The organism is Flavonifractor sp. An112 (assembly GCF_002161085.1).
Lineage (GTDB): Bacteria > Bacillota > Clostridia > Oscillospirales > Oscillospiraceae > Flavonifractor > Flavonifractor avicola.
This window is the reverse complement of sequence record NZ_NFLU01000015.1, coordinates 1-51,733: the sequence shown is the minus strand read 5'-3', so window position 1 is coordinate 51,733 and position 51,733 is coordinate 1. Positions and strand designations below refer to the sequence as shown.

Annotated in this window: 45 protein-coding genes, 1 tRNA gene and 1 other annotated feature; of the genes, 16 read left to right on the top strand and 30 right to left on the bottom strand. The window is 63.0% G+C overall.

What is annotated here, in order from left to right:
• Positions 1-240: 240 nt before the first annotated feature.
• Complete coding sequence (locus B5E56_RS12115; protein WP_087390490.1) at positions 241-1,173, bottom strand: AEC family transporter; 933 nt, start codon at positions 1,171-1,173, stop codon at positions 241-243.
• Positions 1,174-1,304: 131 nt separating this feature from the next.
• Positions 1,305-2,060, bottom strand: coding sequence for a helix-turn-helix domain-containing protein (locus B5E56_RS12110; protein ID WP_158098718.1), 756 nt, complete (start codon positions 2,058-2,060; stop codon positions 1,305-1,307).
• A 157-nt stretch (positions 2,061-2,217) separates the two neighbouring features.
• Between B5E56_RS12110 and B5E56_RS12105 the strand changes: the two genes are divergently transcribed.
• The gene (locus B5E56_RS12105) at positions 2,218-3,975 is read left to right on the top strand and encodes an ABC transporter ATP-binding protein (protein WP_087270940.1); all 1,758 of its coding nucleotides are present in this window, start codon (positions 2,218-2,220) and stop codon (positions 3,973-3,975) included.
• A 15-nt stretch (positions 3,976-3,990) separates the two neighbouring features.
• A complete protein-coding gene (locus B5E56_RS12100; protein ID WP_087390482.1) occupies positions 3,991-5,103 on the top strand; it encodes a metallophosphoesterase in 1,113 nt (370 codons plus the stop codon).
• 41 nt (positions 5,104-5,144) lie between these two features.
• Here the strand turns inward: B5E56_RS12100 and B5E56_RS12095 are convergent, their stop codons facing one another.
• Positions 5,145-5,330: a hypothetical protein gene (locus B5E56_RS12095; protein WP_087390479.1), complete on the bottom strand. Its 186-nt coding sequence runs from the start codon at positions 5,328-5,330 to the stop codon at positions 5,145-5,147.
• A 220-nt stretch (positions 5,331-5,550) separates the two neighbouring features.
• Here B5E56_RS12095 and B5E56_RS12090 point away from each other — a divergent pair, with 220 nt between their 5' ends.
• Together B5E56_RS12090 and B5E56_RS12085 are read left to right on the top strand one after the other, a co-directional pair.
• Positions 5,551-5,901, top strand: coding sequence for an Asp23/Gls24 family envelope stress response protein (locus B5E56_RS12090; protein ID WP_087189201.1), 351 nt, complete (start codon positions 5,551-5,553; stop codon positions 5,899-5,901).
• A gap of 35 nt (positions 5,902-5,936) precedes the next feature.
• Positions 5,937-7,613 (top strand): DAK2 domain-containing protein, encoded by a 1,677-nt coding sequence (locus B5E56_RS12085; RefSeq protein WP_087390476.1) that lies wholly within the window; start codon positions 5,937-5,939, stop codon positions 7,611-7,613.
• 103 nt (positions 7,614-7,716) lie between these two features.
• Here the strand turns inward: B5E56_RS12085 and B5E56_RS12080 are convergent, their stop codons facing one another.
• The 11 genes from B5E56_RS12080 to B5E56_RS12030 all read right to left on the bottom strand — a co-directional run bounded on the left by B5E56_RS12080 (position 7,717) and on the right by B5E56_RS12030 (position 19,523).
• Entirely contained in the window at positions 7,717-8,421 is a 705-nt protein-coding gene (locus B5E56_RS12080; protein ID WP_087390474.1) for a V-type ATP synthase subunit D, read from the bottom strand.
• Between the two features lie 190 nt (positions 8,422-8,611).
• The gene (locus B5E56_RS12075; RefSeq protein ID WP_087390471.1) at positions 8,612-9,994 is read right to left on the bottom strand and encodes a V-type ATP synthase subunit B; all 1,383 of its coding nucleotides are present in this window, start codon (positions 9,992-9,994) and stop codon (positions 8,612-8,614) included.
• Positions 9,991-11,769 (bottom strand): V-type ATP synthase subunit A, encoded by a 1,779-nt coding sequence (locus B5E56_RS12070; protein WP_087390469.1) that lies wholly within the window; start codon positions 11,767-11,769, stop codon positions 9,991-9,993. The genes B5E56_RS12075 and B5E56_RS12070 overlap by 4 nt, the downstream gene beginning before the upstream one ends.
• A gap of 209 nt (positions 11,770-11,978) precedes the next feature.
• Positions 11,979-12,293 (bottom strand): V-type ATP synthase subunit F, encoded by a 315-nt coding sequence (locus B5E56_RS12065; protein ID WP_087189196.1) that lies wholly within the window; start codon positions 12,291-12,293, stop codon positions 11,979-11,981.
• A complete protein-coding gene (locus B5E56_RS12060) occupies positions 12,286-13,284 on the bottom strand; it encodes a V-type ATPase subunit (RefSeq protein ID WP_087390467.1) in 999 nt (332 codons plus the stop codon). The genes B5E56_RS12065 and B5E56_RS12060 overlap by 8 nt, the downstream gene beginning before the upstream one ends.
• 30 nt (positions 13,285-13,314) lie before the next feature.
• Complete coding sequence (locus B5E56_RS12055) at positions 13,315-13,902, bottom strand: V-type ATP synthase subunit E (RefSeq protein WP_087189194.1); 588 nt, start codon at positions 13,900-13,902, stop codon at positions 13,315-13,317.
• A gap of 14 nt (positions 13,903-13,916) precedes the next feature.
• Entirely contained in the window at positions 13,917-14,411 is a 495-nt protein-coding gene (locus B5E56_RS12050; RefSeq protein WP_087189193.1) for a V-type ATP synthase subunit K, read from the bottom strand.
• Between the two features lies 1 nt (position 14,412).
• Positions 14,413-16,422 carry a V-type ATP synthase subunit I gene (locus B5E56_RS12045; protein ID WP_087390463.1) on the bottom strand — a complete coding sequence of 670 codons (2,010 nt, stop codon included), beginning with the start codon at positions 16,420-16,422 and terminating at the stop codon, positions 14,413-14,415.
• On the bottom strand, positions 16,422-16,736 hold the full coding sequence (locus B5E56_RS12040; protein WP_087390505.1) for a V-type ATPase subunit subunit G family protein: 315 nt from the start codon (positions 16,734-16,736) through the stop codon (positions 16,422-16,424). Before B5E56_RS12040 ends, B5E56_RS12045 begins: the two co-directional genes overlap by 1 nt.
• A 349-nt stretch (positions 16,737-17,085) precedes the next feature.
• Positions 17,086-18,873, bottom strand: coding sequence for a DEAD/DEAH box helicase (locus B5E56_RS12035; RefSeq protein ID WP_087390461.1), 1,788 nt, complete (start codon positions 18,871-18,873; stop codon positions 17,086-17,088).
• 176 nt (positions 18,874-19,049) lie between these two features.
• Positions 19,050-19,523: a shikimate kinase gene (locus B5E56_RS12030; RefSeq protein ID WP_242958965.1), complete on the bottom strand. Its 474-nt coding sequence runs from the start codon at positions 19,521-19,523 to the stop codon at positions 19,050-19,052.
• Positions 19,524-19,856: 333 nt separating this feature from the next.
• On the opposite strand from B5E56_RS12030, the gene B5E56_RS14635 reads away from it, so the two are divergent.
• Positions 19,857-20,195 carry a hypothetical protein gene (locus B5E56_RS14635; protein ID WP_087390458.1) on the top strand — a complete coding sequence of 113 codons (339 nt, stop codon included), beginning with the start codon at positions 19,857-19,859 and terminating at the stop codon, positions 20,193-20,195.
• Between the two features lie 229 nt (positions 20,196-20,424).
• On the opposite strand, the gene B5E56_RS12020 is transcribed toward B5E56_RS14635, so the two are convergent.
• The 16 genes from B5E56_RS12020 to B5E56_RS11955 all read right to left on the bottom strand — a co-directional run bounded on the left by B5E56_RS12020 (position 20,425) and on the right by B5E56_RS11955 (position 37,097).
• Positions 20,425-20,500, bottom strand: a tRNA-Gly gene (locus B5E56_RS12020).
• Between the two features lie 74 nt (positions 20,501-20,574).
• Positions 20,575-21,633: a hypothetical protein gene (locus B5E56_RS12015; protein WP_242958961.1), complete on the bottom strand. Its 1,059-nt coding sequence runs from the start codon at positions 21,631-21,633 to the stop codon at positions 20,575-20,577.
• A 22-nt stretch (positions 21,634-21,655) separates the two neighbouring features.
• Positions 21,656-22,246, bottom strand: coding sequence for a lactate utilization protein (locus B5E56_RS12010; RefSeq protein ID WP_087390454.1), 591 nt, complete (start codon positions 22,244-22,246; stop codon positions 21,656-21,658).
• Positions 22,247-22,276: 30 nt separating this feature from the next.
• Complete coding sequence (locus B5E56_RS12005) at positions 22,277-23,143, bottom strand: YitT family protein (RefSeq protein ID WP_242958959.1); 867 nt, start codon at positions 23,141-23,143, stop codon at positions 22,277-22,279.
• A gap of 27 nt (positions 23,144-23,170) precedes the next feature.
• Positions 23,171-25,414 carry a DNA gyrase/topoisomerase IV subunit A gene (locus B5E56_RS12000; RefSeq protein WP_087390452.1) on the bottom strand — a complete coding sequence of 748 codons (2,244 nt, stop codon included), beginning with the start codon at positions 25,412-25,414 and terminating at the stop codon, positions 23,171-23,173.
• A 144-nt stretch (positions 25,415-25,558) separates the two neighbouring features.
• The gene (locus B5E56_RS11995) at positions 25,559-27,988 is read right to left on the bottom strand and encodes a Xaa-Pro dipeptidyl-peptidase (protein ID WP_158098717.1); all 2,430 of its coding nucleotides are present in this window, start codon (positions 27,986-27,988) and stop codon (positions 25,559-25,561) included.
• A gap of 124 nt (positions 27,989-28,112) precedes the next feature.
• Complete coding sequence (locus B5E56_RS11990) at positions 28,113-30,104, bottom strand: DNA gyrase/topoisomerase IV subunit B (protein ID WP_087390495.1); 1,992 nt, start codon at positions 30,102-30,104, stop codon at positions 28,113-28,115.
• A 138-nt stretch (positions 30,105-30,242) separates the two neighbouring features.
• Positions 30,243-30,365, bottom strand: coding sequence for a hypothetical protein (locus tag B5E56_RS15010; protein ID WP_275532448.1), 123 nt, complete (start codon positions 30,363-30,365; stop codon positions 30,243-30,245).
• Positions 30,366-30,430: 65 nt separating this feature from the next.
• On the bottom strand, positions 30,431-31,042 hold the full coding sequence (locus B5E56_RS11985) for a peptidoglycan recognition protein family protein (RefSeq protein ID WP_087270860.1): 612 nt from the start codon (positions 31,040-31,042) through the stop codon (positions 30,431-30,433).
• A 191-nt stretch (positions 31,043-31,233) separates the two neighbouring features.
• Entirely contained in the window at positions 31,234-32,055 is an 822-nt protein-coding gene (locus B5E56_RS11980; protein ID WP_087390447.1) for an Mrp/NBP35 family ATP-binding protein, read from the bottom strand.
• Between the two features lie 212 nt (positions 32,056-32,267).
• Complete coding sequence (locus B5E56_RS11975) at positions 32,268-33,212, bottom strand: uridine kinase family protein (protein WP_087390444.1); 945 nt, start codon at positions 33,210-33,212, stop codon at positions 32,268-32,270.
• 11 nt (positions 33,213-33,223) lie between these two features.
• The gene (gene hemZ / locus B5E56_RS11970; protein WP_087390441.1) at positions 33,224-34,702 is read right to left on the bottom strand and encodes a coproporphyrinogen dehydrogenase HemZ; all 1,479 of its coding nucleotides are present in this window, start codon (positions 34,700-34,702) and stop codon (positions 33,224-33,226) included.
• A gap of 30 nt (positions 34,703-34,732) precedes the next feature.
• Complete coding sequence (locus B5E56_RS11965) at positions 34,733-35,338, bottom strand: MBL fold metallo-hydrolase (protein WP_087390438.1); 606 nt, start codon at positions 35,336-35,338, stop codon at positions 34,733-34,735.
• A 19-nt stretch (positions 35,339-35,357) separates the two neighbouring features.
• The gene (locus B5E56_RS15005) at positions 35,358-35,507 is read right to left on the bottom strand and encodes a D-aminoacyl-tRNA deacylase (RefSeq protein WP_275532727.1); all 150 of its coding nucleotides are present in this window, start codon (positions 35,505-35,507) and stop codon (positions 35,358-35,360) included.
• 58 nt (positions 35,508-35,565) lie between these two features.
• Positions 35,566-36,009, bottom strand: a complete 444-nt coding sequence (gene dtd, locus B5E56_RS11960; RefSeq protein WP_087390434.1) for a D-aminoacyl-tRNA deacylase — start codon at positions 36,007-36,009, stop codon at positions 35,566-35,568.
• Between the two features lie 20 nt (positions 36,010-36,029).
• Positions 36,030-37,097 (bottom strand): alanine racemase, encoded by a 1,068-nt coding sequence (locus B5E56_RS11955; RefSeq protein ID WP_087390431.1) that lies wholly within the window; start codon positions 37,095-37,097, stop codon positions 36,030-36,032.
• 143 nt (positions 37,098-37,240) lie between these two features.
• Here B5E56_RS11955 and miaB point away from each other — a divergent pair, with 143 nt between their 5' ends.
• From miaB to ileS, 11 genes are all read left to right on the top strand, one after another.
• Positions 37,241-38,647, top strand: a complete 1,407-nt coding sequence (gene miaB / locus B5E56_RS11950) for a tRNA (N6-isopentenyl adenosine(37)-C2)-methylthiotransferase MiaB (RefSeq protein WP_087390428.1) — start codon at positions 37,241-37,243, stop codon at positions 38,645-38,647.
• Positions 38,648-38,708: 61 nt separating this feature from the next.
• Positions 38,709-38,990, top strand: coding sequence for a GIY-YIG nuclease family protein (locus B5E56_RS11945; protein ID WP_087188912.1), 282 nt, complete (start codon positions 38,709-38,711; stop codon positions 38,988-38,990).
• A gap of 86 nt (positions 38,991-39,076) precedes the next feature.
• Entirely contained in the window at positions 39,077-41,674 is a 2,598-nt protein-coding gene (mutS, locus tag B5E56_RS11940; protein WP_087390424.1) for a DNA mismatch repair protein MutS, read from the top strand.
• 29 nt (positions 41,675-41,703) lie between these two features.
• The gene (locus tag B5E56_RS11935; RefSeq protein ID WP_087390421.1) at positions 41,704-42,405 is read left to right on the top strand and encodes a CPBP family intramembrane glutamic endopeptidase; all 702 of its coding nucleotides are present in this window, start codon (positions 41,704-41,706) and stop codon (positions 42,403-42,405) included.
• 68 nt (positions 42,406-42,473) lie between these two features.
• Positions 42,474-44,492, top strand: a complete 2,019-nt coding sequence (mutL, locus tag B5E56_RS11930) for a DNA mismatch repair endonuclease MutL (protein WP_087390418.1) — start codon at positions 42,474-42,476, stop codon at positions 44,490-44,492.
• Between the two features lie 98 nt (positions 44,493-44,590).
• Positions 44,591-44,827: an RNA chaperone Hfq gene (hfq, locus tag B5E56_RS11925; protein WP_087188916.1), complete on the top strand. Its 237-nt coding sequence runs from the start codon at positions 44,591-44,593 to the stop codon at positions 44,825-44,827.
• 14 nt (positions 44,828-44,841) lie between these two features.
• Positions 44,842-46,128, top strand: coding sequence for an HlyD family efflux transporter periplasmic adaptor subunit (locus B5E56_RS11920; RefSeq protein ID WP_087390415.1), 1,287 nt, complete (start codon positions 44,842-44,844; stop codon positions 46,126-46,128).
• 78 nt (positions 46,129-46,206) lie between these two features.
• Positions 46,207-46,914, top strand: coding sequence for a YggS family pyridoxal phosphate-dependent enzyme (locus B5E56_RS11915; protein WP_087330552.1), 708 nt, complete (start codon positions 46,207-46,209; stop codon positions 46,912-46,914).
• Between the two features lie 23 nt (positions 46,915-46,937).
• The gene (locus tag B5E56_RS11910) at positions 46,938-47,447 is read left to right on the top strand and encodes a cell division protein SepF (protein ID WP_087188919.1); all 510 of its coding nucleotides are present in this window, start codon (positions 46,938-46,940) and stop codon (positions 47,445-47,447) included.
• A gap of 178 nt (positions 47,448-47,625) precedes the next feature.
• Positions 47,626-48,363 (top strand): DivIVA domain-containing protein, encoded by a 738-nt coding sequence (locus tag B5E56_RS11905; protein WP_087390412.1) that lies wholly within the window; start codon positions 47,626-47,628, stop codon positions 48,361-48,363.
• A gap of 79 nt (positions 48,364-48,442) precedes the next feature.
• Positions 48,443-48,661, top strand: a binding site (T-box leader).
• A 146-nt stretch (positions 48,662-48,807) separates the two neighbouring features.
• Positions 48,808-51,603, top strand: coding sequence for an isoleucine--tRNA ligase (gene ileS, locus B5E56_RS11900; protein WP_087390409.1), 2,796 nt, complete (start codon positions 48,808-48,810; stop codon positions 51,601-51,603).
• Positions 51,604-51,733: the final 130 nt, after the last annotated feature.

Below are 51,733 nucleotides of genomic sequence, written 5' to 3'. Positions count from 1 at the left end.
GGGCTCAACCGTGGGGGAGGGGGTGACCTCCGGAGCCTGTCCGCCGCAGGCGGTCAAAAAAAGGGCCAGAGCCAGGGCGGCAGCCCCGGTCAGAATGGTCTGTTTTTTCATGGTAACCTCCATTGTACTGTGGGCGGCAAGCCGCCCGGCGCATGAGATGATTTAGACATTTTAACACCCGCACCCCTGTGCCGTAAATGGAAAAACGCATTCTGTAAACATTTGTGACCATTCCGGCCCTCAGGCCGCGCCGCTGAGGAGGGCGGCCAGCACCCCGCAGCAGGGCAGGGTGAGAATGGACAAAAGGGTGCTGACGGTGACCAGCTGGGCGCTGGTGGACACGTCCTGGCCGTACCGCTGGGCAAACATGGCGGTAATGCTGGCGGTGGGCACTCCGGCCAGCAGCACCAGAGTGCAGTACAGATCGGGCTCCGGGTGGAGGGGGTAGAGGATCAGGGCGGTGAGCAGGGGCATGGCCACCAGCTTGAGGCCGCAGGTCAGAAGGATGGCCGGACTGCGGAACACCGAGCGCCAGTCGGCGCTGGCCATCTGGGCCCCGATGATGACCATGGCCAGCGGGGTGTTCATACTGCCCAGAAAGCTGACGGCGCTGCCCACCATGGAGGGCAGGGTGATCCCACACAGGAATAGCACCAGGGCCACCACAGTACCCAGAATCCCCGGATTGAGGACGGCCTGTTTCAGGGAGACCTGCCTGCGCCCTCCCATGAGCACCACGCCCTGGCTCCAGTTAAAGGCGTTGAACACCATGAGATTGATGACGCCGTAGACCATGGCCTGCTCGCCCAGCACCAGCTGGATCAGGGGCAGGCCCATAAAGCCCACGTTGCCGTAGAGGGTGCCGAAGCGCAGGGCCTTGCCGGTAGCGGGGTTCTGCCGCCGGAACAGGGGGATGGACAGCAGGCAGTAGAGCACATACAGCCCCGCCGCCAGCAGGGAGGTGTATCCCATGGATCCCAGCAGGGCAGGGGTCCGCTCGATCTGCATGGAGTCTACCAGCATACAGGGGAGCACCACGGTGAGCAGCAGATTGGTCATCTGCGGAATGGCCGCCTGGGTCAGCAGCCCCCGCTTGGCCAGGGCAAAACCCGCCGCCATCATCAGAAACATGGTCCCCACCTGGGAGGACACCATCAGCAGATAGTCCACCATTGCCGTTTCCCTCTTTTTTTGCACAAAAATTCAATTTATTGTATCATCAAACCGGGATAGAGGCAAGGGAACGGGCTCCTTCCGGCGCAAAAAGAAGCAGCCGGCGCGATCACACGCGCCGGCTGCTGAGGTCATTCGTATTTTTTCCCCACCAGGTAGAGGGGAAGAAACAGTCCGCCCAGCGTGAGGACGAGGATGACCCAAAGCTGGGTATCCTGCCACAAAGCGGGACAGGCCAGCCCCAGCGCCAGGGACAGCAGGGGCATACCCGCCATAACGGCACAGGACCACGCCCGGCCCACCGTGACGATGTGGGGCCAGTTGTGGTTATTGAAGTTCAGACCGGGCATATTCATGCGCAGCGGCCCGTCCCGCACCATACCCAGAGGGTACCGGTCATAGACCTCCGGCAGAGTGAGCCGGGTAAAAAAGCAGAACCAGACCCCAAAGATGGCCCCCAACAGCACTGGGGTCCACAGGGCCTCGGGCACACCGGTCCATACCCAGTTGGCCCACAAGCCCAGGCCTCCCGCCAGCAGTGAGAGCACATACCACAGGGGCCACAGTCTCTTTTCCTGCCAGGCCCGCTTGGGCCTGCCTCCGGCGCAGCGGATGGCGGTTTTTACCACGTCCTCTACTGCCTCCGGCTCCAGGGGTTTCTCCTGCCGCTTGCAGAGCAGCAGCTCGGTCACCGTCACCCCCAGCAGCTCGGACAGAGGGATGAGCAGGGCGGTGTCCGGGATGCTGGCCCCGGTCTCCCACTTGCTCACCGCCTTGTCGGTAATGTGAAGCTGTTTCGCCAGCTCCCGCTGGGTCCATCCCTTCTCCTTCCGCAGCCCGGCCACAAAGGCCCCGAAGGCCGCCTTGTCCATGTCGTACACGTCCATCACCTCGCTCCACCAGCATACCCCACAGGGGGCAATTTGGCAACCGAACAGCGGTAGAGTACCCGGCAGGACCGGGTTTCGCCCCCCTCCATCGGTTGACAAATCCAGTGGCAGCGGGCTATACTGTAAGGCAACGGATTTTTGAGAGGAGACCGTCATGACCAACCAAAAAGACTTTAAAAACCGGGGCTATCTGCGGATTTTTGCCTCCTATTATAAGCCCCACTGGAAGCTGTTCCTGCTGGATATGGTATGCGCCCTGCTGATCTGCATCGTGGACCTGCTCTTCCCCATGGTGTCCCGCTGGTCCATGCAGACCCTGCTGCCCAACCAGCTCTTTGCCACCTTCTTCGCCGTCATGGCCGCCCTGGCCCTGGCCTATGTGCTCAAGGGTGTATTCTACTTCATCGTCACCTACTGGGGCCACCTGCTGGGCGTGCGGATGGAGGCCGACATCCGCCGGGACCTGTTCTCCCATATGCAGGATCTGTCCTTCTCCTTCTACGACAAGAACCGCACCGGCCAGCTGATGAGCCGGGTCACCGGCGACCTCTTTGAGATCACCGAGCTGGCCCACCACGGCCCGGAGGACCTGTTTATCTCCTCGGTGACCATTCTGGGTGCCTTTTTCATCATGCTCACCATCCAGTGGCAGCTGGCCCTGATGGTATTCGCCGTCATTCCCATCTTCATTCTCTTTACCGCTCTTACCCGGAAAAAGATGATGAAGGCCTCCATCGAGGTCAAGGCCAAGCTGGCCGGCATCAACGGCGAGGTGGAGTCCTCCATCTCCGGGATGCGCACCGCCAAGGCCTTCGCCAACGAGGACGCCGAGAGCGCCAAGTTCAACGCCGCCAACGACCAGTTCCGCGGCGCCAAGCGGGGCTACTACAAGACCATGGCCTTCTACCAGTCGGGCATGGAGTTTTTCATGGGCATCCTGTCCGTGGTGGTCATCGCCTTCGGCGGCTTCCTTATTATGAAGGGTGAGATGGACTTCATCGATCTCACCACCTTCGCCCTCTATGTCACCACCTTCATTACCCCCATCCGCAAACTGTCCGCCTTTGTGGAGCAGTTCATGCAGGGCATGGCTGGCTTCAAGCGGTTTACCGAGCTGATGCGGGTGGAGCCCGACATCCAGGACGCCCCCGACGCCCGCACCCTCACCGACGTGAAGGGCGACATTCTGGTGGACGACGTGACCTTCCGCTACGAGTCCTCCCCTGAGCCGGTGCTGGAGCACATTACCCTCCACGTCCGCCCCGGCGAGACGGTGGCGGTGGTGGGTCCCTCTGGCGGCGGCAAGTCCACCCTGTGCCAGCTCATCCCCCGGTTCTACGACGTCACCGGCGGTCGGGTGCTGGTGGACGGCCAGGACGTGCGGGAGCTGAAGCAGCACGACCTGCGGGAACACATCGGTATTGTCCAGCAGGACGTGTTCCTCTTCGCCGGCACCATCTACGACAACATCCGCTACGGCCGGCCCGACGCCACCGAGGCGGAGATCATTGAGGCCGCCAAGAAGGCCGAGATCTACGACGACATTCTGGAGATGCCCGACGGCTTCCAGACCCAGGTGGGTGAGCGGGGCGTCATGCTCTCCGGCGGCCAGAAGCAGCGGGTGTCCATCGCCCGCATCTTCCTGAAAAACCCGCCCATCCTCATTCTGGACGAGGCCACCTCCGCCCTGGACACCGTCACCGAGGCCCGCATCCAGTCCGCCTTTGACGCCCTGGCCCAGGGCCGTACCACCCTCATCATCGCCCACCGGCTGTCCACCATCCGCTCCGCCGGACGCATTGTGGTCATCGACGGCTGCGGCATCGCCGAGGAGGGCACCCATGAGGAGCTGATGGCCAAGGGCGGCGAATACGCCCGGTTGTATCAGGCTCAGAAATCAGTTTCCGTATAAAGCGAGGTGGCCGGTATGGCGCGCAAAGCACGGATACAGCGGCTGGAATTCCCCGCCGGGCGGCGGGTACTGGTGGTCAGCGACATCCACGGCAGCCTGCCCCTGTTCCAGGGGCTGCTGGACCGGGCGGGCTACGGCCCCGACGACATTCTGGTGCTGCTGGGGGACCTGGTAGAAAAGGGCCAGGACAGCCTGGCGGTGCTGCGCTACGTCATGGACCTGTCCACCCGCCGGACGGTGTACTGCGTCCGGGGCAACTGCGACGACCTGGTCACCGAGTTTGTGGAGTCCCCCCAGGTGCGGCCGGAATTTTTCCACCACTACCTCAACGTGTGGCGCAACCGCTGCACCCTGCTCCAGATGGGCCAGGAGGCGGGCTTTGAGACCCGTTCCCCCGAGGACCTGCCCGCCCTGCGGCAGGTGATTCTGGACCACTTCGGCCCGGAGCTGGCCTTTCTGAAGTCCATGCCCGAGATCCTGCTCACCCCCGACTATCTCTTTGTCCACGGCGGGGTAGAGAACGAGGACCGGCTGGAGGACATGACCGCCTGGGACTGCATGAAAAACGACAACTTCCTGGACCAGGGCCGGGTGTTCCGGCGGTGGTGCATCGTGGGGCACACCCCGGTGACCCTCTACCACCCCCACATTCCCACCTCCAATCCCCTGATCTCCCAGGCCCAGCACATTGTCTCCATTGACGGAGGGTGCGCCCTCCATCTGGACGCCCAGCTCAACGCCCTGGTCCTCCCCCGGACCCCCGGGGAGGACTTCACCTTCTTTGCCTACGACGGCCTGCCCACCGCCATGGCTCTGGACCGGCAGGAGGAGACGGCGGAGTCGGCAAACGTCCGCTGGGGCCACAACCAGGTGGAGGTGCTGCTGCGGGGCGGCGCCCTGTGCCGCTGCCGCCATCTGGAGAGCGGCCGGGAGGTGGACGTACTCACCGACTACCTCTACCGCTCGGGAGACCAGACCCTGTGCAAGGAGTCCACCGACTACCGCCCGGCGGTGGAGCCGGGGGACATCCTGTCCATCGTCCGGCGGCTGGCCGACCGGGCTCTGGTGAAGAAAAACGGCGTCACCGGCTGGTACGTTGGACGGTTGTGCCGCCCGCCTCAAGCATAAAAAAGGGCCGCTGCCCATGGCAGCGGCCCTTTTTCAAGTTCTTACTCTTCCCAGTCGGCGAACTCCACGTCCTCCATGCAGTCGTCGCACTTGCCGGAGATCAGGCCCTTCACCTTGCAGACCAGTTCCATGATCTTGTCCCAGTAGGCCACCACGGCATAAACCACCGCGCCCAGCACCGCCAGCACGGCCAAAAACTTCACAATACCGCAGAAAAACTTCTTCATGATGCAAACAGCCTCCTTCGTGTTGAACGCAATGTGCCGATAGGAACAGTGTACACGTTTTTGTGGGAAATTACAAGTGTACATTCCCACTTTGAAGAAACTTTTTTCCCTTGTATTTTGTGGTGAAATAGAATACAATAAAAAGACAAACAATGTAACCTTTTCCCCCGCTTTGACGGGGATGCCATGCAGACACCCCAGGAAAGGAAGGGATCAGATCATGAAGCTGCAGACCGAACAGGGCGAGATCACCATCAGCAGCGAAGTATTTACCAACATCACCGGCGCCGCCGCCACCAACTGCTACGGCGTGAAGGGTATGGCGGTGCGCTCCAAGGCGGACGGCCTGGTCCACCTGCTGCGCCGGGAGTCTATGGGTAAGGGCGTTAAAGTCACTTACAATGAGGATTCCACCGTCTCCATCGAACTGCATATCATCGTGGACAACGGCGTGAATCTGATGGCGGTGAGCCGCTCCATTATGAGCGAGGTCCGCTATATCGTGCAGCGTACCACCGGCGCCGAGGTGCGCAACGTGGACGTGTGCATCGATTCCATGGTCATCGGCTGAGGCCGGTCCGCCCATTGAAAGGAAGGAACACAGACATGAGAGAGCGCATTGACGGAGCGTCCTTTGCCCAGGCTATCATCCACGCGGCAGCCTCCATCAATCTTCAAAAACAGCAGATCAACGAGCTGAACGTATTCCCCGTGCCTGACGGCGACACCGGTACCAATATGGGTCTGACCATCTCCACCGCCGCCGCTGAGCTGAAGAAAAAACAACCCCGTACCGTGGGCGAGGCCGCCGCTACCAACGCCTCCGCCCTGCTGCGGGGCGCCCGCGGCAACTCGGGCGTCATCCTGTCCCTGCTGTTCCGGGGCTTCTCCAAGGCCGTGAAGGACAAGGAGACCATCGACGGTCGGGATCTGGCCATTGCCCTGGACTTCGGCGTGGCCGCCGCCTACAAGGCCGTTATGAAGCCCGCCGAGGGCACCATCCTCACCGTGTCCCGTCTGGCCGCCGCCCGGGCTGCCGACGCCGCCCGCAAGACCCCGGACGACCCCGAGGCCGTGCTGGAGGCCGCCATTGCCGAGGGCCAGGTGGCCCTGGAGCACACCACCGAGATGAACCCCGTCCTCAAGAAGGCGGGTGTGGTGGACGCCGGCGGCAAGGGTTTCCTGGTGATCCTCCAGGGTATGCTGGACTCCCTGCGGGGCCTGCCCCTGCCTGAGGGAGGCGAGGAGAGCAAGACGGAGACCAAGACCGACTATGCCGCCATCGCCGCCGAGGAGATCACCTTTACCTTCGATACGGTGTTCATTGTCCGCAAGACCACCAACAAGGAGCTGACCTCCTTCGAGGCCTACCTGAACAGCATCGGCGACAGCCTGGTCATCGGCGAGGACGACGACTGCTTCAAGGTCCACGTCCACACCGACATCCCCGGTGCCGCCCTCACCGAGGCCCAGAAGTACGGCACCCTGGAGCTGGCCAAGATCGAGAATATGCGCACCCAGGCGGAGGATCTGGCCGCCGGTCGCCACATCCAGAGCACCGACGACCTGGAAGAGGACGACCACGACCACCACGAGGGCGGCCGGAAGATCGCGGCCCCCGAGAAGAAGTACGGCGTGGTGGCGGTGGCCGCCGGCGACGGCCTGGCCGCCGTATTCAAGGATCTGGGCGCTGATGGCGTGATCAGCGGCGGTCAGACCATGAACCCCTCCACCGACGACATTATGAAGGTGATTGACGCCACCCCGGCGGAGATCGTCTTTGTGCTGCCCAACAACGGCAACATCATCATGGCCGCCCAGCAGTGCATCCCTCTGGCGGAGGGCAAGCAGGTGGTGGTTCTCCCCACCAAGACCGTACCCCAGGGCATCTCCGCTCTGATGGTCATGGATCTGGACGCCTCCCAGGAGGACAACGTGGCCGCTATGACCGAGGCCATCGGCAACGTCCACACCTCCGAGATCACCTACGCCGCCCGGGACTCCGACTTTGACGGCTTCGCCATCAAGCAGGGGGACTACCTGGCCCTCACCGAGCATCAGCTCTTTGGCACCGATCAGAATCTGGACACCCTGCTGCGCCGTCTGGCCGAGGCTGACGCCCAGCAGTCCGCTGAGTTTATCAACATCTTCTACGGTGTGGATGTGTCCGAGGAGGAGGCCCAGAAGGCTCTGGCGCTCTTCACCGAGTGCTGCCCCAACGCCGAGATCACCCTGCTCTCCGGCGGTCAGCCTGTCTACTACTATATGATTTCCGCCGAATAAGCCGGTATACAGACCGGGGCGGCCCAGTGTGGGCCGCCCCGGTTTTTTGCGCTTATGCCACGAAAAAAGACGGTCCCGGTGGGGACCGTCTTTTTTATGATCGTTATACCTCTTCCTGTTTTCCGCCAAAGGCTTCCACCGCGCGGGCGTCGGCCTCCTGGCGTTCCTCGATGGCTTCCTTGAGGAGCATATCCTTCACCTTCATCAGACGGATGGTGTTGGAGCGCTCGTTCTCGTCCAGCTTCATGGAGATATACTTGATGGCCTCTTCCATCTGGGGGATCTTCACATACTCCAGGGCGTTGACCCGGCGGCGGGTCTTTTCGATCTCCTCCGCCAGCAGCTGGGAGGTCTTTTCGATCTCGGCCAGCTTGAGCATATCCTGAAAGACCCCGGACAGGGCGTCCACCGCACCGTCCAGCTCACCGGAGGTGGCGGCGAAGCCGTAGGGGTAGATCTCCCCGGCGTCGTCGCTCTTGGTGCGGAACTGGTAGACGGGCACGTTGACGCTCATGATGTTCTGGAAGGTCATGTCCAGCTCCACAGACTGCTTGGGATACAGGAGGGACTGCTCCAGCATTTCGGAGGACATGAGGGCGGAGGCCACGGTGAAGGAGCCGTGGGCTTTCATCAGCCCGTCCTCCACCTTCTTCCGCAGGGCCCGGTTCTCCCGCACCACGTCCATGAACTGCTTCATCAGCTCATCCCGCTTATCCTTCAGCAGCTTGTGGCCCCGGATGGAGGTCTTAAGCCGGGTTTTCAGCCGGGTCAGCTCCTGCCGGGTAGGGTTCACGTTAATCGCAGGCACGGATCACCCCTCCTCTCCTTCGACCATTGTCAGCTTCCAGAGGGGCCCCGCAACGCGGGGACGGCGCTTTTGCGCCGTAAAATTGCCGCAGGCAATTTCCGCAGGGCGGATTCACTCCGCCCGAGGATGTGAAATCTAGGGGTCCCCATGCGGCTGGCCGCATGGGGCTCACGTTAATGGCCGGCATGATTTATCCCTCCTTTTTCGGGAGGTATTTCTCGATATACTCCGGCTTGATACGCTTCAGCTCCGCCTTGGGCAGCAGGCTCAGCAGATCCCAGCCCAGGTCCAGGGTCTCCATGATGGAGCGGTTCTCATCGGTGCCCTGGGAGACATAGCGCTTCTCAAACTCGTCGGCAAACTTGGCGTACTGCAGATCGGTGGGGGAGAGGGCGGCCTCGCCCAGGATGCTCATGAGCTCCTTGTTCTCCTTACCGGTGGAGTAGGCGGCGAACAGCTGGTTCATGGTGCCCGCGTGGTCCTCACGGGTCTTGCCGGGGCCCACGCCCTTATCCTTCAGACGGGACAGAGAGGGCAGCACGTCCACCGGGGGATTGATGCCCTTGCGGTACAGCTCCCGGGACAGGATGATCTGGCCCTCGGTGATATAGCCGGTCAGGTCGGGAATGGGGTGGGTCTTGTCGTCCTCGGGCATGGTCAGAATGGGGATCATGGTGATGGAGCCCTTCTTGCCCAGCTGGCGGCCGGCCCGCTCGTACATGGTGGCCAGGTCGGTGTACAGGTAGCCGGGGTAGCCCCGGCGGCCGGGGACCTCCTTCTTGGCCGCGGACACCTCACGGAGGGCCTCGGCGTAGTTGGTGATGTCGGTGAGGATGACCAGCACGTGCATATCCTTCTCAAAGGCCAGGTACTCGGCGGCGGTGAGGGCCATACGGGGGGTGGCGATACGCTCGACGGCGGGGTCGTTGGCCAGGTTGGTAAAGAGCACGGTACGGTCAATGGCACCGGTGCGGCGGAACTCCTGCACGAAGAAGTCGGACTCCTCGAAGGTGATGCCGATGGCGGCGAAGACTACGGCGAAGTTGCCGGCGTCGTCCCCCAGCACCTTGGCCTGACGGGCGATCTGGGCGGCCAGGGCGGCGTGGGGCAGGCCGGAGCCGGAGAAGATAGGCAGCTTCTGGCCGCGGACCAGGGTATTCAGACCGTCGATGGTGGAGATGCCGGTCTGGATGAACTCGTTGGGGTAGTCGCGGGCGGCGGGATTCATGGGCAGGCCGTTGATGTCACGGTACTCCTCGGCCATGATCTCGGGGCCGCCGTCAATGGGACGGCCCATGCCGTTGAACACCCGGCCCAGCATATCGCCGGACACGGGGAGCTGAAGGGGGTGACCCAGGAAGCGGACCTTGGACTGGGCCAGGTTGATGCCGGCGGAGGACTCGAAGAGCTGCACAACCGCGTTGTCGCCGTTGACCTCCAGCACCTTACAGCGGCGGATGGAGCCGTCGGACAGCTCGATCTCGGCCAGCTCGTCGTAGGTGACGCGGTCGACCTTGCGGACCACCATCAGGGGGCCGTTGATCTCCTGAATGGTACGGTATTCACGGATCATGCCTCTTCACCTCCCTTGGCCGCAATGGCCTCGATCTCCTCTTCCATTTCCCGGGCCATATCGGCGTAGACGGCCTTGAACTGGTCGTCGGGCACGCTCTTGGCACGGCCCATCTTCTCACGGAAGGGGATATTGAACAGCTCTGCCACAGGGGCGCCCTTCTCGATGGCGGCCCGGCACAGCTTGTCGTAGTCCAGAATCATCTGGATCATCTTGTCCTGGCGCTCGTAGCTGGAGTACCAGTCCACCTCCATAAAGCCGTTCTGCTGGAGGAAGTCCTCGCGGAGCATCTTGGCGGTCTCCAGGGTCAGCTGGTCGCCGGCGGACAGGGAGTCCTTACCAACCAGCTGCACGATCTCGTTCAGGCTGGCCTCCTCCTGGAGGATGGACATGGACTTGTCGCGGTTGACCATGAACTGGGGACCCAGGTGCTCGTCGTACCAGGGCTTCAGGGAGTCCAGGTACAGGGAGTAGGAGTTCAGCCAGTTGATGGCGGGGAAGTGACGGCGGTAGGCCAGGGAGGCGTCCAGGGCCCAGAACACCTTGACGATACGCATGGTGGCCTGGGACACGGGCTCGGACAGGTCGCCGCCGGGGGGCGAAACAGCGCCCACGGCGGTCAGGGAGCCCCGGCGGTCGGCGTCGGAGCCGATGCACTCCACCATGCCGGCCCGCTCGTAGAACTGGGCCAGACGGGAGGACAGGTAGGCGGGGTAGCCTTCTTCGCCGGGCATCTCTTCCAGACGGCCGGACATCTCACGCAGGGCCTCGGCCCAGCGGGAGGTGGAGTCGGCAATAACGGCCACATGGTAGCCCATGTCGCGGAAGTACTCGGCGATGGTGATGCCGGTGTAGATGGAGGCCTCACGGGCAGCCACGGGCATATCGGAGGTGTTGGCAATCAGCACGGTCCGCTTCATCAGGGACTCGCCGGTACGGGGGTCCACCAGCTCGGGGAACTCCCGGAGCACGTCGGTCATCTCGTTGCCCCGCTCGCCGCAGCCGATGTAGACCACGATGTCCACGTCGGACCACTTGGCCAGCTGGTGCTGCATGACGGTCTTGCCGGAGCCGAAGGGGCCGGGGATGGCGGCGGTGCCGCCCTTGGCCACGGGGAACATGGCGTCCACGATACGCTGACCGGACAGCAGGGGGGTCTTGGGGGGATACTTATGCTTGTAGGGGCGGCCCACACGGACAGGCCACTTCTGAACCATGGTGAGATTATGCTTCTCGCCCTTGTCGTCCACCAGCACGGCCACGGTGTCCAGCACGGTGAACTCGCCGGACTGGATGGACTCAATGGTGCCGCTCATCTTGGGGGGGATCATAATCTTGTGGAGTACCACGCTGGTCTCCTGGACGGTGCCGATGACGTCGCCGCCGATGACCTTGGCGCCGGGCTGGACGGTGGCGTTGAACTGCCACTTCTTCTCCCGGTCCAGGGCGGGGACTTCCACGCCGCGGGGCAGGTTGTTGGAGCCCGCCTTCTTCATGATGCCCTCCAGGGGGCGCTGGATGCCGTCGTAGATGTTCTCAATAATGCCGGGGCCCAGCTCCACGGACATGGGGGCGCCGGTGGTCTCCACCACGGCGCCGGGGCCCAGGCCGGAGGTCTCCTCGTAGACCTGGATGGAGGCGGAGTCGCCGTTCATGGTGAGGATCTCACCGATGAGGCGCTGCTCGCCCACACGGACCACGTCGGCCATGTTGGCGTCGGTCAGTCCGGTGGCCACCACCAGCGGGCCGGAGACTTTGACGATTTTTCCGCTCAAATAGCTCAACCTTCTTTCTCGTCGGGACGCGGGCGGGTGTGGGCACCCGCCCCTACGAAGCGCCCCTTCTCCTCCCCGCCGGACCCACTTCGTTGGGCTCCGGCGGGGGTGCGGGCGGGTGTGGGCACCCGCCCCTACAGAGCAATGAAAGATCTGCGCGCGTAGGGGACGATGCCCACATCGTCCCATTTGACCCGTGCAGTCAGCAGTTAAAGAATATCCGCGCCCACGGCCCGTTCCACGGCGCTCTTGACGTTGGCCATGCCGATGCCCAGAGAGCCGTCCTTGCCGGGGATGAGGATGATGGCCGGGGTGAGCTCATCCTTGTACCGGGCCACCTCCGCCGTCATACCGGCGGCGTACTGCTCGGTGAGGTAGATCACCGCGTAATTTTCCTTGGCCAGCTGGTGGAGGGTCTGCTTGGCCTCCTCCACGGTCTCGGCGGGAAACACATCCAGCCCCAGGGCCTTGAAGCCCAGCACGCTGTCCTTGTCTCCCAGCACTGCGATTTTGTACTTAGACATAGGCTTCACGCAGCCTTTCCCGGATGGTGTCCCCGTCCAGCCCCGCCATGCGGCCGGACAGAATGGTGCGGATGGCGGTGAACTCGTTCTCCCTGGCGTACAGGTAGCCGATCACCGCCTGCTCCCCGAAGGGGATGCGGCGGGCCTGGGCCAGATAGCCCATCACCGCGTTGTCGCACAGGCGCTCAAAGGCGGTGAGCTCCCCGCTGCCGGGGGCGGTGAGGGCGGCGCCTGCGGCGGCCGCCTCGCTGAGGGGGCCCGCCCGGAACAGGGCGGCCAGGTCGCTGCCCTTGCCGGAGGTGAGGGTGTGTACCTCCACGTTGCCGCCGGGGAGGAGCACCTGATTGAGGAAATCGTTGCCCTTGCCCATGCGGGCGGCCCGAACGGCGGAGCGCAGGTTGGTGGAATCAATGAGCAGGCGGACATACCCCTCCAGGAAGGGACTGCCCACGGCCTTGGCGGCCTCGCTCATCTCGGCGAAGTAGGCCCGGTCCAGCACGAAGTCGGCCAGCTGGGGGTCGTTGCCGCCGCCCAGCAGCTCCCTGGCCTGGACGATGGCCTGCCGGAAGGGATCGGTGAAGTCCCGCAGGTTGTCCCGCTGGTAGGCCTCCTTGATCTGGGCGGCGGTCCAGCGACCGCCCTCCATCAGCAGCCGGTCGGGCTCAGCCCCTACGGCAGCGGCCTTGATGAGGGTCTTGGCGTTGTGGTAGTCGTATTTCATCTGGAACACGTCCACCAGCCGCTTGTCGGGCACCGCGCCCTTCAGCTCCTTGTACAGAGCGGCCCGGGCGGCGGAGAGCAGTTCGTCCAGCCCGGCATGGGTGAGGGCGGTCAGTTCCCCGTAGCCGCACTCGGTGAGGACCTTGGCGGCCTCATCGTCGGTGCGGGCGTCCAGCATCCGCTCCATCCGCTCCCGGGTAAGGAGACGGTTCTCCATGGCCCGGATACGGGCGGATATGGTCAGATAGTCGGTATCTTTGATCTTAGCCAAAATGTTGCCTCCTTACTTGCAAGGAGCGCATCAGTCAAAGAGCACCTTGGCCACCTCGCGGTCCATTTCGCCCCGCTGGAGGCGCACCAGCGTCTCAAAGGTGCAGTTGACCTCCACGTCCCCGTCGCTGAGGATGAGGCCCCCCTGAATGGGGCGGGACTGCTCGGACATGGTCAGGTGTCCGTCGCCCAGCTTCTCGTTGGCCTGGGTGACCACGGCCTTGCCGTAGCGGGCGCGGTCCTTCTGGGAGAAGATGACCGCCTCCCGGCCGGTGGAGGAGGCCTTCACGGCCAGGTCGGCCAGCAGGTTCACATACTCCTTGTCGGGCAGGTTGACCAGCTTCTCCAGCGCCAGGTCGTAGGCCTTGGAGAGCATCTCCTGCTTGGCGGCCAGCTCCAGCTTGCGGGCGTCCAGCTGGGCCACGCTGGCCAGCCGCTCCACCCGCTCGTCGGCGTTGCGGCGGCCCCGGGAGATAATCTCCTCACTCTCCCGCTGGGCCTGAGCCTCATACCGGGCCGTGATCTCGTCGGCCTGACGGCGGGCCTCGGCGTTGATGTCGCCGATCTCCCGTCCGGCGTCGGCCGCGATGCGTCCGGTGATTTTTTCAATTCCGTCCATAGTCTACCTCTTGCTTAGAAGCCGAACATGATCATCAGGAAGGAGATGAGCAGAGACAGGATGGCGTAGAACTCCACGATGATACAGAGCACCATGCCCTTGGACCAGTCGTTGGGGTTCTTGGCCACGATGTTGATGGAGGCGGCGGCCACGCGGCCCTGAGCGATACCGGAGAGCAGACCGCCGAGGGCCATGGGGATGCAGGCGGCCAGGACGATGAGGCCCTGGGCGATGGTGAGCTCACCCACGGTGCCGCTGAACAGGCCCATCTTCATCAGGGCCAGGAAGCCGATAACCAGGCCGTACAGGCCCTGGGTGCCGGGGATAACCTGCAGGATCATACACTTGGAGAACTGAGAGGGGTCCTCGGCCAGCAGGCCGGCGCCCGCCTCACCGGCCAGGCCGGTGCCCTTGGCGGAACCAACGCAGGCCAGGCCTGCAGCGAGAGCGGCGCCCAGGAAACCAAAGAACGCGCCAGCATACTGGGTCAAAAATTCACCGAATGTCATGTTACTGTTCCTCCTTAATGTCGACATACTTTGTCGCAATGTTCAGGGGCCGCCAGGGGCGTCCGCCCTCTTCATAGAACTGCTTGAAAAATTCCAGGTATTGCAGACGGGACGTGTGGACGTAGGTGCCGATGACGTTCAGGCCGATGTTGAAGGCGTGGCCGATGATGAAGATGATGAAGAAGATGGGGATGCCGATGGCCGGGGGCATTCCGCCGCCGGGCATGGCGCCCAGGATGTTGAACACCTGGCCGATGACGGAACCGGCCAGCATCATAACCATCAGACGGGAGTAGGAGAGGATGTCTCCGAAGTAGCCCGTCACGCCGTTGTACACCGCGCCGATGATGGCGGTCACCTTGCCGAAGCCCTTGGCCGTGCGGCCCTGGCCCAGCAGCATCAGGCAGCCGATGATGAGCACCACCGGGTAGCCCGCCACGTTGCCGATGCCGGCGGCGAAGAGGCCGATGCCCACAAAGATGACCCACCAGGTACCGATGTCCAGGATGGCGTCCACCACCTGGCCCCGGCGGCACAGCATCCAGAACTTCACCGCCATACCCACCACAATCTGCACGAAGCCCACGGCCAGCGCAAAGACCAGCACGGTCATGGGGTCGCCCATGACGTTAAGCAGGGGACCGGGCACGCCCGTCACCCCGTCGGGCACCGACAGGAAGGGGATCACCGGCTGAGACAGCCCCAGCATACTGGTGAACTGAGCCAGGAAGTCGGAGAAGAAGCCGCCGGTGAAGAAGCCGATGACGGCAGAGGAAATGCCGCACATGATCATCAGCCGGATCAGCTGTCCGAAGCCCCCCTTGGGGTGGGCCTTGTGGTTGATGAAGGCGCAGGCCCCCGCCAGGATCAGGCCGTAGCCCAGATCGGCGAACATGAACCCGAAGAAGAACACATAGAAGGGCATCATCAGCCCGTTGGGGTCCACACCGTCATAGGCGGGCAGGGAGTACATTTCCGTAATGGTGGTCAGCGGCTCGGTGAGCTTGTTGTTCTTCAACTTCACCGGCACCACCGGGTAGTCCTCCGGCGCCGGGTCCTGGGTCTCCCAGCAGCAGGTATACTGTCCCAGCTGCTCCAGCAGCTTTTTCTCGTCGGGGACAGGCACCCAGCCCTCCAGGAAGAAGGCGGAGCTGCTGTCCAGCAGGCGGCAGCGGGCCTCCTCCCGGGCGATCTCCTGATCGGCCCGGTCCAGGCACTGCTCCAGCGCGCCCTTTTTGGAGGCGTATTCCCCCACCTGGGCGATGGTGGACTCCAGCTCACGGGCGGCGTCGGCCAGCTGCTCGTCCAGCCGCTTATCGTTTTCCGCCGCCGTCCCCGTCCAGCCCCGCAGGGCCGCCCGGGAGAAACCGTACTCCTTGAGCACCGCCTGGCAGTCCTCCTCCACACTGCGGTGGCAGAGGAACACCAGATATTTCAGTTCGTTGTCCGCCCCCGCCCGCATGAGCTCATACAGGTCGGTGACCGCCCCCAGGGCCCCGTCCATGGCGTCCAGATCGGCGGACGCGGCCACGGTGCCGAAGGACACCGCCACCTCCGGGGTAGAGGCCGTCTCCAGGGGGATATCCAGCGCCAGCCAGGGAGCCAGCGCCAGCTTTTGAGTCCGCAGTTTGTTCTGCTCGGCGTACAGAGCCGAGATCTTCCGCTCCAGGGCCACCAGCTGCCCGGCGTCTGCCAGGCCGGTTCGGTAGGCCCCGTCGTCGAAGAGCTCTCCCTCTGTAATCACCGGTCTGGGGGTGAGGAGCCCGCCCTTCTGTTTGGGGCCGTACTTCTTCAGGGCCTTCAGGGCATTCTCCACGCTGGAACGGGCATCCCTGGCCTCGTTCAGCGCCCCGGTGTCCGGCCGTGTGAGGCTGGCCCAGTCGGGGTCGTCCTTGCGGTCCCCCGGCTCGTCAATCTCCACACAGCCCAAATGCTGAAGCAGCCGCAGCATGGACTCCCGCTCGGATTGCATTCCGATGAGCCGCAGCCGCTTCATTTTCACAATGGACATCAGTTCTTCACTACCCTTCTCACGATGCTCTCAGCGGCGTCGGCCAGACGGCCCTCCGCCTTGGCCCGCAGGGCGTCGCAGGCCTTCTGCGTCTGGGCGTTGACCTCGGCCGCGTGCTTGGCCGCCGTTTCCTCCGCCGCCCGCATAAATTCACGGACCTGAGCCTCGGCCTGAGCCCGGGCTTCCGCCAGCCGGGCCTTGCCAGCCCGCTCGGCCTCCGCCACGGTGCGCTTGGCCTCCGCCTGTGCTTCCGCCTTGCGCTGCTTGTTGGCCTGTTCAGCCTCAGTCACCTGCTTGATCGCTTCCAGAGACATACATTCACCGCCTTTCCCCATCTCTTGTCCCTCCGGACAATTTATCCGATGTTACTAGTCATGATACTTCAATTTGACCAAGATTGCAAGTTTAAAATAGCGAGTTTATTTTTTGGTCTTTCTTTTTTTCAGCTGGTTTTGCCTAGTTTTTCTTTCCATATTTTTAGCTTCTTTATCCATTATGCCGCATTTTCCTCCTTTTTTTACCTAATTCATTTTTGTTAATTATTTAACATAAAAATTTTTTGTATATATTTTTTCTTTCAGGCCTTTTTCATACCTTGAGAACTGGGCAAAAAAACGGCGCTGCCGCGATAGTCGCGGCAGCGCCGTTGAGGGATGGATCCTATCAGTCGTCGCTGAGATAATAGGGTTTCATCAGGCTGGGCTGCTCGGTGGAGTCCTTCTGGCCGTTGGACCGCAGCACGATCTCCGGCGGACGGCCGGCACGGCCTCTGCCGCCCCGCTTCTTCCGCTCACTCTTGGGCGCGGGGGCGGGGGACTGGGCTGCCGCCTGCTTCTTGCCCTGGGCCTTTGGCTGCTTCTGAGAAGCCTTCTCCTGAGGGGCCTGCTTCTCTTTGGCCTGCTTCTCCTTGGGCCGCTTTTCCTTCCGGTTGTCCTTCTTCTCAGGCCGGGGAGCGGGCTTCCGGGGGGCCAGCAGCCGGGCGGTGGCATCCATAATGATGTCGCTGGCCAGGGGATCGGGCCGGCGGAAATCCTCAAACGCCGGCTCGGGCGCAGCAGGGCGGGTGGGAGCGGTGGCTACCAGGGCCTCCTCCAGAGTGGCGCTGTTGCGCACCCCCCGCCTGGACTTCTTCTTTTTCTCCGGCTGGGCCGGGGCGGGCTGTTCCACCGCCTCAGCCGCTTTCTGAGCAGCCTTGGCCTTGCGCTCGGCAGCGGCGGCCTTGTTGGCGGCGTCCCGCTGGCGGCGCTTCTCCTTGGCGGCGGCCCGGGCCTCGGCGTCCTCCGGGTTGATAATCCGGCCCTTCTTATCCTTGGGCAGGGGCTCAAAGACCTCCATGGGCCAGGGGTGGTCCTCCACCACCGGGATGGCCTTGCCCAGCAACTTCTGGATGCCCTTGAGCTCCTCCTTCTCATTGATGTCGCAGAAGGAGATGGCGGTGCCGCCGTGGCCCGCCCGACCGGTACGGCCGATGCGGTGGACGTAGGTCTCGGGTACATCGGGCAGGTTGTAGTTAAAGACGTGGCTCAGCTCCTCGATGTCCAGCCCCCGGGCGGCAATGTCGGTGGCCACCAGGGCGGTGACCTTGCCGCTCTTGAAGTCGGCCAGGGCCTGCTGCCGGGCGGTCTGGCTCTTGTTGCCGTGGATGGCGGCGGCGGCGATACCCGCCTTCACCAGGTCCCCGGCCACCTTGTTGGCCCCGTGCTTGGTGCGGGTAAACACCAGGGCGTTCTTCACGTCGGGCTCCAGGATCAGAGAGGCCAGCAGCTTGGTCTTGTTGCCCCGGTCCACATAGTAGAGCTTCTGGTCGATGACCTCCACCGGGGAGGACACCGGGTCCACCGCCACCTTTACCGGATTCACCAGCAGGGAGTCCACCAGCCCCTGGACCTCCGGGGGCATGGTGGCGGAGAAGAAGAGGGTCTGCTTCTTCTTGGGCAGCCAGCCCAGAATGCGGCGCACATCGTGGATGAAGCCCATGTCCAGCATCCGGTCGGCCTCGTCCAGCACAAAGACCTCCAGCCTGGACAGATCCACAAACTTCTGGTTGTACAAATCGCCCAGGCGGCCGGGGGTGGCCACCAGGATGTCCACGCCCTTTTTCAGCTGCTCCACCTGGGGGTTCTGGCCCACGCCGCCGAAGATGACGGCGGAGCGGATGGGCAGGTGGCGGCTGTAGGCCACAATGTTCTCCTGGATCTGGAGGGCCAGCTCCCGGGTGGGGGTGAGGATGAGGGCCCGGATGCCCTTGCCCTTGCGGTCGCTGAGCCGCTGGAGGATGGGGGCGGCAAAGGCGCAGGTCTTGCCGGTGCCGGTCTGGGCGCAGCCCAGCACGTCCCGGCCTGCCAGAGCGGGGGGAATGGCTTTTTCCTGAATGGGGGAGGGGCGTTCATACCCCTGTTCGGCCAGCGCCCTCAGGATGGGCGCTTTCAGGCCGAGGTCCTGGAATGTCATGCGGTTCGTTCCTTTCGTTAGAAATGCCCCTTCCGCGCCGGGGGCACAAAAAATAAGACTGCCGCGCGGAGGCAGAAAAAACACGACGAAGCCCGCCGGCCAGCCGGCGGGCATTTCGTACATGATAGTTTACTGGAATATAGTATATCATTATTTCAAAAAAATACAAGGGGCGGTCAGCCCAGCCGGGCCACCACTGCCGCCACCGTCTGCTCCAGGGTGTTTCCCCCCGTCACATCCACCGTCAGGTCGGCGTATTTGCGGTACAGAGGCTCCCGGGCGGCGTACACGTCGGCCAGGGTCTGGCCGGGGGACATGGCAATGCCCCGGGTGGTGATGTTGCGGATGCGCCGCTCCAGCTCCTCCAGAGGCACATGGAGATACACCACCAGCCCCAGCTCCTTGAGGTGGCGGGCGGCCTCCTCCCGGCAGATGGCGCTGCCGCCGGGTGCAATGACAGTGCGGGTGCAGTCCAGATCCCGGATCACGGCCTCCTCCACATCCAGGAAGGCCTCCACGCCCCGCTGGTCCAGGATGTCCTGGAGCAGGGCGCCCTCCCGCTGCTGGATGAGCAGATCGGCATCCACAAAGCGATAGCCCAGGGTCTTGGCCAGCAGCACCCCCACGGTGCTCTTGCCCGAGCCGGGCATTCCGATCAAGGTAACGTTTTGATACTCCACAGCGGGGTCATCCTTTCCCAATGTCATGATCTTTGCCAGTATATCAAATCTTTTGCCCGGTTGCAAGGAAAATAACCTCTTTTTCTGAACCTGGCGGTTTCCTATTTCCCCTCAAAAAAAGTGCTTGCAAAAATCGAACGTATGTTGTATACTGGGCACGAACAAAAGTTCTAATCCTGCGTCGGGAACTTTTTGCCGCTCTGCGCCGTCAGAAAAGTACAAGGGTCCTTACAAAGTACGTTTTATAGGACACCTTATCCCGTATACTGGGATCAAACGCCGGAACAACAGGAGGGAAACGGTATGGAGACCATTTATCTGAATCTGGACGCCAGACGGATTACAGGATACGCAAACGAGTCGGACCAAAAGGCCTGCGTGGGTCAGGAGACGGTGTGCTATACCGTGCTGCCCCGGCGGAAGCCCGCCCGGCCGGAGGGAAAGGTGCTGGACTTTGAGGCCTGCCGCCGGGCCCTGGAAGGGGATTCTGCGGCAGAAGAGATCCCGGAGGAGATTCCCGCGCCGGAGGAGGAGGCCCGGCCCCGCCGCCGGCTGGACCTGGCCCTGGCCGCCGATCTCATCGCGTCGGCGGGGATGCTCACCGCCGTGGCGGCGGTGGCGGTCCGGTTCTTCCTGGGGTAATCAAAAACAGAACGCAGGACACCCAAAGGATGTCCTGCGTTTTTGTTGTGGTTATGGAATCCACAAAACCGGCCCTTCGGGTCGGCGGCGCTTTTGCGCCGTTCGAGCGTTTTGGCCTTTGGGCCAAAACCTCGGCGCAGGCGGAATTTATTTCCGCCGAGCATTTCAAATTCTCACGGAATCCAGAAAAAGAAAGAGACAGGACATATGTCCTGTCTCTTTCTTTTTCTGGAGCAGGTGACGAGGCTCGAACTCGCTACCTCCACCTTGGCAAGGTGGCGCTCTACCAGATGAGCTACACCTGCAAGCGACGGATGTTATTATAGCAATCCGTGCCGCCAATGTCAAGGGAATTTTTCGATTTTTTTATTTTTTCTTTTCAGGCCTCCTGGTCTGTCCACTGATAGCCCATTTCAGCCATTTGGGCCGCCGTCCAGGTCTTGCCGGTGCTGCGGCTTAGATCCACCCACACAGTCTGTCCGTTGCGGTCCACCTGGTTGAAGAAGTGGGGCTGACCCTGCAGGGTACCCTCTATGATCTGACCCTTCAGCCCCAGGCCGTCGCACAGCAGCTGGAAGGCCAGGGCCAATCCCTCTTCGTTGGCTCCCTGCCCCACCAGAGCGTCCCAGGCGGTAGCGCCGCCGGTCTTCAGGTCTACCTGAACCACATTGGGCAGCGTCCCCATCAGCAGATCCAGCCGCCGGCTGGCGATCTGGTGCTGGATGGGGGTGAGGATGGCCGCCGACTGCTCCTGGAGCTGCTGGCGCTTCCGCTGGAGGGCCGTGGGCTCCTCCGGGTAGTCCAGCAGGATCTCCACGATGCGCTGAGTGCCGGCGTCGGTTTTGGGGTAGAGCTCCACCAAGCACTCCGGCATCCCCAAAGCGGTCTCAGGGGTGTCATAGTAGGCCTGGCGCACCTGTTCCTCCACCGCGGCGGCGTCCCCGGTGAAGTAGCCCACCCGCAGGGCCAGCTCGGTCTTGAAGGCCGACAGGGCCTGGACCGCCTCCTCCCGGATGGCGCTGGTACCGGTGATGTTCACCAGATTGCTCACCTGCTCGGGGGAACGGCGGTAAGAGATGGTGATGGTGGCCTCATAGGTGGTGATGATGGTGGTATAGTCGTTCTTGATGAAGTCCACCGCATAGGCCCCCAGAGGGTCGTCCTTGGCTACCTCCAGGCAGGCCCGGTTCAGGTCGGCCTCCACGTCGCCGTTATAGTCGGTGATCTGGATAACGCCCTCTTCTACCCCCTGGGAGACAAAAAACAGTATGCCGTTGACCAGCTCGGAATAGGTGCTGGCCTTGATGGTAGACTCATTTTCCCCCAGAACAGGATGCTCGGCGTGGGGCTCCACCACCGTATAGGCCTGCCCCGACAGGGAGCACCCGCCCAGCAGCAGGGCCAGGCTCAGGGCCAGGGCCGGTATGCACTTTTTCACAGGCCCCGCCCCCTTTCTTTCCTCAAAAGCCCAGGTCCTCGTCAATCAGTACCACCTCGGTACGTCCGATGCCGTTGGATGCCTGCCACAGCACCGTCATGCCCCGGCACAGCCGCTCGGGGCTGTTGCAGTCGTAGCACTTGTCCCCCTTGACGGCGCAGGGGGTCTTACGCTGGAGACGGATGGCGTTTTTGGGGGAGGCCACGTTGCGGGCCCGCCATACCGCGCCGTCGTAATCGGGGGCCAGTTTGTTGCGGCCCACCACCAGATAGAGTTCCTCATGGCCGAACACGGTGGAGGCAATGCGGTTGCCCACCCCGTCGATGTTCACCATCTCGCCGGTCTCCGCCAGGCCGTTCACCGAGCACAGGTAGACCTGGGTGAAGGCGGCATCCTCCTTGCGGCTGCCCTCCCAGTGGGAGACCACGGTGTTGTGGGTCTTGAGCCGGTCCAGAAGGCCCATCTCCCGGACGGTCACCGAACCGCCGATGCCGATGGTCCTGCCGTCCAGCTTGCCGTCCAGATAGCCGGCGGCCTCCGCCGCCGTGGCAAAGCAGGACACGGCGTAGCCCCGCTTCTCCAGGTTGGCCTTTACCTTGGTGAAATCCGTCATGGAAACCCTTCCTTTCTCTGTGGACTGGGATCAAATGTCGTCCTTGCTGTAGGTGCGGAAGCCCTCGCCCAGTACGTCGTGGGCGTCGCACACAATGAGGAAGGCGTGGGGATCGATCTCGTTGACCTTCTCCTTCAGGGGCACGATCTCCTTCTGCTTAAAGGCCACCATCAGCACCTTCTTCTCATCGCCGGAGTAGGCCCCCTCGCCGTGGAGGATGGTGGCTCCCCGGTCCATGGCCATCACCGCGTCGGTGATCTCCTTGCAGGCATCGCTGATGATATAGGCCACCTTGGAGCTGTCCAGGCCGTAGAGCACCATGTCCATCACCTTGGTGGTAATGAACAGGGACACCAGGCCGTACAGCGCGCTCTCCACCTTGCCGAAGGCGATGGCCGCCAGCACGATAACCACAAAGTCGGGGATGAGCACCAGGGTACCCATGGGCAGCCAGGCAAATTTCAGCTTGAGCAGCCGGGCAATCAGGTCGGTGCCGCCGGTGGTGGCTCCCTTGGAGAACACCAGGCCGATGCCCAGCCCCAGCAGAGCGCCGCCGAAGATGGCGGCCAGCATGGTGTCCATGGGCGGAAACTGATAGATCATGTCCATCAGGTCGATGGCAAAGGAGCTGAAGGTCATGGCGTACAGGGAGGACACCAGCAGGTGCCCGCCGATATACTTCCACCCCAGGAAGAACAGGGGCACATTCATGATAAACACCATGGTGCCCACCGGCAGCACCGGCACCAGGGCGTTGATGACCTGGCCCAGGCCGGTGAGGCCGCCCATGGCCACCAGGTTGGGGGCGTAGAAGATGTTATAGGCCAGAGCGTACAGGATGGAGCCCAGGGTAATGACCACATAGCTTTTTACATAATAGCTCACAGTGTGTTTCAACGAATATTCCTCATTTCTCTGGCTGGATCACAGCAGGCTGATCTGTTCCTCGCCCCGGTCCTCCTCCTTGAGCAGGGCCCCCGCCACCGGCAGGGACCGTGCCCGGTACCGGGCGGCGTTGACAATGGTGGTATCCGCCAGCGGCACGGCCTTTTCCACCTTCCACTTGGGCTTGAGGGTCATGACGTTGACCCCCTGGGTGGAGCGGGTGGTCTTGGGGGTGAGGGCGGCGGTGTGGAACACCAGGCAGCGGCCCTCGGTGGAGGTGACTGCCACCTCCAAATCCTCCTTGATGTGGAGGGCGGCGGCCAGGGGGGACTTGTCGGAGTAGGCGCCGGTGAGCTTTCTCCGCTTGGTCTGAGTCTGGTAGGCAGCCACCTCTACCCGGGCTACCTTGCCGTTCTCAAAGAAGAAGAGGATATGGCCGGAGTAGTCGCTGGTCAGGCAGGCCCACACGAAGCTCTCGCCGGGGTCCATGCCCAGCTTGGTGGGCAAAAAGTCGCCCAGCACGCTGGCCTTGGCATCGTCGAACTCGCTGAGGGGGGCCTTGTAGCACTGCTGCTTGTCGGTAAACACCAGCAGCATATCCCGGTTGTTCCCCTCCCAGTACAGGTAGGGGCCGTCCCCCTCCTTGTACTTCTGCTCGCTGCTCATGCGGAGAGACTGGGGGGTGATCTTCTTGAAGTAGCCCTCCCTGGAGCAGAACACATGGACGGGATAGTCGGGGGTCTCGTCCTCCTCTTCCACGGCGCCGGCGGCCTGATAGTCGTAGACGATCTCGGTGTGCCGGGGAGAGGCGTACTTCTTCTTCACCGCCGAGAGTTCCTGGGAAATAATCTTCTTGATGCGGCCCGGGTTGTTGACGATGTCCTGGAGGTCGGCGATCTCCTCCTCCAGCCCGGCCACCTCTTCAATACGCTTGAGGATATACTCCTTGTTGATGTTGCGCAGCTTGATGTCGGCCACATATTCCGCCTGGATGTTGTCGATGCCGAAGCCGATCATCAGGTTGGGCACCACCTCGGCGTCCTCCTCGGTCTCCCGGATGATCTTGATGGCCCGGTCAATGTCCAGCAGGATCTTTTTCAGGCCTTTGAGCAGGTGGAGCTTCTCCTGCTTCTTCTTCATCACATAGTAGGTGCGGCGGCGCACTCCGTCCATCCGCCAGCCGGTCCACTCCTCCAAAATCTCTCCCACGCCCATGACCCGGGGCATCCCGGCAATGAGGATATTGAAGTTGCAGGAGCAGGCGTCCTGGAGGGTGGTGGACTTGAACAGCTTGGCCATCAGCTTGTCCGGGTCGGTGCCCCGTTTCAGGTCAATGGTGATCTTCAGGCCGTTCAGGTCGGTCTCATCCCGCATATCGGCGATCTCTTTGATCTTGCCCGCCTTGATGAGCTCGGCCACCTTGTCCATGATGGCCTCCACCGTGGTGGTGTAGGGGATCTCGTACACCTCGATGAGGTTCTCGCTCTTGAGGTAGCGCCACCTGGCCCGCACCTGGAAGGAGCCCCGGCCGGTGTCGTAGATCTGCCTCAGCGCGGCCTCGTCGTACAGCAGCTCCCCGCCGGTGGGGAAGTCGGGGGCCTTCAGGTACTCCATCAGGTTGACCTGGGGGTTTTTCAGATAGGCCGCCGTGGCGTCGCACACCTCGCCCAGATTGAAGCCGCACAGGTTGGAGGCCATGCCCACGGCGATGCCCTGGTTGGCGCTTACCAGCACGTTGGGGAAGGTGGTAGGCAGCAGGGTGGGCTCTTTCATGGAGCCGTCGTAGTTGTCCACAAAGTCCACCGTGTCCTGGTCGATGTCCCGGAAGAGCTCGGCGCAGATGGGGTCCAGCCGCACCTCGGTGTAACGGCTGGCCGCCCAGGCCATGTCCCGGGAGTACACCTTACCAAAGTTACCCTTGGAGTCCACCAGGGGGTGGAGCAGGGCCCCGTAGCCCCGGGAGAGGCGCACCATGGTGTCGTAGATGGCGGCGTCGCCGTGGGGGTTGAGTTTCATGGTCTGGCCCACCACGTTGGCGCTCTTGGTGCGGTTGCCGCCCAGCAGGTGCATCTGGTACATGGTGTACAGCAGCTTCCGGTGGGAGGGCTTGAACCCGTCGATCTCCGGGATGGCCCGGGAGACGATAACGCTCATGGCGTAGGGCATATAGTTGAGCTCCAGCGTCTCGGTGATGGGCTGCTCCAGCACCTCGGGCCGCAGGCCCATGACGTTGGGGTTGTTGACCTTCTTCGCCCCCTCCTGGGGGTCCTTTTTCTTTGCCAAATCGAATCATTCCTTTGTCAGTACAGACTGGCCGCTTTCAGTGGTTAGAATTATATCATTCCTTTGAAAAAAACGCAATTCATCGCCGTAAAGCGCCAAAACAAAGACCGGCGGCCCGCGCAACGCGCAGGCCGCCGGAAGGGTTTACTCCATGACAGGAATGGTGACGTAGGTGCCGGTGCAGTCCACCGTAAAGTTGGTGACGGTCTCGGGCCAGTAGGTAACCTCCGGGTCCACGGAGTAGAGCACCAGGGCCAGCTGGTGGCCGGCCTCCACGGTGTAGTCCATGGGCTGGAGCTCCAGCTGGAAGGTGTAGAACTCGCCGGGAGTGACGGTGTCCACATTGTAGATGGAAGTGCGGTTCTGGATGTCCATCCAGCCACGGGTGATGATCTTGTGGTCGGTCTGGGTCAGGGCAAACTGCTGCAGGTCCTTGGCCGTCAGGCCGCCGCCCTGCCACACCGCGCCGCTCTCCAGGGTCTCGGTGGCCACAGCCTCACTGTACTGCTCCAGCATGACGGCCTTCATGCCGCCCTCGGGGGCCAGATCCACCAGCATGGCGCTGAGGATACCGGTGGGCTGGTCGGCGCTGGCCTTGATGGTGACGGTGGGAGTACCGTTGATGTGCAGGTCCTCCTCCACATCGAAGGTGAGCACCTTGCTGGCGCTGGTGCTGCCGGAGATCACATCGTTCTCCCAGGCGTAGGCCATGTCGGTGCAGTACTCGATCCAGCCCTCGTCCACGTCAGCCAGAGAGGTGTCGAAGCTGGTGGCGGACAGGTCGCTGGAGAAGGCCGCCTGGCCCTCCCCGGCGTCAAAGCGCACGGTGGTGTCGCTGCCCCAGCTGTCATAGCTGGCCCAGCTCAGGTCGGTGTTGCTCTGGATGCGGACGTTGGCCTCGTCCTCGGCGCCGTTGTCCACCCCGTACAGGTAGTGGGCGTACCAGCGGCCCAGGATGCCGTTCAGGTCCAGACCGTCGATCTGGTCGGGAGTCATGTGGGCGCCCTGGTGGAGGACCAGCTTGGCCTCCTGACCGGCGGACTGGAAGGCGTCATACATCAGGTTAAACTGCTTGGGCCGCACGTTGAAGTCGTTGAGGCCGTGGATGATGAGGGCGGAACAGTTCAGGTTCTCCGCGCCGTTGGTGTAGTTGCGCTCGTCCCAGAAGAAGTTGTAGTCGCCGGAGAGGGCGTCCTGCTCCTCCACCATACCGCTGAGGTAGCGCTCATAGTCCAGCTGGATGGTGGAGTAGTCCGCCGGTTCCAGCTGGCGGGACATACAGTAGTCGGCCAGGATGTTGCAGTCGTCGCCGGGGTAGTACAGGCCGCCCGCCGCGGTGCCCTGGGAGCGGTAGTAGTCGTACCAGCTGGCGATGCCCGCCCGGGGCACGATGGTCTTGAGGCCCTCCACACCGGTGGAGGCCACGGCGAAGGCGGTGGAACCGGCATAGGACTGGCCGGTCATAGCCACATTGCCGTTGGACCAGTCGGCCTTTACCTCAATGCCGGAGGTCTTGTCGGTGTAGGCCTTCACGCTCTCGTCCCCGGCCAGCCACTGCACCACCGCGGCAAAGGCGGCGGTCTCATCAGCGCTGGCGCAGGTCTCAAAGCCGTCGGAGCCCAGGGTGCCCGGTCCGGCGCAGGACACATAGGCGTAGCCCCGCACCAGCCAGTAGTCATAGGAATCCACGTTTTCGGTGGTGGTCCACACATCGCCGCCGTCTCCGGCCTTGCCGGTGCCGGTCACGGTCTGCCGGGTCAGTTTGGCGTCCTCGGTCTCAGCGGCAGTCCAGTCCCAGTCCTCCTTGGTCGTGGTGGTGGACTGCTGGGCCTGGGTGAGCTGGGCGTCCACGATGTGGGCGTTCCAGGTGTCCAGGTCATAGGCGTCGGTGCAGCCGGCGGAGTAGGGCCGGGCCTCAAAAATGGTGGCGGCCTTCATGCCCTCGTCGGTGGCGGCGGGGCGCTGGATCAGCACCTTGACCAGGTCCGCCTTGCCGTCGCTGTCGGTGTCCACGGGGGTCTCCACATACACCACTTCCCGGATGATGGTGTCATAGGGGAAGATGGGCTGGGCCTCGCCGTTGACGAACAGGGGCGCGGGGGTCTCGGCCTGGATGGTCTCCCGGTACTGAGCGGCAAGCTCCGCCATCTCCTTCAGGGAGCTTTCGGTCAGTACGTCCCCTCCGGCCAGAGTCAGGCTGTCGGCCAGGGCGCTGTAATCGTTGGGCCAGGCGCCGATCTGTTTGTCGCTCAGGCCCGCCCAGCGCATCAGGGCGGTGGCCGCCTCCAGCGGGGTGGCGGTACGCTGGGGCTGGAAGGCTCCGCCGCCGCTGCCCTGCATCAGGCCCTTGTCCTGGAGCAGATTGGCGGCGCCCTGACAGGCCGCGTCATCCGCCACGTCGGTGTAGACGCTGGGCTGGGCCTCGTAGGTCTCCAGCTCCTGGGTGTAGCCGCACAGCTCCACCAGCTGCTGGGCCAACTCCCCCCGGGTCAACCCCTGGTCAGCGGCAAAAGCGGGGGTGAGCAGGCTCCCGCAGAGCGCCAGGGTAAGACCACAAGAAAGCAATTTCCTCAAGATGATCCCTCCTGATCCAGATTTGTATTCTCCTGAATACGATGCGGATAAATTATAGCAAACAGCGGTTATTTTTGCAAGAATATACAGGCCAGGATCTGAAAAAGATCCCGGCCTGTATCCGTTACGAAATATCCGCCAGTTCCAGATATTTATATCCATTTTCTGCAATGTGGTCTTTCCGCCCCTGGAGGTTGTCCCCCAGCAGCAGGTCAAAGACCCGGGCGGTGTTTTCCACATCCTCGGGCATGACCTTGATAAGCCGCCGTGTCTCGGGATTCATGGTGGTGAGCCACATCATGTCGGGTTCGTTCTCGCCCAGACCTTTGGAGCGGTTGATGGAGCACTTCTTGCCCGCCAGCTCGCCGTTTACGATGTCGTTCTTCTCGGTGTCGGAGTAGGCGAACCAGGTCTTTTCCTTATAATTGATCTCATACAGGGGGGACTCGGCGATATACACATAGCCCCGCTGGATGAGGGTGGGGGTAAGGCGGTAGAGCATGGTCAAGATCAGGGTGCGGATCTGGAAGCCGTCCACGTCGGCATCGGTACAGATGACGATCTTGTTCCACCGCAGGTTCATGAGGTCGAAGGCGGCCAGATCCTTGGCGTGCTTGTCGTGAACCTCCACGCCGCAGCCCAGCACCTTCAGCAGGTCGGTGATGATCTCGCTCTTGAAGATCTTGGCGTAGTCGGCCTTGAGGCAGTTCAAAATCTTGCCCCGGACGGGCATGATGCCCTGGAACTCGGCGTCCCGGCTCAGCTTGACGCTGCCCAGAGCGGAATCGCCCTCCACGATATACAGCTCCCGGCGGGTGGTATCCTTGGTGCGGCAGTCCACAAACTTCTGCACCCGGTTGGAGATATCCACATTGCCGGACAGCTTCTTCTTGATGTTCAGCCGGGTGCGCTCGGCGTTCTCACGGGAGCGCTTGTTGATGAGCACCTGCTCGCCGATCTTGGCGGCGTCAAAGGGGTTCTCGATGAAGTAGACCTCCAGCTGGGAGCGGAGGAACTCGGTCATGGCCTCCTGGACAAACTTGTTGGTGATGGCCTTCTTGGTCTGGTTCTCGTAGGAGGTCTGGGTGGAGAAGTTGTTGCTCACCAGCACCAGGCAGTCCTCCACGTCGGCCCAGGTCAGCTTGCTCTCGTTCTTCTGGTACTTGCCCTGGGATTTCAGCCAGGCGTCGATGCCGTTGACAAAAGCGGACTTCACCGCCTTCTCCGGGGAGCCGCCGTGCTCCAGCCAGGAGGAGTTGTGGTAGTGCTCGATGACCTGCACCGTGTTGGAGAAGCAGAAGGACACGGAGAGCTTCACCTTGTACTCGTCCTTGTCCGCCCGGTCACGGCCCCGGCGCTCGGTCTGCCAGAACACCGGCTGGGTCAGGGGGTTGTCCCCCGCCAGCTCCTTCACATAGTCCTCGATGCCGTTTTCATACTTGAAGTCGGTGGTCTCGAACTTGCCCCCCACCTGATTGCGGAACCGGAAGGTAATACCGGCGTTGACCACCGCCTGCCGCTTCAGCACGTCCAGGTAGTACTCCACCGGAATGTCGATGTCGGTGAACACGTCCAGGTCGGGCAGCCAGCGGAATTTGGAGCCGGTCTTTTTGCCGGAGTAGGGCTCCTTCTTCAGGCCGCCGATGTTTTCACCCTTCTCAAAATGGAGGGTATACTCGAAGCCATCCCGGTGGATCACCGCGTCAAAGTAGCGGCTGGCATACTGGGTGGCGCAGGAGCCCAGGCCGTTGAGGCCCAGGGAGTACTCGTAGTTGTCGCCGGAGTTGTTGTTGTACTTGCCGCCGGCGTACAGCTCGCAGAATACCAGCTCCCAGTTAAACTTCTGCTCCTTCTCGTTCCAGTCCACCGGGCAGCCCCGACCGAAGTCCTCCACCTCGATGGACTTGTCCTCATACCGGGTGACGGTGATGAGATTACCGTGGCCCTCCCGGGCCTCGTCGATGGCGTTGGACAGGATCTCGAACACCGCGTGCTCGCAGCCCTCCAGCCCGTCGGAGCCGAAGATAACCGCCGGGCGCTTCCGTACCCGGTCCGCCCCCTTCAGGGAGGAAATGGAGTCATTGCCGTAACTTTTTGGGGAAGAACTTCTTGCCATGGGCCTCTCCTCATATCGTAAAACTGCCGGCCCTCAGAGCCGGCGCAAAAGATGCGTATATATTATTATATTACCCTATTCCCGCCTAAAGTGTCAAGAAAGGCCGGACCACGGCAATCCGTGGTCCGGCCCTGTTGCTCACGCAGCCAGGTCCTCCAGTTCGGCCAGCGCCTCCCCCTGGGAGTCGGCGGAAAACCGGAAGCGTCCGGCGGCGTCGTATACCTCAATGTGTCCGTTTACATAGCGAAGTTCAAATTCCATGGTTCAGCGCTCCTTTCCTGTATCGTTGGGTACAGGATACCAGAGCAGCTGTCCAATAAAACGGACTATTCTTGCAAGTCAGCCTTAAATTGTTCCCACGCCTCCGGGTTTCGAACATAATAAAGGGGACATTCCTTGCCGGTGACATCGTAGTGCCGGATGACCTGGTCGGTGTCCAGGCGGTACTCGTCCATAAGCCAGCGGACCAGCTTGATAAGGGAGTCGTAGGTGGCCTGAGTGAAGGCCCCGGTGTCGTCGGGGTGGCAGCACTCAATGGAGATGGTGTCCACATTCCGGGGGCCGGTACAGTAGGCGATCTCGTCCAGGGGGACGTTGCAGATGATCTCCCCGTCCAGGCCGATGAGGAAATGGCTGGAGGCGTAGGTCTCTCCGGTGGTGGCCAGGTTTCGGAAGTAGCTGTTGTTCTGCTGGGCGGTGGTGCCCGGGTTGCCCACATAGTGGACCACCACGCCGTTGACCTCCTCCAGGGGCTCGCCGGGCCGGGAATAGGGATTGATGGGGAGCAGCTCCTCGGTGATCCAGTCGGGCAGATCGCCGGAGGGCTGGGGGGCGGAGAAGGCCAGCCGCCAGATCAGAAAGGCCGCTCCAATCAGCACAAGAATGATAAGGGCGGGCAGCAGAGGGGAACGGCGGCGTTTTTTCACACGGGTGGGCATGGGCTTGTCCCTCCTTTTGGGGCTAAAACGCAGAAACACAGGCCCGCCGCCTGTTGCGGGCCTGTGTTTCCAAGATCTGAAAAAGAGAGGAAAGAGAGGAGTGGTATGTCTCAACCACGGTTCTTATCCTAACCTCTCACTGTGAACCCGTTTTGAACCGGATATGAACGTTTTGTAAAGCCTGATATTGGTTATTCCGCCAGGGTGCGGGCCACGTCGGCCAGGTAGTTCTGCTCCAGATCCTCGATCTTGCCGGCGTCGCAGGCGGCGGCCACGGCGGGATCGATGGGCAGACGGGCCAGCACCTTCAGGCCCAGGCCGGCGGCCACCTGGTCGATGTGGCTCTCGCCGAAGATGGCGTGGCGCTTGCCGCAGTCGGGGCACTGGAAGTAGGAGTAGTTTTCCACCAGGCCCAGCACGGGGATGTGCATCATCTCGGCCATCTTGACGGCCTTGGTGACGATCATGCTCACCAGATCCTGGGGAGAGGTGACCACCACGATGCCGTCGATGGGCAGGGACTGGAACACGGTGAGGGGCACGTCGCCGGTTCCGGGAGGCATATCCACGAACATATAGTCCACGTCGCCCCAGATCACGTCGGTCCAGAACTGCTTGACGGTGCCGGCGATGACGGGGCCCCGCCACACCACGGGGTCAGTCTCATGCTCGGTGAGCAGGTTGAGGCTCATGATACCGATGCCGGTCTTGGTCTCGGCGGGGTAGATGCCCAGCTCGCTGCCCTCGGCCCGGGTGTGGATGCCGAAGGCGGCGGGGATGGACGGGCCGGTGATGTCGGCGTCCAGCACGGCCACCTTCTTGCCCATGCGGCGCATAGCCACCGCCAGGGAGGAGGTCACCAGGCTCTTGCCCACGCCGCCCTTGCCGCTGACCACGGCAATGACCTTGCCGATGTGGGACAGGCCGTTGGCAGGGACGTGGAGATCCTGAGGGGCAGTGCGCTCGCCGCAGCTCTCGCCGCAGGAGGAACAGTTGTGGGTACATTCAGACATGGTATTTTTCCTTCTTTCCTATGTTGTTACCAGAGATTTCAGTAAAAATAAGTCCGCAGGCGAATTCATTTCGCCGCAGGACACCGCTGCTTGCTCCGCCACCGGCGGGCAACCACCCGCGTGGGCGCGGGTGAGGGGGGTATCAGCCCCGCTGTGCCGCCTGCGGCGCGGCGGGGCTGTATCCAGGGGGGACTGGTCCCCCCTGGACATGATCAGTAACTGTATGTTCCGCCGCCGATAAACTCCCGGATCAGGGACTCGGGAGGCACCAGGGCCGGGTCCACCGGCTCAAAATACCCGAAGGCGTCCACCAGATCGTGGAACTCATGACAGCGGGGGTTGTCGGCGGGGATCTGTGCCACCGCTTCTCTCAAAGCGTGAGCGTAGTTGGCAAACACCGGCACCTCGTAGGGCAGGGAGGAGTCGATGATGATATTGGCCCGGTTCTTAAAGGGGGAGATGTACGTCTTCTCGCCCCGGCGCACATTATACCACATCAAAAGGGTTTCCAAAAGGTCTGTGCCCCGGAAATTATAGTCACGGACCGCCCGGCGGGAAATGCGCATCCAGGTGCCCTTGAACCGCAGTTCCTCCCCCTCCAGCACGTTGGAGCGGGCGGAGATGTACAGGCCGGTGGCCTCGGGGTGGCGGCCGAAGATGTCGTCGTTGAGGGCGTGGATGCCCTCGAAGATGGCGATCTCATTTTTGTCCAGCTTCAAAAAGGTGCCCCGGCTGTCGTTGCGCATCTGCCGGGCAAATTCATACTTGGGTACCACCACCCACTCGCCCCGGGACAGCCGGGAGAAGGTCTCGTCCAGCAGGTCCAGGTCCAGCAGCACCGGGGACTCGTAGTCGATGTCCCCCTCGGGGGTGCGGGGTGCGGTCTTGCGGTTGAGGGTTTTATAGTAGTTGTCCATGGAGATGGTGTGGGTGTTCACGCCCCGGCGCTCCAGCTCCTGCTCCAGCTTGAGGGCAGTGGTGGTCTTGCCCGAGCCGGAGGGGCCGGACAGCAGCACGATGGGGCTCTCCTTCATCCGCTCCAGAATGCGGTCCACCGCCGACGCAATGCGGCTTTGATAGGCGGCGTCGCAGGCCTCCAGAAATCCCTTGGGGTCGGTGCGGATGCTCTCGTTGATCTCTTGCAGCTGATAGGGCATAACGGACCTCCTTACAGGGCGCCGTGAAAGCGGGCCACCCGCTCCTTTCCGGCGCAGACGGCGTCGATCTTCTCGATATACTCCTTGGGATACTTGGGGTTGGCCACACGCTCGATGTAGCCGGTGGCCGGGTTGACCAGCTTGGTCACCCCGCCGCCTCCCAGGGAGACGATGGTGTGCAGCTCCTCCATCATGCAGATGTTATAGAGGCTCTCGGTGCCCGGCAGGCACCAGCCCACGTTTTCAAAGGAGCCGGACATATACTTCTGGCGGTAGAGGTAGTAGGGGATCTGCCCCGCCGTACGCAGGGCGGACCAGGCGTACTCCAGCATGGCGGCCACCTCTTCATCGGCGGGCACGCCGCTCCCCTCCTCCATCAGCCGGGAACCCTTCTTCATGGCCAGGGTGTGGACGGTGATATTCTCCGGCGCCATAGCCAGCACCTGATCCAGGGAGGACCGGAAGCCGTCCACGCTGTCGGCGGGCAGACCGGCGATGAGATCCATGTTGACGCAGGGGATGCCGCTGTCCCGGGCCATGGCGTAGGCCCTGCGGATGTCCTCGGCCCGATGGGCCCGGCCCATGGCGGCCAGCACATGGTCCTGCATGGTCTGGGGATTCACCGACACCCGGCCGCAGCCCCGGCGGAAGAGGACCTCCAGCTTTTCCCGGGTAATGGTGTCGGGCCGTCCCGCCTCCACCGTGTACTCGGTGCAGCAGGACAGGTCAATGGAATCGGCGATCTCCCCCATGAGCCGGTCCAGCTGAGGGGCGGACAGGGTGGTGGGGGTGCCGCCGCCGAAGTAGACCGAGCGCACCTTCAACCCCGCCCCCGCCAGCATTTCACCGGTGGCCTTGATTTCCCGGGAAAGGCAGTCCAGGAAGGGGTCGATGAGCTTGAGGGCACGGCCCACGTCGGCGGACACAAAGGAGCAGTAGGCGCACCGGGTGGGGCAGAAGGGAATGCCCACATAGAGGGACACCTCCTCGGGCCGCAGGCTCCGCTGGGCGTCCAGGCTGGCTCGGGCGCAGTCCATGGCCAGCTGCCGCCGCAGGGGAGATACCCGGTAGGTATCTTTGAGTACCTTCTCCGCCTGGACGGGGGTGGCTCCGGCCAGCATGGCCTTGGTGGGGATCTTCACCGGCCGCACGCCGGTCAGCGCCCCCCAGGGAGGCTCGCTCCCACGGGCGGCCACCCCGGCGTCGTAGAAGGCCAGCTTCAAGATCCGCTGGAGGGCCCGGCTGGTGGAGAGGTCGTCGGCGAGCTCTTCCAGTTTACACCGGTGGCTTGCCCCATATGACTGACCGTGGTAAGTCAGCCTGGCGGTGGCGGTGGCCCACAGCTCCCCCCGGCTCAGGGAGAGCACCAGATGGTCCTCCCCGGCAGCGGGGGGCTGGTCGTCGTATTCCGGCCGCTGGTCAGGAAAAAGCGTCAATAACATTTGCTCGGCGGCATATTTGTAGTCGTGGCCGCGGAGGTAGAGTTTCATAGCGGAATGATCCTTTCCGGGGAAATCAGATTACCCCATGGCCTCCTGCATATAGTAGTTGCTCTTCCGCTCGGCCTCCAGGGTGGACATACCCATGTGGCCGGGGAGGACGTGGAAGTCCCCGGGCAGCCGGGCCAGCCGGGCCAGGGAGGCCATGATCTCCCCATAGCTGCCGCCGGGCAGGTCGGTGCGGCCCATGGAGCCCTGGAACAGGGTGTCGCCGGTAAAGAGGGCGTCCCCCGCCATCAGGCACACCCCGCCGGGGGTGTGGCCGGGGGTGTGGATCACCTGCACGTCGATGCCTCCCACCTTCACCAGGTCGCCGTCGTCATAGGGCTTGGGGTCGGTGCCCAGCGGGGGGAACACCGGGCTGCCCAGCCGGGCGATGTCGGCAGGGTGGAGGTACACCGGGATGTTGGGCAAGGCCTTGAGCAGCCCGGCCACGCCGGTGGTGTGGTCATAGTGGGCGTGGGTCAGCAGGATGGACTGGATCTCCACCCCATCCTCCCTGGCCTGGGCCAGGATGCGGCCGGCCTCGTCGCCGGGGTCCACCACGGCGGCGGTGTGGGTGTCCTCGTCCTCCAGCAGATAGCAGTTGGTGCCGATGGGCCCCACCTGTAAAACACGCATTTTCATGGGTTGTCTGCCCCCTTCTTTACATGGTATCGGTGTCCAGCAGAATGGTCACAGGACCGTCATTCTGAGAATAAACCTGCATATCGGCGCCGAATCCCCCACAGGGCCACGGCCCTGCGGGGACCCCGCATCTTTTGATCTGCTCGGGCGGAGTGAATCCGCCCGGCATCGAGGTTTTGCCTTTGGCAAAACGCTCGGACGCGCAAAGCGCGGGGGCGAATTCGGCGTTACATCTGGTCGGTGTCCAGCAGAATGGTCACAGGACCGTCGTTCTGACTATAAACCTGCATATCGGCGCCGAATTCGCCGTGCTGGACCTCAAAGCCCCGGCCGGCGCACTCGGCCATGAACTTCTCATACAGGGGGATGGCGATGTCCGGCTTGGCGGCCCCGGAGAAGCCGGGGCGGCGGGACTTGGTGTCGGCATAGAGGGTGAACTGGCTCACCACCAGCAGGGAGCCCCCCACTGCCTCCAGATTCAGGTTCATCTTCTCGTTCTCGTCCTCAAAGATACGCAGGCCGCACACCTTGTCGGCCATCTTGACGGCCTGGGCCTCGGTATCGCCGGGGGCCACCCCCAGCAGCACCAGGAAGCCCTGGCCGATCTCGCCGTTCACCTTGCCGCCGATGGTGACGGAGGCATTCTTCACGCGGGTCACAACTGCACGCATAGTATAAATTCCTTTCTCATTTACCGATATTCACGGACAAACCCCTTGACAAAAATGGGGTCGATATCGAACACCGCCTTGTCTCCGGCGGTACATTTCAGGTCGGTCACATCCACAATGGTCTCGATGGCGCCGATGCCCCCGATGACCCTGGCCTTCTGGCCGTTGACCCGGACGGTGATCTGCCGCTGGGTGAGCCAGCGGCGGATGGCATCCAGCAGGCCTCCCGCCCAGGGGCGGCCCATGCCGAAGCCGTTCTGATAACCCACGGGCAGCACCGCCACCCGGGTGTTTTTCTTCAGGGGCGCGGGGGTGTTGCCCCCCACAATGTGGCCCTTGGGCACCCAGCGGGTCTCCTCCACCTTGACCTCGCCGTAGCCCACCCGGCGCAGGCCGTCTCCTCTGGCCCGGCGGCACCGGCCCATAAGGACCGTACCCGCCCGGACGCCCCCCAGCCGGGCGGCAGGATGGTGCATCAGCACATAGGACCCGGCGGCGTGGACGGTGCCCGTCTCAAACCCGGCGGCGTGGATGGCCTCCACCGTTTTGGTGAACTCCTCCACCTGGGCCGCCAGGGCCTTGCCCTTGCGGCTCTTGGTATACAGCTGGGTACACACCCCGGACACGGCAATGCTGGACAGGTCCCGGAAGGTAGACAGGATCTTCTCCGGCTCGCTGGAGAGAAAGCCCCCGAAGCCCATGCCGGTGTCAATCTGGATGTGGGCCTCGGCAACGGTGGAGCGGGCCTCCGCCACCCCGTTGAGGGCCATGCCGCTGTCGTGGGAGCCCACGGTGCAGATCACGTTGAGATCCAGCAGCTGCTCCAGCTCCTCCCGGTCGGTGGTACAGCGGAGCATGAGAATCTCCTCCTCCACAAAGCCCGCCTTCCGCAGGGCGGCGGCCTCCGCCACCTCGGACACGGCGAAGCGGCCGATGCCCTCGGCCCGGAGGGCCTTTGCCAGCTCCACCAGACCGGCTCCCTGGCCGTCTCCGGTGACCACGCCGTAGATCACGGCGCCCCCCGCCCGCTCCTTGACCACGGAGATATTATTCTTCAGTGCATCCCGCTCGATGACCAGGGTTTTCATGGCTCCGCCGCCTTTCCGTGGATAGTCCTTTCCATTATATACTCCCTGCCGATTTGAGTCAATGAAAAGGGGACGGGCCTTGTGTTTGAGCGCAAAAAGTGCTATGATTAAACATTGATACAGACTTTTCGGGAGGAACCGTTTTGAACCGACAGACCACCAAAATTTCCCCCGCCGACGTGGCGCGTCAGCGGGACTTCTGCCAGAAACTCCATGAGCGCAACGCCGCCCGTCCCACCGCCCCCCTAGCCTTCGTGGACACCTACGGCTGCCAGCAGAATGAGGCCGACTCCGAGCGGCTGCGGGGCTACCTGCGGGAGATGGGCTACGACTTCACCGACAGCGAGGCGGAAGCCGATCTGATCCTCATCAACACCTGCGCCATCCGGGAGCACGCCGAGATGCGGGTATTGGGCAACGTGGGCGCGCTGGTGCATACCAAGCGCCAGAAGCCCAACCAGCTCATCTGCGTGTGCGGCTGCATGGCCCAGGAGCCCCACCGTGCCCAGAAGATCAAGGAGAGCTACCGGCAGGTGGACCTGGTGTTCGGGCCCCACGCCCTGTGGCGGTTCCCGGAACTCTTGTACCGGCTGGTGACCCGCCGGGGCCGCATTTTCGACATCGCCGACGAGCCCGGGTCCATCGCCGAGGGCATCCCGGTGGTGCGTCAGGACAAGGTAAAGGCCTGGGTGTCCATCATGTACGGCTGCAACAACTTCTGCACCTACTGCATCGTGCCCTACGTCCGGGGCCGGGAGCGGTCCCGTCAGCCGGAGGTCATTCTGGAGGAGATCCGGGGCCTGGTGGCCGAGGGGTACAAGGACATTACCCTGCTGGGCCAGAACGTCAACTCCTACGGCAAGGACCTGGACGACCCCATGGACTTTGCAGACCTGTTGAAGGCGGCCTCCGAGATCGAGGGGGACTTCCTGCTGCGCTTCATGACCAGCCACCCCAAGGACGCCTCCCAGAAGCTCTTTGACACCATGGCGTCCTCCCCCAAGATCGCCCCCTGCTTCCATCTGCCCTTCCAGGCGGGCAGCGACCGGGTGCTGAAAGCCATGAACCGGGTATACGACCGGGCGGGCTATCTGGACAAGGTGCGCCGTTTGCGTGAGGCCATCCCCGATGTGGTCATCACCTCCGACGTCATTGTGGGATTTCCCGGGGAAACCGCCCAGGAGTTCGAGCAGACCATGACCCTGCTGGACGAGGTGCGGTTTGACGCCCTCTTTACCTTTATTTATTCCCCCCGTGTGGGCACCCCCGCCGCCAAGATGGAAGACCCCGTCTCCAAGGAGGAGAAGGCGGCCTGGTTCCAGCGGCTGGTGGAGCGGCAGGATCAAATTTCCGAGGAAAAGCACGCGGCCTACATCGGCAAGACGGTGCGCTGTCTGGTGGACGGCACCGACGACAAGGGCCTCACCGCCCGCACCCCCGGCAACCGGCTGGTGCGCCTCACCGGAGACGAGTCCCTCATCGGCCAGTTTGTGGACGTGAAGATCACCGGGGCCAATAAGTGGTCTTTGATGGGGGAGAAGGCGGAGTAAAATACGGATTGCCACGCCAGTGCGCGCACTGGCGCGCAATGACAGGCAGGAGAACGGAGCCATGTATTACGTCTATATCCTGGCAAACGCCACCAATGTAGCCATTTACACCGGGGTAACCCGGGACCTGGTCCGCCGGGTCGCCCAGCACCGCGCCCATGCCGATCCCGCCAGCTATACCGCCCGTTATGATATTACAAAATTGGTCTATTTTGAGGCCACCCCATCCATCCAATCAGCCATTGCCCGAGAAAAGCAGATCAAATCCTGGTCCAGGAAACGAAAAAACGCCCTGGTCAACCGCCGGAATCCCGGATGGACTGATCTGTACCCCACACTATAGGGCCGTCATTGCGAGCCAGTGCGCACACTGGCGCGGCAATCCGTCCCTTTCCATTTCAATTATCATTTAGAAAAGGAGCGCCCGCCATGCCGTCCGAGCTGACCCCCATGATGCGCCAATATCTGAAAATGAAAGAGCTTCACCCGGACTGCATCCTCTTTTTCCGGCTGGGCGACTTCTACGAGATGTTCCAGGAGGACGCCAAGCTGGCCTCCAGGGAGCTGGATCTCACCCTCACCACCCGGGACCGGGGCAAGCCGGAGGATCAGCGCACCCCCATGTGCGGCGTGCCCTACCACAGTGCCGACGCCTATATCGCCCGGCTCATCGCCAAGGGCTACAAGGTGGCCATCTGCGAGCAGATGGAGGACCCCGCCACCGCCAAGGGGCTGGTGGATCGGGACATCATCCGCATCGTCACCCCCGGCACCGTCATCGCCTCCTCCATGCTGGAGGAGGGCCGCAACAACTTCATCTGCGCCATCTACGAGGACTCCGCCGGGGCGGGGCTGTGCTTCTGCGACATCTCCACCGGCGAGATCTCCGTCACCTCCTTTACCGGCCCCGACAGCAGGGAGCACCTGTGCAACGAGCTGGGCCGCTTCTCCCCCCGGGAGGCCATGCTGTCCGATGGGGCCTACAGCGACGCCGCCCTGCTGGACTTTCTCACCAATAAGCTGGACTGCCGGTGCGAGAACGGTGGGGAAGCCCGCTTCCGGCCCGACGCTGCCCGCTCCCTGGTGGAGGAGCAGTTCACCAGCGGCCTGGATCAGCTGCCCCAGGGGGACGACCACGCCCTCCAAGCGGTGGGGGGCCTTTTGAGTTACCTGTACGAGACCCAGAAGACCGACCTCTCCCACATCACCACCCTCTCCTGGTACACCTCCGGTCAGTTTATGGAGCTGGACCTCACCGCCCGGCGCAATCTGGAGCTCACCGAGACCCTCCGCTCCAAGGAGAAGAAGGGCTCTCTGCTTTGGGTGCTGGACAAGACCCGCACCGCCATGGGCCACCGGCTCATCCGCGCCTGGATGGAGCGGCCCCTGCTCTCCCCCGGCGCCATCAGCCGCCGGCTGGGGGCGGTGGAGGAGCTGGTGGGCGACCCCATCGGCCGGGACGAGCTGAAAAACACTCTGCGGGAGGTCACCGATCTGGAGCGGCTCATCGGCCGCATCGTATACGGCACCGCGGGAGGCCGGGACCTGGCCGCCCTGGCCGCCGGTCTGGGCAGGCTGCCCCGGCTGCGGGAGCTGCTCTCCCCCTATTCCGGGGCCCTGCTCACCGCCCTGTCCGCCGCCCTGGACGACCTGCCCGACCTGCGGGAGCTGATCTGCTCCGCCATTGTGGACGAGCCCCCCTTCTCCGTCCGGGAGGGCGGCTTTATCCGGGCGGGCTATAATGCCGAGGTGGACCGGCTGCGGGACATCCTCACCAACGGCAAGGACCTGGTGGCCGCCGTGGAAGCCCGGGAGAAGGAAAAGACCGGCATCAAGAGCCTGAAGGTGGGCTTCAACAAGGTATTCGGTTACTACATCGAGGTATCCAAGTCCTACTATGACCAGGTGCCCGAGGATTACATCCGCAAGCAGACCCTGGTCAACTGTGAGCGATTCATCACCCAGGAGCTGAAGGACCTGGAGCACGAGATCCTGTCCGCCCAGGACCGGGTCACCGCCCTGGAGTATCAGCTGTTCTGCGACCTGCAGCAGCAAGCTGCCGCCCGGGTGGGGGACATCCAGCGCTCCGCCGCCGCCGTAGCCCAGGTGGACGTGCTGGCCTCCTTTGCCGCCGTAGCCGCCGAGAACGGCTACTGCCGCCCCGAGGTGGACCTGTCCGACACCATCGAGATCTCCGAGGGCCGCCACCCGGTGGTGGAAAAAATGCTGAAAAACGCCCTCTTTGTCCCCAATGACACCCGGATGGACGGGAAGGACAACACGGTGGCCATCATCACCGGCCCCAACATGGCAGGCAAGTCCACCTATATGCGGCAGGTGGCCCTCATTGTCCTCATGGCCCAGATGGGCTCCTTTGTCCCCGCCAGGTCGGCCCGCATCGGCATCGTGGACCGGGTATTTACCCGCATCGGAGCCAGCGACGACCTGAGCGCCGGCCAGTCCACCTTTATGGTGGAGATGACTGAGGTGGCGGAGCTGCTGAAAAACGCCACCAGCAAAAGCCTGCTCATCCTGGACGAGATCGGCCGGGGCACCTCCACCTACGACGGTATGTCCATCGCCCGTGCGGTGCTGGAGTACTGCGCCGACAAAAAGCGGCTGGGTGCCAAGACCCTCTTCGCCACCCACTACCATGAGATCACCGCCCTGGAGGGAGTTATCCCCGGGGTGAAGAACTACAACATCGCCGCCAAGAAGAAGGGGGACGACATCCTCTTCCTGCGGAAGATCGTCCCCGGCGGGGCCGACCAGAGCTACGGCATCGAGGTGGCCAAGCTGGCTGGGGTACCCGACAAGGTCATCACCCGGGCCCGCCACATTCTGAAGGAGCTGGAGTCCGGAGGCGTCCAGACCCCCCAGGCCCCGGCGGCTCAGACCACCGGCCAGATGTCCCTGCTGGACATGGGAGGCGGAGAGGTGGCCCGACGGCTCCAGGGGGTGGATCTCAACACCCTCACCCCCATCGAGGCCATGAACCTGCTCTTTGAATTGAAGCAGCTGGTATAAAACCAACCACAAAAAAGGAGGAACACACCATGCTCACCGGACGGCGCCGCCCCTGGCGCTCCCAGATCACCCAGGCGGAGTTTTACCGGGGCTGGGTCTTTTTCGCCCTGTATGTGTTTCTCTTCCCCTGGCTCATGGGCTGGGTCCAGCGCTCCTATCAGGGGGAGTTCCCGGTGGCTGAGGCCAATGTGGTGTACTACCTCATCATTGCCGCCCTCACCTTCCTGGTGTTCTGGTCCTTCCTGAGAACCGGCTTCCGGCTGCTGCTGGACTGGCTGCCGGAGAACCTGTTCGCCTTTGTCACCGGTCTGGTGGGAGCCGAGATACTCTCCTTCCTGGTGGGCCTCATCCCCCTGCCGGTGCAGAACCCCAACCTGATGAGCTACCCCGAGCAATACTACTTCGCCCCCGCCGCCACCGTTTTTATCCTGGTGGTGCTCATGCCCCTGGTGGAGGAGCCCCTGTTCCGTGGACTGCTCTTCGGCTCAGTCCGCAATTACAGCCGGCCCCTGGGCTATGTGCTGTCGGTGGTCCTCTACTCCTTCTACTGCGCCGTCCAGTTTGTGTATGCCTTCGGGACCCTGGACCTGCGGTACCTGCTGCTGATGATCCAGTACGCCCCCATGGCCCTGGCCCTGGCCTGGTGCTATGACCGGGGGGGCTCCATCTGGAGCGCCATTGCCCTGCACATGGCCCTCAACGGGTTTACGCTGCTGGGGACGCTGCACTGATCCCGCGGAGTGCCGGGTGCGCCGCCCCTGCATTCATCCATTCCTCCGTTTAGAAAGCAGGTATTTCTATGCCTCACATCCAACAACTTGACTCCCATGTGGCCGACCTGATCGCCGCCGGCGAGGTGGTGGAGCGGCCCGCCTCCGTGGTGAAGGAGCTGGTGGAGAACGCCATCGACGCCGGAGCCGGCAAGCTGACGGTGGAAATCCAGCACGGGGGCATGACCCTGATCCGGGTCACCGACAACGGCTGCGGCATTGCCGCCGACGAGGCCCCCACCGCCTTTCTCCGTCACGCCACCAGCAAGCTGCGCACCGAGTACGACCTGGAGGCCATCGGTACCCTGGGCTTCCGGGGGGAAGCTCTGGCCGCCATCTCCGCCGTGTCCCGGATGGAGCTGCTCACCCGCACTGCTGATGCCCCCCTGGGCTCCGCTCTCTCCCTGGAGGCGGGGGTGGTGGTGAGCCGGGAGGAGGCGGGCTGTCCCCAGGGCACCACTATGGTGGTGAAGGACCTGTTTTACAACACCCCCGCCCGGCTCAAGTTCATGAAGAAGGACTCCGCCGAGAGCGCCGCCTGCTTCGCCATGATCCAGCGGCTGGCCCTGTCCCACCCGGAGGTGAGCATCAAGTTCCTCCGGGACGGCAAGCAGGACCTGCTCACCCCCGGCGACGGCCAGCTGAAATCGGCGTTGTACGCCGTGCTGGGCCGGGATCTGGCCCTGGGCTTCACCCCGGTGAAGGGCTCCGGGGAGGATATGACGGTCACCGGCTTTGTGTCTCTGCCCACCTGCTGCCGGGGCACCCGGGGCTATCAGCACTTCTTCGTCAACGGCCGGTATGTAAAGAGCCGCACCATGATGGCCGCCCTGGAGGAGGCCTACGCCAACCAGAAGATGGTGGGCAAGTTCCCCGGCTGCGTCCTCCATCTGACCACCAGGCTCAACGCTGTGGACGTGAACGTCCACCCCACCAAGCAGGAGGTCAAGTTCGGCAGCGATAAAAAGGTATTTGACGCGGTGTATTACGCCGTAAAATCCACCCTGGAGGCCGACCGGTCCCGGCCCTCCGCCCTGGCGGACAGCCCCCGGCTGGCTCCCAAGGCAGCTCAGGACACGGTGCCCCCTCACCAGACCACCTTCCGCACCATGACGGCGGAGCAATTCCGCAAGACGGCGGACAAACCCGCCCCGTCTCTGCCTCTCCACGATATTGCCGCCCGGCCTGCCCAAACCGCTCAACCTGTGCGGGCGGCCACAAGGGTGGCCCCTACCGTTCCGGAACGGCCGGTTCCAACCGCCTCCACCATACAGCCCGAGCCCAAACCGGCTCCGGCTCCCACCCCATCGTCTGTAAGGACTGCTGTCCCAGACATCCCGGCCAAAACCACCCCGCCTGTGGAGGTGGCTCCCGAAACCCCGCGGGCGACCACAAGGGTCGCCCCTACGGTGGTCGAAAAGGAACCCGTTCCCACCATCCCCCCTGTGGAACCCCAGACTCCCATCCAGCCCGAGCCAGAAGAAACACCCTGGCGGATGGCAGGCGAGGTCTTAAACACCTACATCATCGTGGAGCAGGGGGACAAGGTGCTCCTTATCGACAAGCACGCCGCCCATGAGCGGATGAACTTTGACCGCCTGAAGGCGGCGGGGTACACCCCCATGGTCCAGACCCTCCTGACCCCGGTGGTCTTTACCCCTCCGGCGGAGGAGGGGGCCGCCCTGCTGGCCCAGCTGCCCCTGCTGGAGCGCTTCGGCTTTGAGGCGGAGGACTTCGGCGGCGGAGCTCTCATCGTCCGCACCGCCCCCGACGATGTGGACGCCGCCGCCATTCCCGACGTGCTGCTGGAGCTGGCGGGCAGGCTCATCACCTGCGGCACAGCCGACCCGGACAGCGCCCGGGACGCTCTCCTCCACACCATGGCCTGCAAGGCGGCCATCAAGGGGGGCCAGAAAAACGGGGAGGCCGAGCTGCTCAAGGTGGTTAAAGCTGTCATGGCGGGGGAAGTGAAATATTGTCCCCATGGCCGCCCGGTGGCCATTGAGCTGACCCGCAGCCAGATCGAAAAGCGGTTCGGACGGGCATAACTCCCCGGGAAATGTGGTCCCTTCCCCAGAATCCGACAAAACCTTTCCAGTAATTGGTATATATTGGATGCATCTCAGAGAAAAAGGAGTGCATCCAAATGCAAAAGACACCCAACCTGCAAGACCTGTTCCTGCTCCGCGCCCGGCGGACCCGGGCCAACGTCACCACCTTTTTGATGAACGGCTATCAGCTGAAAGGCCAGATCGTGGGCTATGACGCCTTTGTGGTGGTACTTATGACGGGGGACAAGCAGCAGGTGATCTACAAGCACGCCATCTCCACCATTGTGCCCGAACGGGCCATCTCTCTGGAGCGGGAGGAGCGTGGCGACTGACCAAAGGAGCGCCTATGAAGCAAGGTTCTTTGAATTCCCGCATCGTGATGCTGGTGGTACTGGCCGCGGTGCTCATTTCCATCGGAGTCTCCGCCTTCAGCAGCCTGCGGGAGCTCTATCCCACGGTGCTGGCCTATACCTACACCGTCAGCGACAGCGTGGAGGCCACCGGCTTTCTGGTCCGGGAGGAGAGTGTCCTCACCGGCCAGGGCGGCACGGTGGAGGTCCTCCCCGAGGAGGGGGAGAAGGTAAGCCGGGGTGAGACCGTGGCCCTGCTCTACCAGAGCGACGCCGGACTCACCCAGCGGGAAACCCTCCAGCAGCTGCTGCTGGAGCAGGAGCAGCTGGAATATGCCCTGGCCCAGACCGGCGGCAGCGGCGACTCCGCCCAGCTCAGCGACCGGGTGGCCGACGCCATTGCCAATCTCCGGGGGGCTTCCGCCTCCGGCGACCTCACCTGTCTGGAGAGCCAGACCATGGAGCTGAAGAGCCTGATTTATAAGCGCAGCTATACCTTTGACGCGGAGGGGGAGGACTCCACCGCCGCTCTCCAGGCCTCGTTGGACGACGTGAAGGCCCAGATCCAGTCTTTGACCGCCCAGGCCTCCCAGAGCACCAGCCGGGTCACCGCCGCCCAGTCGGGCATTTTCTCCGGTCTGGTGGACGGATACGAGAGCCTTATCACCCCCGCTATGATGGAGACCCTTACCCCGGCCCAGCTGAAGGACCTGTCCAACCAGAAGCCGGCGGAGGATACCTCCGCCATTGGCAAGCTCATCACCAATTCCACCTGGTACTTTGCCTGCACCCTGCCGGAGGCGGACGCCGAGCGGCTGGTGGAAGGGCGGAGCATCACCGTCCGCTTTTCCCGGGACTGGTCCGGCGAGGTGGACATGAAGGTGGAGCGGCTGGGGGACCCGGTGGACGGGCAGGTGGTGGTGGTACTGTCCACCGACAAGTTCCTGTCCGACACCACCCTGCTGCGGCGGCAGACGGTGGAGCTGGTCTTTGAGACCACCTCCGGCATCCGCCTGCCCAAGGAGGCCCTGCGGGTGGAGCAGCAGACCGTCACCGACAGCGAGACCGGCGAGGAGTCCCAGGTATCGGTCACCGGCGTGTACGCCCTGGTGGGCCAGTGTGCCGAGTTCAAGCCGGTATCCATCCTGGCCGAGGAGGACAACTACATCCTGGTCACCGCTGCCGATACCTCCACCACCACGGCAGCCAAAAAGGCCCTGCGGGCGGGAGACCAGATCATCATCTCCTCCGGCGAGCTCTATGACGGCAAGGTCATCGATTAGTTTGGACGATCCCTCTGCGCCCCACACGCGCAGGCGGTTTTGCCTTATTTATGTGTGTATTTTTTGGAGGTGCCTATTATGTCCCTGGAAGAGAAAGTAGCGCAGGTCAAGGCCAACATCGCCGCCGCGGCCCGGGAAGTGGGCCGTGACCCGTCCGAGATCACCCTGGTGGCCGCCACCAAGGTCCAGACCTCGGATACCATCCGGCAGGCCATTGCCGCCGGTATCACCATCTGCGGAGAGAACCGGGTGCAGGAGATGACCGCCCACCTGGACGACGACGCCTATGCCGGGGCCGCCCTCCATTTCATCGGCCATCTGCAGACCAACAAGGTCAAGCAGGTGGTGGGCCGGGTGGATCTCATCGAGTCGGTAGGCTCGGAGCATCTGCTGGACGCCATCGAGGCCCAGGCCGCCAAGCTGGACCTGGTGCAGGACATTCTGCTGGAGATCAACATCGGCGGCGAGGAATCCAAAAGCGGAATTTCTCCCGACGAGCTGCCCGCCCTGGCCCAGAAGGCGGCCGCCTGTCCCCATGTGAATCTGCGGGGACTGATGGCCATTCCTCCGGTGGCCGAGGGGCCCGACGGAAACCGGCCCTTTTTTGCGAAAATGCGTCAGCTTTTTGTTGACATAAGAGACAAGATGTCGGATAATGGAACCACAATCGACTGTCTTTCTATGGGAATGAGCGGCGATTACGAGGACGCCGTCCGCGAGGGCGCCACCCTGGTGCGCGTAGGCACCGCCCTGTTCGGCCCCCGCCCTCCCATGCATAAAGCTTGATATGATTCAGGAGGTAACCGAATATGGGATTGTTTGATGAACTGCGGCGGCTGGCCCGCCCCTACGAGGACGAGCCGGAGGACGACTACGAGGACGACTTCGAGCCTGTCTCCCGCAGTGAGCGGATGGACCGCACCGGCGGCGACCGGCTGGAGCGCAAGAGCGCCAAGAGCCAGGCCGCTCAGGAGTCCACCGGCAGCCTCTATTCTCTGGATAACGAGCGCCGCAGCAACAAGGTGGTCAACATCCACACCACCACCCAGCTGCAGGTGGTGCTGGTAAAGCCCGAGCGCTTCGAGAACGCCAGCGAGATCGCCGACCACCTGCGCGAAAAGCGCACCGTGGTCCTCAACCTGGAGTCCACCAACAAGGACATTGCCCGCCGCCTGCTGGACTTCCTGTCCGGCGTGGCCTACGCCAACGAGGGCAAGATCAAGAAGGTGGCCATCTCCACCTACATCATCACGCCCTACAATGTGGATATTCTGGGTGATCTCATCGACGAGCTGGAGAACAACGGGCTGTATTTCTAAAATGGCCACCGGGCCCCGCCGCAGGCGGGACGGCGGTTACGCCGTTCAAGCGTTTTGCCCAGCAAAACCTTGATGCCGGGCGAATTCAGTTCGCCCATGCAGATATAAAATCGGGGTCCCCCCACGATGCACAGCATCGGGTGGGGCTAAGACACAAAAAATCAGGGGGAATCAACCTATGCTTACGCCGCAGGAAGTTTCGGAACACGCCTTTACCAAGGCGTTTAACGGATATAATATGTCGATGGTGGACGAATTTCTGGATATCCTGACGGCGGATTACACCACCCTCTACAAGGAAAACGCCACCCTGAAGGCCAAGATGAAGGTGCTGGTGGACAAGGTGGAGGAGTACCGCTCCACCGAGGACGCCATGCGCAAGGCCCTGATGACCGCCCAGAAGATGGCGGACGACCTGGTGGCCGAGGCCGAGGCCAAGCGCAACCAGCTGCTGCAAAACGCCGAGGCCGACGCCAAAGCCCGCATTGCCGAATTGCAGCAGTCCATCCGGGACGAGCAGATGCGTCTGGCCGCCGCCCAGCAGTCCACCGCCGCCTATGTGGGCAAGCTCAAGGAGCTGCACCAGCATGAGATGGACTTTTTAAGCGGCCTGTCCAAGCTGACCGCCTCCGCTCCGGCCCCCGCCGACCCGGTGGGGGAGACCGCCCGGGACATTGAGGAGAACGTGGAGCGGATCATCCAGAAGGAGCAGGAGGACACCACCGACCTGTCCGCCCCCAAGCCCGCCGCCCCCGCCAAGGAGAGCAGCCTGTACGACGAGCTGATGGAGCTCAGCGGCCGGAAGGCCCCCGCCGCCCACCCGGCTCAGGAGGACGAGGACGACGAGGTGGAGGAGCCCACCCGCCGCATCGACTTTGACAACCTGCAATTCGGCAAGGACTACGAAATCCGCTGAACCCCTTGACAGAAGTCCTGCAAACAGGTAAGATACTGGGAGACGCCTGAAAAAGGCGTCTCCCAGTGATTTTCATCTGCAAAATGCTGTGACGAGGACGAGTACCGCCCCCAACCCTGCGCAGAGAGCCGCCGTTTTGGTGCAAGGCGGACAGGACGGGCCGGGAAAATCACCTCCGAGCATGGCCGCCGAACCCAGTAAGCGGCCCCGGCTGGCCCCGTTACAGGCTGTCGAGTGGTTCCGGCCCGTCCGGAGCAATGAGAGTGGTACCGCAGAGGTGTGCGCCTTTGTCTCTTGAGAGACAGGGGCGCTTTTTGTTTGCCCCGTCGAATCAAAACCTTTTGCACAGCTGCCGTTTCCCTCATCCGGCCTGACCGGCCACCTTCCCCCAGGGGAAGGCTATAAGGTTATTATTTTATTTCAATATAAAAAGGAGAAACACCCATGGACTACAACCAGACCGTCCACCTGCCCAAGACCGACTTCCCCATGCGGGCAGGCCTGCCCAAGCGCGAGCCCGATATGCTCCAGGAGATGTACGACCACGACCTGTATAACAAGATGGTCAAACGCAACGAGGGCAAGCCCTCCTTCGTCCTCCACGACGGCCCCCCCTATGCCAACGGCAACATCCACATCGGCACCGCCCTGAACAAGATCCTCAAGGACATCATCGTCAAGCACAAGAACATGACCGGCCACTACGCCCCCTATGTGCCCGGCTGGGACACCCACGGCCTGCCCATCGAGTCCGCCGTCCTCAAAGACAAGAAGGTCAAGCGGGACGAGATGACCACCGCCCAGTTCCGCACCAAGTGCCGGGAGTACGCCGAGGGCTACATCGCCAAGATGACCGAGCAGTTCCAGCGCCTGGGCGTGCTGGGGGAGTGGGACAACCCCTATATCACCCTGCTGCCCGAGTTTGAGGCCAAGCAGATCGAGGTCTTTGGCAAGATGGCCGAGAAGGGGCTCATCTACAAGGGTATGAAGCCGGTGTACTGGTGCCCCCACGACCAGACCGCCCTGGCCGAGGCCGAGATCGAGTACGCCGACGACCCCTGCACCACCATCTTTGTGAAATTCCCCGTCCGGGACGACAAGGGCAAGCTGGGCCAGTATGCCGACCTTAGCAAGACCTACTTCGTGATCTGGACCACCACCCCCTGGACCATCCCCGGCAACTTCGCCATCTGCCTGAACGCCGAGTTCGACTACGTGCTGCTCCAGGTGCCCTCCGGCGACGTGTACGTGCTGGCCAAGGACCTGGCCGAGAGCGTGTGCAAGGCCGCCCATATCGACTATGAGGCCTGCCAGGTGCTGGCCACCCTGAAGGGCAGCGAGTTTGAGCTGATGACCGCCACCCACCCCCTCTTTGACCGGGAGAGCGTCATCCTCAACGGCGAGCACGTCACCCTGGACGCCGGCTCCGGCTGCGTCCACACCGCCCCCGGCTTTGGCGCCGAGGACTTCCAGATCTGCCAGCAGTACGACAAGGCGGGGCTCACCCACATCGGGGTGCCCGTGCCCGTCAACGCCAAGGGCGTCATGACCGACAGCCGCTACAACGGCCAGTTCTACGCCAAGGGCAACGACATGGTGGTGGCCGATCTGGAGGCCGAGGGCTTCCTGGTGGCCAAGGAGAACATCACCCACTCCTACCCCCACTGCTGGCGGTGCAAGAACCCCATCATCTACCGGGCCACCGAGCAGTGGTTCTGCTCCGTGGACGCCATCAAGGACACCGCCGTCAAGGCCTGCGACTCCATCCAGTGGCACCCCGGCTGGGGCAAGGAGCGGATGATCTCCATGATCTCCGAGCGCAACGACTGGTGCATCTCCCGCCAGCGGGTGTGGGGCGTGCCCATCCCCATCTTCTACTGCGACGACTGCGGCGCCGACATCGTCACCCCCGAGACCATCGCCCATGTGGCCGACCTCTTCCGCCAGCACGGCTCCAACATCTGGTTTGACAAGCAGGCCGCCGACCTGCTGCCCCAGGGCTTCGTGTGCCCCAAGTGCGGCAAGGCCCACTTCTCCAAGGAGACCGACATCATGGACGTGTGGTTCGACTCCGGCTCCACCTGGGCCGCCGTGGCCGCCGAGCGTCCCTACCTGAAGTACCCCGCCGACCTCTACCTGGAGGGCGGCGACCAGTACCGGGGCTGGTTCCAGTCCTCCATGCTCACCTCCATCGCCGTCAACGGCGTGGCCCCCTATCACCAGATCGCCACCCACGGCTGGACCGTGGACGGCGAGGGCAAGGCCATGCACAAGTCCCTGGGCAACGCCGTGTCCCCCGATGAGGTCATCAAGGAGTACGGCGCCGATATGCTCCGTCTGTGGGTGGCCTCCGCCGACTACACCCAGGATATGCGTATCTCCAAGGAGATCATGAAGCAGCTCTCCCAGGCCTATCTGAAGATCCGCAACACCGCCCGGTATATGCTGGGCAACCTGTGCGACTTCGATCCCGACGCCAACCTGGTTCCGGTGGAGGAGCTGATGGAGCTGGACCGCTACGCCCTCCACTGCCTCAACGAGCTGGTGAAGAACGTCCGGGCCGCCTACGACCGCTACGAGTTCCACGGGGTGTACCGGGCCGTCTACAACTTCTGCGTGGTGGATATGTCCAACTTCTACCTGGATATCATCAAGGACCGGCTGTACTGCGGCAGCGAGGCCGAGCGCCGCTCCGCCCAGACCGCCCTCTACCACATCCTGGACGGCATGACCCGTCTGGTGGCTCCCATCCTGGCCTTCACCTCCGACGAGATCTGGCACGCCATGCGCCACGCCTCCGGCGTGGACGCCGAGAGCGTCCTCCTCAACGATATGCCCCAGGACAACGCCGCCTTCGCTCTGGACGAGGCCGCCCAGGCCCGCTGGGCCAAGCTGGTGGGCCTGCGGGACGCCGTCAACAAGGCCCTGGAGAACGCCCGCAATGCCGGCGTGTTCAAGAAGGCCCAGGACACCGAGGTCACCATCTCCGTGTCCGCGGAGGACGCCGAGTTCCTGAAGGGGGTGGACCTGGCCTCCCTGTGCATCGTGTCCAAGGTCACCGTCACCACCGGCAGCGTGGAGGGGGAGCGCAACGAGGAGAGCCTCATCCCCTGCACCATCGCCGTCAAGCTGTCCGAGGCCCCCAAGTGCCCCCGCTGCTGGAACCACAACGACGCCATCGGCACCGACGGCCATCACGCCGAGCTGTGCCCCCGCTGCGCCGCTGTTGTGGGCGAGTAAGCCATATTGTGAAAAAGGGCCTGTTGCAAAATAGCTGTTTTGCACAAACCTGTCATTGCGAGCCAGTGCGCACACTGGCGTGGCAATCCGTTTCCCCGGCAAAAGGGACGGATTCCCACGAAAAACGGCC

Excerpts from the sequence above, each read along its gene's own strand:
- B5E56_RS12115 (WP_087390490.1), bottom strand. The coding sequence starts at position 1,173 with ATGGTGGACTATCTGCTGATGGTGTCCTCCCAGGTGGGGACCATGTTT.
- B5E56_RS12110 (WP_158098718.1), bottom strand. The coding sequence starts at position 2,060 with ATGGACGTGTACGACATGGACAAGGCGGCCTTCGGGGCCTTTGTGGCC.
- B5E56_RS12105 (WP_087270940.1), top strand. The coding sequence starts at position 2,218 with ATGACCAACCAAAAAGACTTTAAAAACCGGGGCTATCTGCGGATTTTT.
- B5E56_RS12100 (WP_087390482.1), top strand. The coding sequence starts at position 3,991 with ATGGCGCGCAAAGCACGGATACAGCGGCTGGAATTCCCCGCCGGGCGG.
- B5E56_RS12095 (WP_087390479.1), bottom strand. The coding sequence starts at position 5,330 with ATGAAGAAGTTTTTCTGCGGTATTGTGAAGTTTTTGGCCGTGCTGGCG.
- B5E56_RS12090 (WP_087189201.1), top strand. The coding sequence starts at position 5,551 with ATGAAGCTGCAGACCGAACAGGGCGAGATCACCATCAGCAGCGAAGTA.
- B5E56_RS12085 (WP_087390476.1), top strand. The coding sequence starts at position 5,937 with ATGAGAGAGCGCATTGACGGAGCGTCCTTTGCCCAGGCTATCATCCAC.
- B5E56_RS12075 (WP_087390471.1), bottom strand. The coding sequence starts at position 9,994 with ATGATCCGTGAATACCGTACCATTCAGGAGATCAACGGCCCCCTGATG.
- B5E56_RS12065 (WP_087189196.1), bottom strand. The coding sequence starts at position 12,293 with ATGTCTAAGTACAAAATCGCAGTGCTGGGAGACAAGGACAGCGTGCTG.
- B5E56_RS12055 (WP_087189194.1), bottom strand. The coding sequence starts at position 13,902 with ATGGACGGAATTGAAAAAATCACCGGACGCATCGCGGCCGACGCCGGA.
- B5E56_RS12050 (WP_087189193.1), bottom strand. The coding sequence starts at position 14,411 with ATGACATTCGGTGAATTTTTGACCCAGTATGCTGGCGCGTTCTTTGGT.
- B5E56_RS12045 (WP_087390463.1), bottom strand. The coding sequence starts at position 16,422 with ATGTCCATTGTGAAAATGAAGCGGCTGCGGCTCATCGGAATGCAATCC.
- B5E56_RS12040 (WP_087390505.1), bottom strand. The coding sequence starts at position 16,736 with ATGTCTCTGGAAGCGATCAAGCAGGTGACTGAGGCTGAACAGGCCAAC.
- B5E56_RS12035 (WP_087390461.1), bottom strand. The coding sequence starts at position 18,873 with ATGACATTCCAGGACCTCGGCCTGAAAGCGCCCATCCTGAGGGCGCTG.
- B5E56_RS12030 (WP_242958965.1), bottom strand. The coding sequence starts at position 19,523 with ATGCCCGGCTCGGGCAAGAGCACCGTGGGGGTGCTGCTGGCCAAGACC.
- B5E56_RS14635 (WP_087390458.1), top strand. The coding sequence starts at position 19,857 with ATGGAGACCATTTATCTGAATCTGGACGCCAGACGGATTACAGGATAC.
- B5E56_RS12010 (WP_087390454.1), bottom strand. The coding sequence starts at position 22,246 with ATGACGGATTTCACCAAGGTAAAGGCCAACCTGGAGAAGCGGGGCTAC.
- B5E56_RS11990 (WP_087390495.1), bottom strand. The coding sequence starts at position 30,104 with ATGGCAAGAAGTTCTTCCCCAAAAAGTTACGGCAATGACTCCATTTCC.
- B5E56_RS15010 (WP_275532448.1), bottom strand. The coding sequence starts at position 30,365 with ATGGAATTTGAACTTCGCTATGTAAACGGACACATTGAGGTATACGAC.
- B5E56_RS11985 (WP_087270860.1), bottom strand. The coding sequence starts at position 31,042 with ATGCCCACCCGTGTGAAAAAACGCCGCCGTTCCCCTCTGCTGCCCGCC.
- B5E56_RS11980 (WP_087390447.1), bottom strand. The coding sequence starts at position 32,055 with ATGTCTGAATGTACCCACAACTGTTCCTCCTGCGGCGAGAGCTGCGGC.
- B5E56_RS11975 (WP_087390444.1), bottom strand. The coding sequence starts at position 33,212 with ATGCCCTATCAGCTGCAAGAGATCAACGAGAGCATCCGCACCGACCCC.
- hemZ (WP_087390441.1), bottom strand. The coding sequence starts at position 34,702 with ATGAAACTCTACCTCCGCGGCCACGACTACAAATATGCCGCCGAGCAA.
- B5E56_RS11965 (WP_087390438.1), bottom strand. The coding sequence starts at position 35,338 with ATGAAAATGCGTGTTTTACAGGTGGGGCCCATCGGCACCAACTGCTAT.
- B5E56_RS15005 (WP_275532727.1), bottom strand. The coding sequence starts at position 35,507 with ATGCCGGGCGGATTCACTCCGCCCGAGCAGATCAAAAGATGCGGGGTC.
- dtd (WP_087390434.1), bottom strand. The coding sequence starts at position 36,009 with ATGCGTGCAGTTGTGACCCGCGTGAAGAATGCCTCCGTCACCATCGGC.
- B5E56_RS11955 (WP_087390431.1), bottom strand. The coding sequence starts at position 37,097 with ATGAAAACCCTGGTCATCGAGCGGGATGCACTGAAGAATAATATCTCC.
- B5E56_RS11945 (WP_087188912.1), top strand. The coding sequence starts at position 38,709 with ATGTATTACGTCTATATCCTGGCAAACGCCACCAATGTAGCCATTTAC.
- mutS (WP_087390424.1), top strand. The coding sequence starts at position 39,077 with ATGCCGTCCGAGCTGACCCCCATGATGCGCCAATATCTGAAAATGAAA.
- B5E56_RS11935 (WP_087390421.1), top strand. The coding sequence starts at position 41,704 with ATGCTCACCGGACGGCGCCGCCCCTGGCGCTCCCAGATCACCCAGGCG.
- mutL (WP_087390418.1), top strand. The coding sequence starts at position 42,474 with ATGCCTCACATCCAACAACTTGACTCCCATGTGGCCGACCTGATCGCC.
- hfq (WP_087188916.1), top strand. The coding sequence starts at position 44,591 with ATGCAAAAGACACCCAACCTGCAAGACCTGTTCCTGCTCCGCGCCCGG.
- B5E56_RS11920 (WP_087390415.1), top strand. The coding sequence starts at position 44,842 with ATGAAGCAAGGTTCTTTGAATTCCCGCATCGTGATGCTGGTGGTACTG.
- B5E56_RS11915 (WP_087330552.1), top strand. The coding sequence starts at position 46,207 with ATGTCCCTGGAAGAGAAAGTAGCGCAGGTCAAGGCCAACATCGCCGCC.
- B5E56_RS11910 (WP_087188919.1), top strand. The coding sequence starts at position 46,938 with ATGGGATTGTTTGATGAACTGCGGCGGCTGGCCCGCCCCTACGAGGAC.
- B5E56_RS11905 (WP_087390412.1), top strand. The coding sequence starts at position 47,626 with ATGCTTACGCCGCAGGAAGTTTCGGAACACGCCTTTACCAAGGCGTTT.
- ileS (WP_087390409.1), top strand. The coding sequence starts at position 48,808 with ATGGACTACAACCAGACCGTCCACCTGCCCAAGACCGACTTCCCCATG.